The sequence below is a fragment of the Bradyrhizobium sp. 1 genome (genome assembly GCF_023073315.1).
GTDB lineage: Bacteria > Pseudomonadota > Alphaproteobacteria > Rhizobiales > Xanthobacteraceae > Bradyrhizobium.
The window spans coordinates 224,423-268,132 of sequence record NZ_JADPJH010000034.1 but is presented as its reverse complement, the minus strand read 5'-3'; the positions used below and the strand labels follow the sequence as shown (position 1 = coordinate 268,132).

General features: G+C 64.8%; 44 protein-coding genes (1 of these 44 running past the window's edge). 33 read left to right on the top strand and 11 right to left on the bottom strand.

The features are described from left to right. Positions 1 to 68: 68 nt before the first annotated feature. The 6 genes from IVB29_RS31230 to IVB29_RS31205 all read right to left on the bottom strand — a co-directional run bounded on the left by IVB29_RS31230 (position 69) and on the right by IVB29_RS31205 (position 9,338). Positions 69 to 1,412 (bottom strand): cytochrome c, encoded by a 1,344-nt coding sequence (locus tag IVB29_RS31230; RefSeq protein WP_247507253.1) that lies wholly within the window; start codon positions 1,410 to 1,412, stop codon positions 69 to 71. After that, on the bottom strand, positions 1,409 to 3,577 hold the full coding sequence (locus IVB29_RS31225) for a xanthine dehydrogenase family protein molybdopterin-binding subunit (protein WP_247507252.1): 2,169 nt from the start codon (positions 3,575 to 3,577) through the stop codon (positions 1,409 to 1,411). Before IVB29_RS31225 ends, IVB29_RS31230 begins: the two co-directional genes overlap by 4 nt. Before the next feature lie 8 nt (positions 3,578 to 3,585). Next, positions 3,586 to 4,047 (bottom strand): (2Fe-2S)-binding protein, encoded by a 462-nt coding sequence (locus IVB29_RS31220; protein ID WP_247507251.1) that lies wholly within the window; start codon positions 4,045 to 4,047, stop codon positions 3,586 to 3,588. A 544-nt stretch (positions 4,048 to 4,591) separates the two neighbouring features. After that, positions 4,592 to 5,728 carry a DSD1 family PLP-dependent enzyme gene (locus IVB29_RS31215; protein WP_247507250.1) on the bottom strand — a complete coding sequence of 379 codons (1,137 nt, stop codon included), beginning with the start codon at positions 5,726 to 5,728 and terminating at the stop codon, positions 4,592 to 4,594. A gap of 338 nt (positions 5,729 to 6,066) precedes the next feature. Then, positions 6,067 to 7,491, bottom strand: a complete 1,425-nt coding sequence (locus tag IVB29_RS31210) for a methyl-accepting chemotaxis protein (RefSeq protein ID WP_247507249.1) — start codon at positions 7,489 to 7,491, stop codon at positions 6,067 to 6,069. A 107-nt stretch (positions 7,492 to 7,598) separates the two neighbouring features. Next, entirely contained in the window at positions 7,599 to 9,338 is a 1,740-nt protein-coding gene (locus IVB29_RS31205; RefSeq protein WP_247507248.1) for a methyl-accepting chemotaxis protein, read from the bottom strand. 204 nt (positions 9,339 to 9,542) lie between these two features. Between IVB29_RS31205 and IVB29_RS31200 the strand changes: the two genes are divergently transcribed. The 10 genes from IVB29_RS31200 to IVB29_RS31155 all read left to right on the top strand — a co-directional run bounded on the left by IVB29_RS31200 (position 9,543) and on the right by IVB29_RS31155 (position 15,776). Continuing rightward, positions 9,543 to 10,289 carry a YebC/PmpR family DNA-binding transcriptional regulator gene (locus IVB29_RS31200; RefSeq protein WP_247507247.1) on the top strand — a complete coding sequence of 249 codons (747 nt, stop codon included), beginning with the start codon at positions 9,543 to 9,545 and terminating at the stop codon, positions 10,287 to 10,289. A gap of 90 nt (positions 10,290 to 10,379) precedes the next feature. Beyond that, on the top strand, positions 10,380 to 10,907 hold the full coding sequence (gene ruvC, locus IVB29_RS31195) for a crossover junction endodeoxyribonuclease RuvC (protein ID WP_247507246.1): 528 nt from the start codon (positions 10,380 to 10,382) through the stop codon (positions 10,905 to 10,907). Further along, the gene (gene ruvA / locus IVB29_RS31190) at positions 10,904 to 11,521 is read left to right on the top strand and encodes a Holliday junction branch migration protein RuvA (RefSeq protein ID WP_247507245.1); all 618 of its coding nucleotides are present in this window, start codon (positions 10,904 to 10,906) and stop codon (positions 11,519 to 11,521) included. Before ruvC ends, ruvA begins: the two co-directional genes overlap by 4 nt. Next, positions 11,518 to 12,048, top strand: coding sequence for a hypothetical protein (locus IVB29_RS31185; RefSeq protein WP_247507244.1), 531 nt, complete (start codon positions 11,518 to 11,520; stop codon positions 12,046 to 12,048). Before ruvA ends, IVB29_RS31185 begins: the two co-directional genes overlap by 4 nt. Beyond that, positions 12,045 to 13,097 carry a Holliday junction branch migration DNA helicase RuvB gene (gene ruvB / locus IVB29_RS31180; RefSeq protein ID WP_247507243.1) on the top strand — a complete coding sequence of 351 codons (1,053 nt, stop codon included), beginning with the start codon at positions 12,045 to 12,047 and terminating at the stop codon, positions 13,095 to 13,097. The genes IVB29_RS31185 and ruvB overlap by 4 nt, the downstream gene beginning before the upstream one ends. Before the next feature lie 130 nt (positions 13,098 to 13,227). Continuing rightward, on the top strand, positions 13,228 to 14,148 hold the full coding sequence (locus IVB29_RS31175) for a metallophosphoesterase (protein WP_247507242.1): 921 nt from the start codon (positions 13,228 to 13,230) through the stop codon (positions 14,146 to 14,148). A gap of 51 nt (positions 14,149 to 14,199) precedes the next feature. Then, positions 14,200 to 14,391 carry a type II toxin-antitoxin system VapB family antitoxin gene (locus tag IVB29_RS31170; RefSeq protein WP_247507241.1) on the top strand — a complete coding sequence of 64 codons (192 nt, stop codon included), beginning with the start codon at positions 14,200 to 14,202 and terminating at the stop codon, positions 14,389 to 14,391. Beyond that, positions 14,388 to 14,759, top strand: a complete 372-nt coding sequence (locus tag IVB29_RS31165; protein WP_247507240.1) for a PIN domain-containing protein — start codon at positions 14,388 to 14,390, stop codon at positions 14,757 to 14,759. Before IVB29_RS31170 ends, IVB29_RS31165 begins: the two co-directional genes overlap by 4 nt. 50 nt (positions 14,760 to 14,809) lie before the next feature. After that, positions 14,810 to 15,214, top strand: a complete 405-nt coding sequence (gene ybgC, locus IVB29_RS31160; protein WP_247507679.1) for a tol-pal system-associated acyl-CoA thioesterase — start codon at positions 14,810 to 14,812, stop codon at positions 15,212 to 15,214. A 94-nt stretch (positions 15,215 to 15,308) separates the two neighbouring features. Continuing rightward, positions 15,309 to 15,776 carry a nuclear transport factor 2 family protein gene (locus tag IVB29_RS31155; RefSeq protein ID WP_247507239.1) on the top strand — a complete coding sequence of 156 codons (468 nt, stop codon included), beginning with the start codon at positions 15,309 to 15,311 and terminating at the stop codon, positions 15,774 to 15,776. Between the two features lie 178 nt (positions 15,777 to 15,954). On the opposite strand, the gene IVB29_RS31150 is transcribed toward IVB29_RS31155, so the two are convergent. Further along, positions 15,955 to 16,659: a type 1 glutamine amidotransferase gene (locus tag IVB29_RS31150; protein ID WP_247507238.1), complete on the bottom strand. Its 705-nt coding sequence runs from the start codon at positions 16,657 to 16,659 to the stop codon at positions 15,955 to 15,957. A gap of 44 nt (positions 16,660 to 16,703) precedes the next feature. Further along, positions 16,704 to 17,630 (bottom strand): LysR family transcriptional regulator, encoded by a 927-nt coding sequence (locus IVB29_RS31145; protein ID WP_247507237.1) that lies wholly within the window; start codon positions 17,628 to 17,630, stop codon positions 16,704 to 16,706. A gap of 151 nt (positions 17,631 to 17,781) precedes the next feature. Between IVB29_RS31145 and IVB29_RS31140 the strand changes: the two genes are divergently transcribed. From IVB29_RS31140 to IVB29_RS31100, 9 genes are read left to right on the top strand one after another with little or no spacing between them, the layout of a single operon-like run. Beyond that, positions 17,782 to 18,738, top strand: a complete 957-nt coding sequence (locus IVB29_RS31140; RefSeq protein ID WP_092034660.1) for an N-carbamoyl-D-amino-acid hydrolase — start codon at positions 17,782 to 17,784, stop codon at positions 18,736 to 18,738. A gap of 43 nt (positions 18,739 to 18,781) precedes the next feature. Beyond that, the gene (locus IVB29_RS31135; protein ID WP_247507236.1) at positions 18,782 to 19,606 is read left to right on the top strand and encodes an ABC transporter substrate-binding protein; all 825 of its coding nucleotides are present in this window, start codon (positions 18,782 to 18,784) and stop codon (positions 19,604 to 19,606) included. Next, the gene (locus tag IVB29_RS31130) at positions 19,603 to 20,460 is read left to right on the top strand and encodes an amino acid ABC transporter permease (protein ID WP_247507235.1); all 858 of its coding nucleotides are present in this window, start codon (positions 19,603 to 19,605) and stop codon (positions 20,458 to 20,460) included. Before IVB29_RS31135 ends, IVB29_RS31130 begins: the two co-directional genes overlap by 4 nt. Next, positions 20,457 to 21,221 (top strand): amino acid ABC transporter ATP-binding protein, encoded by a 765-nt coding sequence (locus tag IVB29_RS31125; RefSeq protein ID WP_247507234.1) that lies wholly within the window; start codon positions 20,457 to 20,459, stop codon positions 21,219 to 21,221. The genes IVB29_RS31130 and IVB29_RS31125 overlap by 4 nt, the downstream gene beginning before the upstream one ends. 15 nt (positions 21,222 to 21,236) lie before the next feature. After that, on the top strand, positions 21,237 to 22,052 hold the full coding sequence (locus IVB29_RS31120; protein WP_247507233.1) for an ABC transporter substrate-binding protein: 816 nt from the start codon (positions 21,237 to 21,239) through the stop codon (positions 22,050 to 22,052). After that, positions 22,039 to 22,923, top strand: coding sequence for a polysaccharide deacetylase (locus IVB29_RS31115; RefSeq protein WP_247507232.1), 885 nt, complete (start codon positions 22,039 to 22,041; stop codon positions 22,921 to 22,923). The genes IVB29_RS31120 and IVB29_RS31115 overlap by 14 nt, the downstream gene beginning before the upstream one ends. 8 nt (positions 22,924 to 22,931) lie before the next feature. Continuing rightward, a complete protein-coding gene (locus tag IVB29_RS31110; RefSeq protein WP_247507231.1) occupies positions 22,932 to 23,582 on the top strand; it encodes an aspartate/glutamate racemase family protein in 651 nt (216 codons plus the stop codon). Between the two features lie 22 nt (positions 23,583 to 23,604). Then, a complete protein-coding gene (locus IVB29_RS31105) occupies positions 23,605 to 25,188 on the top strand; it encodes an ABC transporter substrate-binding protein (RefSeq protein WP_247507230.1) in 1,584 nt (527 codons plus the stop codon). Then, positions 25,185 to 26,558 (top strand): amidohydrolase family protein, encoded by a 1,374-nt coding sequence (locus IVB29_RS31100; protein ID WP_247507229.1) that lies wholly within the window; start codon positions 25,185 to 25,187, stop codon positions 26,556 to 26,558. Before IVB29_RS31105 ends, IVB29_RS31100 begins: the two co-directional genes overlap by 4 nt. On the opposite strand, the gene IVB29_RS31095 is transcribed toward IVB29_RS31100, so the two are convergent. Then, positions 26,548 to 27,462, bottom strand: a complete 915-nt coding sequence (locus IVB29_RS31095) for a LysR substrate-binding domain-containing protein (RefSeq protein ID WP_247507228.1) — start codon at positions 27,460 to 27,462, stop codon at positions 26,548 to 26,550. The genes IVB29_RS31100 and IVB29_RS31095 overlap by 11 nt on opposite strands. A 272-nt stretch (positions 27,463 to 27,734) precedes the next feature. On the opposite strand from IVB29_RS31095, the gene IVB29_RS31090 reads away from it, so the two are divergent. From IVB29_RS31090 to IVB29_RS31045, 10 genes are all read left to right on the top strand, one after another. After that, a complete protein-coding gene (locus IVB29_RS31090) occupies positions 27,735 to 28,772 on the top strand; it encodes an ABC transporter substrate-binding protein (protein ID WP_247507227.1) in 1,038 nt (345 codons plus the stop codon). Positions 28,773 to 28,797: 25 nt separating this feature from the next. Beyond that, positions 28,798 to 29,838: an ABC transporter ATP-binding protein gene (locus tag IVB29_RS31085; RefSeq protein ID WP_247507226.1), complete on the top strand. Its 1,041-nt coding sequence runs from the start codon at positions 28,798 to 28,800 to the stop codon at positions 29,836 to 29,838. Next, positions 29,835 to 30,710 carry an ABC transporter permease gene (locus IVB29_RS31080; protein WP_247507225.1) on the top strand — a complete coding sequence of 292 codons (876 nt, stop codon included), beginning with the start codon at positions 29,835 to 29,837 and terminating at the stop codon, positions 30,708 to 30,710. The genes IVB29_RS31085 and IVB29_RS31080 overlap by 4 nt, the downstream gene beginning before the upstream one ends. Further along, a complete protein-coding gene (locus tag IVB29_RS31075; RefSeq protein WP_247507224.1) occupies positions 30,707 to 31,513 on the top strand; it encodes an ABC transporter permease in 807 nt (268 codons plus the stop codon). Before IVB29_RS31080 ends, IVB29_RS31075 begins: the two co-directional genes overlap by 4 nt. A gap of 8 nt (positions 31,514 to 31,521) precedes the next feature. Further along, on the top strand, positions 31,522 to 32,658 hold the full coding sequence (locus tag IVB29_RS31070) for an FAD-dependent oxidoreductase (protein ID WP_247507223.1): 1,137 nt from the start codon (positions 31,522 to 31,524) through the stop codon (positions 32,656 to 32,658). Positions 32,659 to 32,677: 19 nt separating this feature from the next. Next, positions 32,678 to 32,974: a (2Fe-2S)-binding protein gene (locus tag IVB29_RS31065; protein WP_247507222.1), complete on the top strand. Its 297-nt coding sequence runs from the start codon at positions 32,678 to 32,680 to the stop codon at positions 32,972 to 32,974. Continuing rightward, complete coding sequence (locus IVB29_RS31060; RefSeq protein ID WP_247507221.1) at positions 32,971 to 34,389, top strand: NAD(P)/FAD-dependent oxidoreductase; 1,419 nt, start codon at positions 32,971 to 32,973, stop codon at positions 34,387 to 34,389. The genes IVB29_RS31065 and IVB29_RS31060 overlap by 4 nt, the downstream gene beginning before the upstream one ends. Beyond that, on the top strand, positions 34,386 to 35,507 hold the full coding sequence (locus IVB29_RS31055; RefSeq protein WP_247507220.1) for an FAD-dependent oxidoreductase: 1,122 nt from the start codon (positions 34,386 to 34,388) through the stop codon (positions 35,505 to 35,507). The genes IVB29_RS31060 and IVB29_RS31055 overlap by 4 nt, the downstream gene beginning before the upstream one ends. 15 nt (positions 35,508 to 35,522) lie before the next feature. Next, positions 35,523 to 35,870, top strand: a complete 348-nt coding sequence (locus IVB29_RS31050; RefSeq protein ID WP_247507219.1) for a RidA family protein — start codon at positions 35,523 to 35,525, stop codon at positions 35,868 to 35,870. A gap of 140 nt (positions 35,871 to 36,010) precedes the next feature. Continuing rightward, positions 36,011 to 37,624 (top strand): ABC-F family ATP-binding cassette domain-containing protein, encoded by a 1,614-nt coding sequence (locus IVB29_RS31045; RefSeq protein WP_247507218.1) that lies wholly within the window; start codon positions 36,011 to 36,013, stop codon positions 37,622 to 37,624. 199 nt (positions 37,625 to 37,823) lie between these two features. On the opposite strand, the gene IVB29_RS31040 is transcribed toward IVB29_RS31045, so the two are convergent. Further along, a complete protein-coding gene (locus IVB29_RS31040; RefSeq protein ID WP_247507217.1) occupies positions 37,824 to 39,158 on the bottom strand; it encodes a dicarboxylate/amino acid:cation symporter in 1,335 nt (444 codons plus the stop codon). 132 nt (positions 39,159 to 39,290) lie between these two features. On the opposite strand from IVB29_RS31040, the gene IVB29_RS31035 reads away from it, so the two are divergent. After that, entirely contained in the window at positions 39,291 to 40,610 is a 1,320-nt protein-coding gene (locus IVB29_RS31035; protein ID WP_247507216.1) for a solute carrier family 23 protein, read from the top strand. 72 nt (positions 40,611 to 40,682) lie between these two features. Continuing rightward, entirely contained in the window at positions 40,683 to 41,519 is an 837-nt protein-coding gene (locus IVB29_RS31030) for an SDR family oxidoreductase (protein ID WP_247507215.1), read from the top strand. Here IVB29_RS31030 and IVB29_RS31025 read toward each other — a convergent pair. Beyond that, positions 41,516 to 42,574, bottom strand: a complete 1,059-nt coding sequence (locus tag IVB29_RS31025) for an adhesin (RefSeq protein WP_247507214.1) — start codon at positions 42,572 to 42,574, stop codon at positions 41,516 to 41,518. The two genes, IVB29_RS31030 and IVB29_RS31025, sit on opposite strands and share 4 nt — an antisense overlap. A gap of 285 nt (positions 42,575 to 42,859) precedes the next feature. Between IVB29_RS31025 and IVB29_RS31020 the strand changes: the two genes are divergently transcribed. Together IVB29_RS31020 and IVB29_RS31015 are read left to right on the top strand one after the other, a co-directional pair. Continuing rightward, positions 42,860 to 43,486, top strand: a complete 627-nt coding sequence (locus IVB29_RS31020) for a hypothetical protein (protein WP_247507213.1) — start codon at positions 42,860 to 42,862, stop codon at positions 43,484 to 43,486. 122 nt (positions 43,487 to 43,608) lie between these two features. Continuing rightward, positions 43,609 to 43,710 carry the start of a helix-turn-helix transcriptional regulator gene (locus IVB29_RS31015; protein WP_247507212.1) on the top strand. The gene runs 1,032 nt beyond the window's last position, so only the first 102 of its 1,134 coding nucleotides appear in the window; it begins with the start codon at positions 43,609 to 43,611; its stop codon lies off the right edge, out of view.

The following is a 43,710-nucleotide window of genomic DNA, read 5'->3' as shown; positions in this document are numbered from 1 at the left end:
CCTCATCCGGCGCTTCGCGCCACCTTCTCCCACAAGGGGAGAAGGGGCAGTGATGCTTGTGGCAACATTTACTCCGCCGTCTGCTCCCTCAACTCCGCGACATCCTTCGCCGTCAGCTTCGAGCCCTTCGTCCCGAACCGCGCCGTGACATAATTCGCCACCGCCGCGATCTCGTCGTCCGTATACGCATTGCCGAACGCCGGCATCGATAGCGCGCCATCCGGCGTATGCCGCCTGGTGCCTGACAGCACGATCTGCGCGACGTTGGTGGCGGCTGGGTCGTTGACCGCCCAGGTGCCGGTCAATGTCGCCATCGGTGAGACCGGGCTCTCGCCGCTCCAGCCGTGGCAGCTGGCGCAGGCGCCGGCGAACAGCATCTTGCCGCGTGCGTCGGCCGTCACACCCTCCTTGTGCGAGGCGGGTGCGACCGGCGCCGTGGTGGCCGGCAGGTCGGGCGAGGCGACCGGCGGCACGCTGCGCAAATACGCAACGATGCTGCCGATGTCTTCGGGGGCGAACTGGCTAAAGCTGTGATCGACGGCTTCACCCATCGGACCCGAGGCCGAACCGTGGCCCGGTGCATGACCGAGCGACAGATACGAGATCAGATCCGCATCGCTCCAATTGCCAAGGCCCGTCGCCTTGTCCGAGGAGATGTTGAAGGCGCGCCAGCCGGCCGTGATCGCGCCTGCGAATTTCTTGCGGTTGTCGAGCGCGAAGCCGAGATTGCGCGGCGTGTGGCACTCGCCGCAATGCGCCAGCGCTTCCGCGAGATACGCACCACGATTCCACTCCGGGCTCTTCGAGGTGTCAGGCCTATAGCGCGTGTCCGGATTGAACACGGCCGACCAGAAGATCATCGCCCAGCGCTGATTGAACGGGAACGACAGCGTGTTCTCAGGCACCTTCGCGCGTACCGGCGGCAGGCTGAACAGATACGCCTTCACCGCCAGCACGTCGTCGTCGGTCATGTAGGTGTAGGACGTGTAGGGCATCGCGGGATAAAGCCGCGCGCCATCGTGGCGCTTGCCGCGCTGGACAGCGTTGAGAAAATCCTGGTCGCTGTAATTGCCGATGCCGGTGTCCTTGTCCGGCGTGATGTTGGTGGAATAGAGCGTGCCGAACGGCAGCTTGAAACCGAGCCCGCCGGAATAGTCCTTCTCGCCGGGCTTGGTGTGGCAGACCATGCAGTCGGCCGCCTTTGCCAGATATTCGCCGCGCTCGACAAGGCTTGCCTTCTCGAGCTTGGCCGGCACGCCGGTCGGCTTGCCGGCACGGTAGTCGGCCAACGCCACTTTCGGGCCGCCGGCAAAATCGAGCGGGCCGGGCCCACGGATGATCCAGACGCCTGATACCACCGCGACGATGGCGATCACGACGATGCCAGTGAGGATACGCATCTTGCCGCTCATGCTTTTTTCCCCGCAGCCAGCAGTTTCCGATCGATCGGCAGGCGCCGCAGTGCCACGCCGGTTGCGGCGTAGATCGCGTTGCGCAGCGCCGGCGGTCCGGCGGTCGTGCCGGTCTCGCCGATCCCGCCGGGTGCTTCGCCGCTCTTGACGACGTGAACCTCGATCTTTGGTGTCTGATTGATCCGCAGCATCCGGTAGTCATGGAAGTTGGATTGCTGGACCCGCCCCTTGTCGATGGTGATCTCGCCGTAGAGCGCGGCGGTCAGGCCGAAGATCAGACCGCCCTCGACCTGAGCCACGATGGTATCCGGATTGACGGCGATCCCGGTATCGACCACGGAGATGGCGCGGCGCAATTTGACTTCGCCCTGCTCGTCGACTTCCGCTTCCACCACGGTGGCGATGAAGCTCCCGAACGACGGCTGCAGGCACACGCCGCGCCCGACGCGCGCCGGCAGCGGCTGACCCCAGCCCGCCTTTTCCGCGGCAAGGTTGAGGACCGACAGGAAGCGCGGCTGGTTGGCCAGCATGCCACGGCGAAACTCGATGGGGTCCTTGCCGGCCTTGCGCGCCAGTTCGTCGATGAAGCATTCGACGGCAAACACGTTGTTGTTGGGGCCGACCCCGCGCCAGAACCCGGTCGGTATCGCCGGCGGTTCTGCCCGCACATATTCGACGTGAACGTTCGGGATCTCGTAGGGCACGTCGGTGGCGCTATCGATCGCGTCGATGTCGATGCCCTTCTGGAACGCCGGCGGCAGCCAGCGTGCGATGACCGCCGCACCCGCGATCTTGTATTTCCAGCCGACGATCTTGCCGCCCGACAGGCTCGCCGCGATCGTGTCGCGATAGACCGGTCGATAGATGTCGTGCTGAATGTCTTCCTCGCGGGTCCACACCACCTTGACCGGCCCTTCGACCTGCTTGGCGATGCGAACGGCTGCGACCACCATGTCCGGCTCGAGCTTGCGGCCGAAGCCGCCGCCCAGCAGATGCTGGTTGACGGTCACTTTCTCCACCGGGAGTCCGGCGGCCTTGGCCGCCTCCGACTGCACGCGCGCCATGATCTGCGTTCCGGTCCAGATCTCGCAGGAATCCGGCTTGCAATGCACCGTGGCGTTCAGCGGCTCCATCGTTGCGTGCGCGAGGAACGGCAGCTCGAACGAGGCCTCGATTTTTTCACCGGCCGCGAGGCCCTTGCCGATGTCGCCGGTGGATTTGGCGACCACGCCATCCTTTGCACTGGCGGCGCGCAGATCGTCCCAGACCGCTTTCGAATTGATCTTTGCGTTGGGTCCCTCGTTCCACTCGATCTCGAGCGCATCGAGGCCTTTCTTCGCCGCCCACATGTGATCGCCGACCACGGCGACGAGATCGTCGAGCACCACGACCTGCCGCACGCCCGGAATCTTCTTTGCGGCGCGGTCATCGACCTTGCCGACCTTGCCGCCGAACACAGGACACTGCGCCAGCGTGGCGAACTTCATGCCCGGCACGATGGCGTCGATGCCGTAGACGGCCTTGCCGTTGACCTTGTCGGGCGTATCGAGCCGCTTCAACGGCTGGCCGATATAGACGAAATCCTTGGGGTCCTTGAGCGGGACGTTCTTGGGCGGCGTCTGGCCGCTTGCGGCGGCCGCCAGCGCACCATAGGAGAGCGTCCGGCCGCTCGCCTTGTGCGTCACCTGGCCCTTCGATGTCGTGCAGCTGGCGGCATCGACCTGCCATTGCGCGGCCGCGGCCTGCACCAGCATGGCGCGCGCGCTGGCGCCGGCTTCGCGCAGCGGTTTCCAGAACGCCCGGACCGACGTGGAGCCTCCGGTGGCCTGAATGATGAAAATCGGATTGCCGTAGAGCTTCTCGTTGGCGGGGGCGTGCAACAGCTTGACCTGCGACCAGTCGGCATCGAGTTCTTCGGCCAGGATCATCGAAACTGCCGTGTAGATTCCCTGTCCCATCTCGACTTGCGGCATCACCAGCGTGGTCGCGCCTGCTGCGTCGATGCGGATGAAGGCGTTGGGCGCGAACTTGCCGTCGGTCACGTCAGGCGGCTGCACCGGCTCGTTGGGGGCGGCACGCAGCGGCAGATGGAAGGCGAGCAGGAAGCCGGTGGCGAGACTGCCGGTCAGAAGCGAGCGGCGGGAAACGTTATGATGTGCATTCATGGCGGACCTCACGACTGGCCGTTGGCGGCGTGCTTGATGGCCTCGCGGATGCGCACATAGGTGCCGCAGCGGCAGATGTTGCCGGCCATCGCGGCGTCGATGTCGGAATCGTCTGGATTGGGCGTTGCCGCCAGCAGTGCTGCCGCCGACATGATCTGGCCGGACTGGCAATAGCCGCACTGGACGACTTCGGCCTCTAGCCAGGCCTTCTGCACCTTCGCGCCCGCGGGCGTGCTGCCGATATGCTCGATGGTGGTGATGGCGCGGTTCGCGACGGCGCTGACCGACAGCACGCAGGAGCGCACCGCCTTGCCGTCGACATGCACCGTGCAGGCGCCGCATTGCGCGATGCCGCAGCCGAATTTGGTGCCGGTCATCCCGAGGATGTCGCGCAGCACCCACAGCAGCGGCATATCAGGTGGCGCGTCGAACGATTTCGTTTCGCCGTTGATGGTGAGAGTTATTGCCATATGCATCCCCTTGCTCGATGGATCGCTTACGGCGATCAGTTCGGCGAATTCGCGCGACCATAATCATACAGATGCGAAATGATGAAGCGTCGAAATTTCTGGCAATGCATATTTGCGCGACTGAGGCGTCAGGCCATGACGTTCACGAATTTGTGCGGCGATCGATGCAAGCGTTTTGGGCTATTTGATATGATAAGCGTCATGTTTTGACGCATTTTCGCGGCATGCGTTGTTGATCGCCGCGGATGATCGTGCAAATGCGCAAACCCATGCGATGACGAAATTCGTGCGATTGGGAAAGCCGGGCGGCGAGCGCGGCTACGTTAGACGGCGGCTTGCCATTGTTGTGCCCTTCCCCTTGCGGGAGAGGGCAACACCGCTGGGGCACACAACCTCACCAGGGTGAGGGGTCTTTCTCCGCGAGTCCGGAATTGTAGGGTGGGCAAAGGCGCACTTGCGCCGTGCCCACGAACTTTGCAAGACAGCAATAGACACGTGGGCACGCTTCGCTTTGCCCACCCTACGGCACTGCGCCGTGAGTATGTCAGGTGACCGCGCCCCGCGCCGCGATCGGCCAAAGCGCCTCCACGCGGGCATCCGGCCTATTGAAGCCGCGCACGCCGACATACCAGTCGTAGAGATTGACGGTCGGGTCGCAATGCCCCGGGATGAGCGTCACCTTGTCGCCAATCGCCAGCCGGGACGAAGCGCTGTCGAAGTCGAGCAGGCCATGCTCGTCAGAGGGCCGATGATAGCGCAGGTCGGGCCGGCCCAGCACAACCGGAAATCCGCTGTCGTTTGACAGCGCCTTGTGGCCCGCATCGATGACCGCGCGTTCGCCGGAGGCGGTGCTCATCACGGTCGCGATCACGAACAGCGCATGCTCAAACAGATCGGCATTGCGCGTCCCGTCGGCGACGTTTTTCGCGTAGTCGGCGTCCATGAAAATATAGGAGCCGGCCTGCAATTCGTTCCAGACGCCGCTCGCGCCTTCCAGCTCGAACGTCCCGGTTCCCGCGCCTCCAATCGTCCGGCATTGAAAGCCCGCTTCCTTGAGGACGCGAAGTGTCTCCATGGTCGCGTTCGCGGCACCGGCGATGGCAGCGCGCCGCTCCTCCGGCGTGCGCAAGTGCTGGGCGGAGCCGTGGTAGGCCTGTAAGCCGCCGAACGACAGGAAGCGTGAACCCGCCACCTGCCGCGCCAGGCCGGCTGCGGCTGGCCCCGGCCTGACGCCGCAGCGACCGGCGCCGACGTCGACCTCGACCAGGACTTCGATCTGCGCGCCGGCCCGTTCCGCGGCGAGCGCCAGTTGCTCAAGCACGATCGGATCGTCGACGCAAACGCTGATGCGCGCGTGGCGCGCGAGCGACGCGAGCCGTTCCAGCTTCCGCAGACCCACCACCTCATTGCTGACGAGGACGTCGCTCACCCCGCCCGCCACCAGGATCTCGGCTTCGGCAACTTTCTGGCAGCACATGCCAACCGCGCCGCGCGCGATCTGCTTGGCCGCGATGATCGGCGACTTATGGGTCTTCGCATGCGGACGCAGCCGAACGCCGAGCTTGCCGACCGCTGCCGCCATCGTGTCGAGATTGCGCTCGAAGGCGTCGAGGTCGATGATCAGCGCCGGTGTATCGATCTCGGAAAGCGGCGCGCCGATTTGGGTGGGTGGAGGGGACATCGAAAACCAGATGATTGTGTTCGGGCTCGCGCCTCGAATGTGCGGCGGCCTTTCTATGGCAACAACGGCCGTCGCACCAGTGCTGGCGGCTTCGACGAGCCAGAACCCGTCGCTGACCAGCCCCGTGGGCAGACGCAGGACTCGCGAGGTGAGCTGCCCCGCTCTCTCGCAAGCAAGATTTCGGAATATTAGAATTCTAACCCTGTTTTGCCCGACGAGTCAAGGGTTCGATAGGCGCCTTGGTGCGATGAGGCGCAAGCCATTGATTTCCCACGCCCTGGCTACGGTGCATGGGGTTGTTTTGCAGGTTTTTGATTCAGCAGCCGCAGCAGCAGTTCTCAGCCCTGCCGAAAACCCATCCGGAAGGCGCCCCAGTGCTTGCCGCGAATCACGATTGGCGAGGACAAATCCTTCATCAGCACGAACTGCCCGCCGCCCATGTCGCGGCGATAGGTCTGGAGCAGGAACGGCTTTGTATTCGCCGCGACCTTCTTCACCGCGCGGTCGGTGAACAGGCGGCGGTTGCGGCAATTGGCATTGTTCCAGACCGGGTCCTTGCCCTGCGGCAGGCGATAGTTCGGATTGTGGGTCGGAAGGTACCCGCCCTTGGCCCAGGCGACGCAGAACACGATGCGGGGATCCGACTTCTGGATCGGGTCCTGGATCGCGGGCAGCACGCGATCGGTGAAGTCGACGTAAGCAGTGCTGTATTGCTTGGGATCGGTGCCGGGGATGTCCCGGTAGTTCTCGTCCATGAGTTGGTCGAGCGTGATCTCGCCGCGGCCGATCGCGGCCTCGAATTCGTCCGAGATCCGCTTCGCGGTCTCGACGACGACGCGGATCAGCGGCGCATCCGACGTCTCCACGCCGCTGTCGGCGATCAGTGCGATCAGCGTTTCGGAGGTGTCGAGCAGTTTCGTTACGCGCTGATCGGCGTTCTTGAGATCGCGCGAGGACAGGTCGACGCCCTTGGCGAGCTCGTTGAGTTCGCTGATGACGGTGTCGCAGTGGCCGAGATTGGAGGTCGCAGCCCGCGTGACGCTGTCGATCTCCGCTTCCACGGAGGCAAAGCCCTGCTGGACCCGCGAGATGATGCCGGAGATCTGCTGGGCGCCTTCGCCGGCCGTCTTGGCGCGTTGCGAGGCGTCGCTGCTCTCGCCGATCAGGCCTTCGATCTGGCCGTCGAGATCGCGCACGGTGTCGGAGATCTGATGCGTGGCCTGGCGGGTGGCCTCCGCGAGGTTTTTGACTTCGCTTGCGACCACCGCAAAACCGCGGCCGGCATTGCCGGCACGCGCCGCTTCGATGGTCGCATTCAGCGCGAGCAGATTGGTCTGCTTGGCGATCGCCTCGATCGAGCCGGACACTTTCGCCACCTGCGTCAGCGCCGAGCCGACGGCGCTCAGGCGCGCCTCGATCCGCTCCACAGCTGCGACGAGCTCGGAGATATGGCTGACCGCCGCGTCGACCGCGCCGCGGGACTGCGCGATCTCACCGACCGCGGCCGACGCGGTCGTTTGCACCGCCTGCGATGCGGTGGCGATGTCGTGGTTGGCCGAGACCATGGTCTCGGCGGTCTTCTGGAGATGGTGGAACCGTTCCGACTGGTTGGCGACGCGGTTTGCGACTTCCTGGACATTGCCGGCAATGTCGGCGAGCTCCACGCCGAGGCCGCCGATGCGGTCGGCGAGCTGGTCGATCAGGCGCTCTGCCAGCGTCCGGTTCGATCCGGTATCCAGTACTGCAAGTTGTGCCAGGGACATGTACGGGCTTTCTCCAAGCGGAGCCGTTGATCGGCTCACCGCGGCATTCCCATTCCAATTTCGACCTTAGAGGATGATTCGCGCTCGCCGTCTTGCCTGAGCGTGCACTACAGTTTGTAGGCCGTGCGAAATCCGCCCCAGTGCCGGCCCTGCACGCGGATCGGGACGTCGATCTCGCGCATCATCACCGTATTTCCGTTGCCCATGTCACGGGCATAGCTCTGGACCAGATACGACCGCAAATTGTGTGCGGCGGCCAACCCCGCCGGATCGTTGAAGATGCGCCGGTTGCGGCAGTTGGCGGTGTTCCAGGCGGCATCGCCCGGCCGCTGCGGATGCGAATAGATCTTGTTGTGCACCGGCAGGAAGCCGTTGCGGTCGACCATGGCACAGAACGCCATACGCGGGTCCTTGGCGAGAAAGGCCTCCTGGAACGGCGGCAGCGCGCGGTCGGCCCAATCCAGATATCTGGTACGGTATTGCTGCGGATTGGTCCCGGCGATTTCGGCGTAGCCGGTGTCGAAGAGGTCGTCGAGCTTGACCTCGCCGCGCGCGACAGCCTGCTCGAAAATCGCAGTCAGCGCATTGCCCGCTTCCATGGCCCGGGTGACGAACTCGGTGTTCTCCTCGTGGATCGACCAGAGCCGGTCCTCGATCTTCTCGCGGAGATCGGCATTGGGGCTGACGAACTGCGCGCGGGCGCCGGCCTTGGACTGCTCGGTCACGCGCAGACGGCAGGCGCCGACGTTCTCGAGCGTGCCCTCGACGACGGCCTGCGTGGCAAGCTTCGACGCGTCGGCACCGCCGATCAGCACGCCGTCCATCGAGATTTCATAGACCGGCAGCACGCTGCGTGCTGTTTCGAATTTGAGATGGCAGGGCAGCCGCTCGGTCTTGCGGCGGTCGTCGTGTTCGCTCTGGCGCAGCAGCACCGCACAGCGCGATTTCAGCTTCTGTGCGAAAGTGGTCACGGCCTTGCCGGCGCTGGCGACGCTCTCGCCATGGGTCTCGGCGGCCTTGGTCGCGGCATCGATCTCGGCTGCGCTTTCGCCGACCGAGACGATGAAGTCCGAGGCGCTGGCGGCATTGCCGGAGACTTCGCTGGTGGTGGCGTTCTGCTCGGCGACCGCGCCGTTGACGGTGTCGAACACCGGACGGATCGCCTCGATCGCCTGCGAGATGCGGTGCACGGCATCGGCTGAGCCTGCGGCGTCGCGCTGGAGCGCGTCGATCTTCTTTGAAATCTCCCCGGTCGCGCCCTGGGTCTGCACCGCGAGTGCTTTCACTTCGGTCGCGACGACCGCAAAACCTTTGCCGGCCGCGCCCGCGCGTGCGGCCTCGATGGTCGAGTTGAGCGCGAGCAGTGTCGTCTGCCGCGCGATCTGCGCGATCAGATTGACGACGTTGCCGATGGCGGCGGAGGATTCGCGCAAGCGCTCGACATTGGCGCGGGCTTCCTGCGCCGCGGCGCTGGCCTCGTCGGCGAGCTTGCCGGCCGCGCGGACCTGCGCCCCGATGCCTTGCGCGGATTGGGTGAACTTGTCGGCGGCATGGGCAAAGGTGGAGGCGTTCGATTGTGCGGCGTTGGTCCGCCCGGTCAGGGCGTCGGTACGGTCGCGGATGGCGGCCAGCGTCGTGGCGGTCGCCTCCGCGCCGCCGGCGACCGAATTGGCGGCGCGCTCGAGCTGGCGAATCATCGCTCCGAGCTCGAGTTCCAGCAGTTCCAGGATTTCCTTGGCGGAATCGGCTTCGGTGGGAGCAGGCATGGGGGTGACCGGCGCAGCCTGCGGGCTGGTCGCAGGCGCAGCCGCGTCCGGCAGACGCTTCCGAAATAATGCGAACGCCATCACGTCACTCTTGTCGGGGAACGGTCGGGCGCTATTTTCGCAGGCTGGAATGAAATCAGGGTTAACGGTGCCTGACTCTTGGGCACGGGGCACTACGGTATTACCTTAAAGTCGTGGAGCCTCTTTCATTCCGGTGGGTTGGCGGCCTATAACGCCGCGCTTCCCACGCTCACCTTGGCGCACGATTCCCTCAAGAGATCACGCATGGCCGGACATTCCCAATTCAAGAACATCATGCACCGCAAGGGGCGGCAGGATGCGCAGAAGTCGAAACTGTTCGGCAAGCTGGCGCGGGAAATCACCGTCGCGGCCAAGCTCGGTACGCCCGACCCCAACATGAACCCGCGCCTGCGCGCGGCCATCATCGCGGCGCGCCAGGAGAACATGCCGAAGGACAACATCGAGCGCGCCGTCAAGAAGGCGCTCGGCAATGACGGCGAGAACTATGACGAGATCCGCTACGAGGGTTATGGTCCGGGCGGCGTCGCTGTCATCGTCGAGGCGCTGACCGACAACCGCAACCGCGCGGCCTCCGACATCCGCTCCTTCTTCACCAAATCGGGCGGCAATCTCGGCGAGACAGGCTCGGTCTCCTTCATGTTCGACCGTACCGGCATCATCGAATACGATCGCAGCGTCGCCGATGACGATGCGGTGCTCGACGCCGCGATCGAGGCCGGCGCCGACGACGTGCTCTCCGGCGAAGGCGGCCACGAGATCTACGCCTCGACCGAAGGCTATCGCGACGTCGCCAAGGCGCTGGAAGCCAAGTTCGGCGAGCCGCGCAAGGCCGCGCTGATCTGGAAGCCGCAGAACACGATCGCGGTCGACGACGAGACCGGCGAGAAGCTGCTCAAGCTGATGGACCTGCTCAACGAGCATGATGACGTCCAGCACGTCTACGCCAATTTCGAGGTGTCGGACGCCCTGATCGCGAAGATGGGCGGGTAAGGCTCCGCCCGGGGCACGCGACCGCCTTTCTCCGGGGACTTCTGTTCTGTTTCTGTTTCCCCCACGGCGGCCAGCCGCTATCACTGGCCCATGACTGCGCTTCCGATTCGTGGCCCCGTTCGCATCATCGGCATCGACCCCGGCCTGCGCCGCACCGGCTGGGGCGTGATCGAGGCCGAGGGCAATCGCCTGATCTATGTCGCCTGCGGCTCGGTGGAACCGCCGGATGATTTGCCGCTGGCGAGCCGGCTGCTCGGGATTCACGAGGGGCTCGCCGCCGTTCTGTCCGATCACAAGCCGATGGAAGCGGCGGTCGAGCAGACTTTCATCAATAAGGACGGCGCTGCGACGCTGAAGCTTGGCCAGGCTCGCGGCGTCGCCATGCTGGCGCCCGCAATGTTCGGCATCTCTGTTGCCGAATATGCGCCGAACCAGGTCAAGAAGACCGTGGTCGGCGCCGGCCACGCCGACAAGCACCAGATCGCGATGATGCTGAAGATATTGCTGCCGAAAGCCGAGCCGCCGTCCGCGGACGCCGCCGACGCGCTCGCCATCGCCATCACCCACGCCCATCACCGCCAGAGCACCGCGCTCAGGCTGAAGGTGGCGGGACTATGATCGGCAAGCTCAAGGGACTGATCGATTCCTACGGCGAGGATTATGTGCTCCTCGACGTCGGCGGGGTCGGCTATCAGGTGCATTGCTCGGTGCGCACGCTCCAGCATCTGCCCTCGCCTGGCGAGGCGGCGGTGCTCTCGATCGAGACCTATGTTCGCGAAGATCAAATAAAGCTGTTCGGCTTCCGCACCGACCAGGAGCGCGAATGGTTTCGCCTGCTCCAGACCGTGCAGGGCGTCGGTGCCAAGGTCGCGCTCGCCGTGCTCGGCACGCTGGCGCCGGCCGATCTAGCCAATGCGATCGCGCTGCGCGACAAGGCCGCGGTGGCGCGCACGCCCGGCGTCGGCCCCAAGGTCGCCGAGCGCATTGTCACCGAGTTGAAGGACAAGGCGCCGGCGTTTGCCAATGTCGATCCTGCGGTGGTGCATCTGGCCGGCGCGGTCGACGAGCAGCGCGCGCCGCGCCCCGTCGCGGATGCAATCTCTGCGCTGGTCAATCTCGGTTACGGCCAGCCGCAGGCGGCCGCGGCCATCGCATCGGCATCGCGCAGCGCCGGCGAGAGCGCCGAGACCGCTCAGCTCATCCGGCTGGGCCTGAAGGAGCTGTCGAAGTGAGCACGGCCCGCGCCAATCCCGTCGCCGCTCTTTTTCGTCGCCTTTTGCGCGCGGCTGGTATTGTCGTGATTTTCTCCGTCGTGGGGCCGCTGACGACCGCCGCGCTGGTTTCGGTGATGGTGACGGCGCTCGGTGCCGCGGTGCTGCAGCTGTTTCTTGCGCTCCTCGGGCTGGAGGCACTGCGCACCCTGGTTTCGATCGCGGTCGTGCTGCTGGCCATCGCCACGATTCTCGCCTCGTTCCTTCCCGCCGTCGTAGCCGGCTTGATATTCGCGCTCGCTGCGGTCTACGCCGATCTCAACATGATCTGGATGGCATGGCTCGCCGCGGCCGTGGCCGCCGCCGGCTTCGTTGCGTTTGGCATGTTCGTCGTGCCCTCCGAAACCTCGGCAGTGATCTTGCCGACTGTCCGTTCCGCGCCTGAGGCGCTGAAGCTTTCGGCGATGCTTGCCATTATCGCCGCCATTCCAGCCAGTCTGTGCTGGTGGCTCGCGAAACCGCTGCATCGTGTTATCCTGCCCGCATGACTACTCCCCCCCGCATGGTCACGCCCGAGCGCCGCAGCGACGATGTCGGCGACACCGCGCTGCGTCCGCAATCACTGTCGGACTTCGTCGGCCAGCAGCAGGCGCGCAAGAATCTCTCGATCTTCATCGAGGCGGCGCGCAAGCGCGGCGAGGCGCTGGACCACGTGCTGTTCGTCGGCCCGCCCGGCCTCGGCAAGACCACGCTGGCGCAGATCGTGGCGAAAGAGCTCGGCGTCGGCTTTCGCGCCACGTCGGGTCCAGTGATCGCCAAGGCGGGTGATCTTGCCGCCCTCCTCACCAATCTCGAAGAGCGTGACGTGCTCTTCATCGACGAGATCCATCGCCTGAGCCCGGCGGTCGAAGAGGTGCTCTATCCCGCGATGGAGGATTTTCAGCTCGACCTCATCATCGGCGAGGGCCCGGCGGCGCGCTCGGTGAAGATCGAGCTGTCGAAATTCACCCTGGTCGGCGCCACCACGCGCGCCGGCCTGCTCACCAATCCCTTGCGCGACCGCTTTGGCATTCCGATCCGGCTCAATTTCTACACGATCGAGGAGCTCGAAAGCATCGTCACCCGCGGCGCGCGCGTGCTCAATGTCGGCATGAGCGCTGACGGCGCCAACGAGATCGCGCGCCGCGCTCGCGGCACGCCGCGCATTGCCGGTCGCCTGCTCAGGCGGGTGCGCGATTTCGCCTCCGCAGCCGATGCCACCTCGATCGACCGCAAGATCGCCGACCATGCGCTGAGCGCGCTCGAGGTCGATGCCGCGGGTCTGGACGCCATGGACCGCCGCTACCTCACGACCATCGCGATGAACTATGGCGGCGGCCCGGTCGGCGTCGAGACGATGGCCGCAGCGCTCTCCGAGCCGCGCGATGCGATCGAGGACATCATCGAACCTTATCTGATCCAGTGCGGTTATCTCCAGCGCACCCCGCGCGGCCGCCTGCTCACTTCGCACGCCTTTCGTCATCTCGGCATCACCGAGCCCTCGCGCGATGCGGCGTCGCAGTTCGGCCTGTTCGGCACCGACGACAACGACGATTGATCTGCGCAAGCGCGGATCGCTCCGGCTGTCATGAACTTTCGGTTATCACTGTGCAGAGGATCTGCACGAACGCACCCCAATTCCGCTTGAATCGGATCCCATCAAGGAGCCGCATCACCATCGGGCTTCCATGATCACGCGCCGTCATCTCATCCGTTCCATCGGCGGCCTGTCCGCCCTCGGCGTCTCGACCGCGGCCTATGGTGTCGGCGTCGAGCCGGTGCTGCGGCTCCGCGTCACGCGCTATCATCCGACCCCGCGGCAATGGCCGGCGGATTTTCCGCTCAAGATCGCCGTGATCGCCGATATTCATGCCTGCGATCCCTGGATGTCGCTGGAGCGGATCGAGGGCATCGTCGAGCGCACCAATGCGCTCAAGCCTGATGTCATCGTGCTGCTCGGCGACTATGTCGCCGGGGTTCACCAGGTCACGCGTATCATTCCGTCGAGCGAGTGGGCCAAGGTGCTCGCGGGCCTCAAGGCGCCGCTGGGTGTCCATGCCGTCATGGGCAATCACGACTATTGGGTGGACAGGGCCGTGCAGCAGGCGGGGCACGGGCCGACGGTGGCGCATCGAGCGCTGGAGGCGGCTGGCGTTCCCGTCTACGAGAACGATGTCGTCCGTCTCACCAAGGACGGGCGCCCGTTCTGGCTCGCCGGTCTCGGCGATCAGCTGGCCTTCCTGCCCGCGCAGCGCTTCCGGAGCACGGGGCGCTTCGGTGCGGACGATCTCAATGCGACGCTCGCCAAGGTCACCGATGATGCGCCCGTCATCCTGCTCGCGCACGAGCCCAACATCGCGCCGCGCGTGCCCGCGCGCGTCGCGCTGCAACTGTCCGGCCACACCCATGGCGGCCAGGTCCGCCTGCTCGGCTGGTCGCCGGCCGTTCCGAAGCAGCACGGCCTTCGGCTCGCCTACGGTCATATCAGGCTGAAATGCGACGTCATCATCTCGGGCGGCCTCGGTTGCAGCATCATGCCCGTCCGCTTCGGGGTGCCGCCTGAGATCGTCGAGGTGACGCTGGGAAAGGTGGGACTAGCGGTATCGTAAGGCATGGAAAGTCACATCAAATGATGCTATATTTGATGTAGAGGTGTCGCCATGAGAACCACAATCGCTATAGACGACGAGCTTTTCGCCAAGGCGCAGGAGTTTGCGGGCGTCAGCGAAAAATCGGCTGTTGTCAGGGAAGCCTTGAAGGCGTTCGTCGAGCGCGAGGCCGCGCGTCGTCTTGCCCGGATGGGAGGTGCTGAGCCTGGTGCCAAGGCTCCGCCACGCCGCCGGCCCAAATGAAGGTCCTGGCGGACACGTCAATCTGGGTCGACCATTTCCGCCGCGCAGATGTGCGTTTGGCAAGGCTCCTCAATCGTGGAGACATTGTCACTCATCCGTTCGTGATTGGCGAAATGCTCCTGGGGGGCTTGCCGAAGACCTCTGACATGCTTGACGATCTCAACACTCTTCCAAAAGCGACAATTGCCAGCAACGACGAAGTCCTGGATTTCATCGTCAAGCGAAAGCTGGCCGGGCTAGGCATCGGCTACGTCGATGCCCATTTGTTGGCGTCAACAATGTTGACGATCGAAGCCTCGATCTGGACGCACGATAAGCGATTGCTGGCGGCAGCCCGGTCGTTGAAATTGGTTGCGGATTTCCAATGAGTGCCTTGATGTCCCATCTCGACGGCGAGATCCGCGACGGCCGCCACCACATGCAGGTCCGCGTCTATTACGAGGACACGGATTTCTCCGGCATCGTCTATCACGCCAATTATCTGCGCTACATGGAGCGCGGGCGCACCAATCATCTGCGGCTGATGGGGGCCGAGCAGCAGGCGCTGTTCGAGCAGGCCGAGACGGAAGATTCCGGCTTCGCCTTCGTGGTGCGCTCGATGCATCTGGACTTTTTGAAGCCGGCGCGAATGGACGACGTGCTCGATGTCGTGACTTGGCCAACCGCGGTGAAGGGCGCCTCGATCATGCTGGCACAGGAGGTGCGGCGCAGGGAAGACGTGTTGGTGAAAGCCGAGGTGCGCGTCGCCTTCATCAGCCGCGGCCGGGCCCAGCCGATCCCGAAATCGATCCGTACGCTGATGAAGGCCGATTTGATTTCCTGATCGCCCGATAAGTGATCGGCCGATAGGTCGATCGCCTATCGACTCCGCCAATCGCAGCGATAGATTGCGGCCTCAATCAACCGATGAGGCCACGATGTCGCGCCCGCCGCTTCCGCCTTTCACCCGAGAGACCGCCGCGCAAAAGGCGCGCATGGCCGAGGACGCCTGGAATTCACGTGATCCGGTGCGCGTCTCGCTCGCCTATACCGAGGACAGCCGCTGGCGCAATCGCTCAGAGGTGTTCCAGGGCCGCGAGGCCATCGTCGCCTTCCTCACCCGCAAATGGGAGAAGGAGCAGGAGTATCGCCTGATCAAGGACCTCTGGGCCTTCGACGGCAACCACATCGCGGTGCGCTTCCAGTACGAATGGCGCGATGCGGCCGGCCAGTGGTATCGCTCTTACGGCAACGAGCAGTGGGAGTTCGACGAGCACGGCTTGATGCGGCGGCGCGAGGCCTCGATCAACGACATCTTGATTGCGGAGAAGGACCGGCGGTTTCACTGGGTCGCGCCCGGGCCGCGGCCGGCAGATGTGCCGGGGTTGGGGACGGATCCGTTCTGAGAGGCTTCCTCTCCCTCTCCCCGTTCTTACGGGGAGAGGGTTGGGGGGAGGGGCTCTATCCGCGAAAACGGTGGCAGAGAGACTCGCGGAGAGTCCCCCTCACCCGGATTGCTTCGGACGATGCTTTGCATCGCCGGGCGCAATCCGATCTCTCCCCGCAAGCGGGCGAGGTGAAGTCTCAGCGCCTTGCCAGAAACCGCGTAATCGCGCCCCCGAGCTTGGCGTTGTCCATCGGCTCCGCCAGGGATGCCCTTGCCGTCGCAACAACGTCCTCCGGCGCCTTGCCGTCGCGCAGCTCGCAGCACACTTCCGCAAACTCCACGTCGAATTCCGGATGCGGCTGCATCGTCAGCGTCGCGCCATTGGCGTAGAGCAGGCCGGCATGCGGGGTGAATTCGGACGAGAGGATCGTCAGCGCATCATCAGGCGGCTCGATCACCTGATCCTGATGTGAGGCGGCGATGGCGACCGCTTCGCCCTCGACGACTCCGTTCTCCGGAAGCACCTGATAGACGTGCCGGCCGATGCCCCAGCCCTTCTCGGACTTGCGTACGGTGCCGCCGAGCGCCTGCGCGATCAGCTGATGGCCGAAACAGATTCCGACCATCGGGGTTTTGTTGGCGTAAGCGGTGCGTACGAACTCTTCCAGCGGCGCGATCCAGTCGAGCCCGTCATAGACGCCGGCGGCAGCACCGGTGATCAGCACGGCCTCCAGCTTGCTCGGATCAGGCAGCGCATCGCCATTGGGGATGCTGACGACGTCCACCGTGGCCGTCGGGTCCTCGGTGCGGACCATGCGTTCGAACATGTCTGGAAACGAACCGTGCCGCTCGCGGTATTTTGGCGGGACCTGTCCGGTCTCGATGATGGTGATGCGTGCCATGTGCCCCCCAAGGTTAAAAGGACAAGGTCAAAAGGTTGCGAAGCCTAGTTGCTTTCTGCCCCATGTTGCTGGTGCGGCGCTGTGGGCTCCAGCAGCGCGCTTTCCTTGCGCACCTCGTTGAGAAAGGCCTTGGCCAGGCGCGACAACGGCTCGGCCTCCGACCATAGCATATAGGCAACCGCGCGCGTCGTCGGCGTGAACGGCCGGACGACGAGACCGTGGCCCCCATTCTGCCGCGGCGAGAAGGGATCGACCACGGCGGCGCCGACGCCGGCGCTCGCGAGCACGCAGGCCGTGTTGCAGTAGCGTACCTCGACGGTCGGCCGGAACGGCGCGCCCGCGCGGGCAAAGCTGTCGCGTACGGCCTCACCAAGGCGTGTGCCGCGCTCGAGCCCGATGAAGGGCAGGCCGGAGAGGTCCGCGGCCGAGATCACGGGCCTGTCGGCAAGCGGATGCTGCGGTGGCAGCACGCAGACCATCTCGCCGCTGTGGACCACCTCATGCGCGATGCCGGGATGATGCGTCAGCCCGAGCGCGAAACCGAGCTCGGCGACACGGCTGAGCACGCCCTCGATAATGCCTTCGTAGCGCCGGACGTCAAAGAATACCCGCGTCTCCGGGCGGCGGCGCAGGAAGCCCGACAGCGCGGAGGGGATGATGCTGTAGGCGAGTGGCGGCGTCGCCACGAGCGCGAGATGCCCGGAGCGGTTCTCGCGCAGATCGCGCACGCGGCTCTCGAGTTTTGCGTGCAGCGCGAAGATCGCCTCGCTCTCCTTGTAGAGCGCCATCGCTTCCGCGGTCGGAAACAGCCGGTTGTTGACGCGCTCGAATAGCGCAAAGCCCGCGTGCGCCTCCATCGTCTTCAGCGCGTTGCTGACCGCGGGCTGCGACAGCGCCAGTTCGTCCGCCGCCGCCACCGTGGTGCGGTGGCGGATGACGGCACGCAGGATCTCGAGCTGACGCAGGTTCATATCACTGCCGTTTATACTCTGGGCCAAAACATCATAGCAGAACGAATTGATTTTGCAGCCCCGCTTCAGCGTAATGGCGACGGATTTGCACGTCGCATCAAAGGGTTCATTCGCCCATTGAGGCAGCACTGCGCACAGATTGGAGGCAATCTTGGTTCGTATCCTTCGCGCCGCCGCCGCACAGATGGGGCCGACGCAAAAAGCCGATACGCGCGAGCATACGCTGAAGCGGATGCTCGACATGCTGGAGGAAGCCGCCGGCCGTGGCGCCAGCCTCGTGGTGTTCCCGGAGCTGGCCTTCACCACCTTCTTTCCGCGGTGGCTGCTCGAAGGCGACGCGCTCGACAGCTATTTCGAGCGCAGCATTCCGAACCCCGCCATCGCCAAGCTGTTTGACCGCGCGCGCGCGCTGCGCGTCGGCTTCTATGTCGGCTATGCCGAGCTGACCCCGGACGGCCGCCGTTACAATTGCGCCATCCTGGTCGATCGCGACGGCGAGATTCTCGGCCGCTATCGCAAGGTGCACCTGCCGGGTTCGGTCGAACCGCGCGAGGGCGCGCGTTATCAGCAGCTCGAGAAGCGCTATTTCGAATATGGCGACCTCGGCTTTCCCGCCTTCCGCGCCGGCTCTGCCTGGGCCCACGCCATCATGGGCATGATGATCTGCAACGACCGCCGCTGGCCGGAATCCTGGCGCGTGCTCGGCCTGCAAGGCGTCGAGCTTGTCTGCATCGGCTACAATTCGGCGGCCTACGATCCCAATGGCGGCACGACGGAAGACGGAGCGCTGCGCACGTTCCATTCGACGCTGGTGGTGCAGGCCAACGCCTACATGAACGCGACCTGGGCGATCTCGGTGGCGAAGGCAGGCGAGGAGGACGGCTCCGGCTTGATCGGCGGCTCCTGCATCGTCGATCCCAATGGACGAATTGTCGCACAGGCGCAGACGCTCACTGACGAAGTGATCGTCGCCGACGTCGACCTCGACCTCTGCCGCCAGGGCAAGGACAAGATGTTCAATTTCGCCGCCCACCGGCGGCCGGACCAATACCGGGTGATCACCGAGCGCGCCGGCGTCATCGAGCCGGCCGTTCTCGATGCGGACTAGCTAATGGCACGGCGTTAGCAAAGGGATCGGCAAAGGAGCTGACATGACACGCCTCTCGCATTTCCTCGCTTTCGCAGTCTTGGCTGCCGTGACGTCCGCGCAGGCGGCCGAGCTTCCGGCGGAGATCAAGCAGACGGGCACGCTCAAGCTCACCGTCAACTCCACCTACGCGCCGATGGAATATCGTGATCCCGCCACCAACGAACTGGTCGGGCTCGATATCGATCTGGCGAATGAGCTCGCCAAGCGGCTCGGCGTGAAGATCGTCTGGAGCGAGACGCCGTTCGCCGAGCTGATTCCGTCGCTCCAGACCAAGCGCGCCGATTTCATCATCTCCGGCATCTCGGATCGTGCCTCGCGGCGTGAGACCGCCGATTTCGTCGATTACCTCGCGACCGGCCCGCAGTTCTTCGTGATGGCGGAGAGCGATGCGAAGGCGGCGGCCGATCTCTGCGGCAAGAAGGTCGGCACCACCCGCAGCACCAGCTTCCCGGCCGAGATCGAGAAGTGGAGCAAGCAGAATTGCGAGACGGCCGGCAAGCCCGCCATTCAGTACGTCCCGGGTGAGAACTCGATCGACGTCCGCAATCAGCTCAAGCAGGGCCGCATCGACGCCGCGGTCCAGGGCAGCGAGACCTTGCCCTATGCGCAATCGCAGGAGCCGGAAAAATACCGCGTCATAGGTGCGCAATTGTCCACCGGCTATCAGGGCATCATGTTCCGCAAGGATGATCCAGCCTTGCGCGAAGTGGTGACGGAGAAACTCTCGGCGATGATCGCCGACGGTTCCTACAAGGCGATTCTCGACAAATGGGGCCTTGGCGCCAACGCCGTCGCTCAGCCCATGCTGAACGCGGCGCCGCAATGAAGCCGGTGCCGGCGCTTGCGGAGGGTTTTCCCGATCTCTCGGGAATGCGGGTCGCGCGCGAGCCGCACTGGTTTCGCTGGCTCAGCGCGGCCCTGATCGTCCTGGTGCTGGCGGCGATCGGGCGCGCGTTTGCGAACGGTCAGATCGAATGGTCCTATGTCAGCCGCTTCCTGACCGTAAAGGTCATTCTTGAGGGCATCGTCAACACGATGGTGATGGCGGTGCTGGCGATGGCGCTCGGCATTGTCCTCGGCGTCGTCGTCGCGATCATGCGGCTGTCGCCCAATCCAGTGCTGAAGACGGTGGCTGCCGGTTACACCTGGCTATTCCGCGGCACGCCGCTGATCCTGCAACTGCTGTTGTGGTTCAATCTCGCGCTGGTGTTTCCGACCATCGGCATTCCCGGCCTGTGGAGCGCGCGCGCCGTCGATGTCATGACGCCGTTCCTCGCCGCACTGCTCGGGCTCGGCATCAACCAGGGCGCCTACACCTCGGAGGTGATGCGCGCCGGCATGCTGTCGGTCGACATCGGTCAGTATGAGGCGGCGCAGGCGATCGGCATGGGACGGCTGCGCGCGCTGCGCCGGATCGTGTTGCCGCAGGCGATGCGGGTGGTGATCCCGCCGCTTGGCAACGAGTTCATCGGCATGGTGAAGGCGACCTCGCTTGCGAGCGTCATCCAGTATCCGGAATTGCTGCACAACGCCGAAAACATCTATTACGCCAACTCCCGCGTGATCGAGCTGCTGATCGTCGCGGGGCTCTGGTACCTGCTCGTGGTCTCGGTCCTGACCCCGCTCCAGATGCTGCTCGAACGCCGTTTTGCCCGCGGCACATTGCGGCTTGCGCGATGACAAAACCCCTCGTCGCGATCCGCTCCGTAGCCAAGAACTTTGGAGAGTTCCAGGCTCTCAAAAACGTCTCGCTCGACGTCTGGCCCGGCGAGGTGATGTGTCTGATCGGCGCCTCCGGCTCAGGCAAGACCACGCTGCTCCGCTGCATCAACCAGCTCGCCGTCATCGATAGCGGCGGCATCTGGCTCGACGGCGAGCTGCTCGGTGTGCGCGAGCAGGGCGGGAGGCTCCATCGCCTCGGAGAGCGCGAGATCGGGCGGCAGCGGCTGAAGACCGGCATGGTGTTCCAGCGCTTCAATTTGTTTCCGCACAAGACCGCGCTGGAGAACATCACCGAAGGTCCGACCCAGGTGCAGGGGCGCAAGCACGACGAGGTGCGCAGCGAGGCGCTCGAATTGCTCCGTCGCGTCGGGCTTGCAGCAAAGGCGGACTCCTATCCCGCGCAGCTCTCCGGCGGTCAACAGCAGCGCGTGGCGATTGCCCGTGCGCTCGCCATGAAGCCGATGCTGATGCTGTTCGACGAGCCGACCAGCGCGCTCGATCCCGAACTCGTCGGCGAGGTGCTCGCCGTCATGAAGGAACTGGCGAAGAGCGGCATGACCATGATGGTGGTGACGCACGAGCTCGGCTTCGCCCGCGAGGTCGCCGATCGCGTGGTCTACATGGACCAGGGCGCGATCGTCGAGCAGGGCCGTGCGTCCGACGTGCTGGGCGCGCCACGCGAGGAACGCACAAAAGCATTTCTTTCGGCAGTGATCTGAAATGGGGGCGTGTTGATGAAGAGACTTTTCGTTGCGGCGGCACTTTTGGGCGCCATGAGCGCGTCGGTGATGGCCATCGAGCTGCCGGCGGAGATCGCCAAGCGCGGCAGCATCAAGGTGGCGGTGGTGCCGAACTATCCGCCGATGGAGTTCCGCGATCCCGCCACCAACGCGCTGTCGGGCTTCGACATCGATCTCGGCGAGGCGCTCGGGCGCAAGCTTGGCGTCAAGATCGAATGGACCGAGACCAGCTTTGCCGAGTTCATACCGTCGATTTCGACGGGCCGGGTGGATGCCATCCTGTCCGGCTTCACCGACTATGCGAGCCGGCACGAGATTGCTTCCTTCGTCGATTATCTTCGCAGCGGCCCAAAATTCTTCGTGCAGCAGTCCCGCGCGTCCGAGTTCAAGGACATGGCGGCGCTGTGCGGCAAGAAGGTCGGCGCCAGCCGCCGGACCATGTTTCCGGCGGAGATCGACAAGTGGAGCCAGAAGAATTGCGGCAGCAATTCAATCCAGTTCGTCGGTACGGACGGCTCGGCAGATGCGCGCACGCAGCTCAGGCAGGGCCGCATCGACGCCGCGGTGCAGGGCAACGAGACGTTACCCTATCTGATGGATCTCGAGCCGGGCACCTATGCGCCGGTCGGCGATCCCATTGCGACGCAGTTCACGGGAATTGCGCTGCCGGTCAAGGAAAAAGCGTTACAGCAGGCAATGACCGAGGCACTCGATGCGCTGATCGCTGACGGCACCTATCGTACGCTGCTTGCCAAGTGGAAACTGAACGACAACGGATTAGAGAAGGCGACCATCAATGCTGGACAGTAAGGCACTCCAGAGCATCCCGCTCGTTCCGGCCAACACCGCGGATCCCGCGCCGGAATACCCCTGGCCGAAGCCGTACAATTCGGCGATGTTCCTCTCCTTCGACGTCGACGCGGAGAGTGCGTGGACCAGCAAGGACGCGGTGCACGCGCAGCGGCTCATCACCATGAGCTATGGCGGTTATGAGGCGCGCGTCGGCACGCCAAAGCTGCTGGAGCTGCTCGACCAGCTCGATCTCAAGGCGACCTTCTTCGTCACGGGCTGGTCGGTCGACGCGCATCCGGCGATGGCCGAATCCATCCTCAAGGCCGGCCACGAGATCGGCCATCACGGCTATCACCACCTGTTGCCCGATCCCGGCGATCCCTGGATCGAGGAGGAGCTGGAGCGTGGTTTCGAGGCACTCAAGCGCCGGCTCGGCGTCAGGCCGACCGGCTATCGCGCGCCTTATGGCGAGTTCACCGAGGAGCTGCGCGTCGCTTTGGTGCGTCACGGCATCGTCTACACGTCCTCCTTCCGCGACGACGTCAGGCCCTATCGCCATCGCCTCGCCGACGGCAAGCCCGGCACGATCGAGCTGCCTGTCACCGCGAGCTATGACGACTGGATGCACGGCCTCTCCGCGCGCTTCAGCCCGCGCTCGATCTTCCCTAGGGAGCACGTGCTCTCGATCTGGAAGGACGAGCTCGACGAAACCAGGGACTGGGGTGCGATGGTGACGACTGTGCTGCATCCGCAATGCAGCGGCCGTCCGATGCGGCTGCGTCTGCTGCGCGAATTCCTGACCTACGCAAAGTCTTGCCCCGACGTCTGGATCACGACCGGCGAGAAGATCGCGGAAAATTTTCTGCGCCACGAGGCCGGTAACCGCTGAGCACTATCATGACCCGCATCCTCGTCATCAACCCCAACTCCTCAGCATCGGTGACGGCGGCGATCGACGACGCCGTCGCGCCGCTGCGGATCGCCGGCGGGCCGGAGATCGAGGTGGTCGGTCTTGCCGAGGGGCCTCCGGGCATCAGCTCGCAGCGCGATGCCGATAGCGTTGTGATGCCGCTGGTGAATCGTGTCTCGCGCGACAACGCTGATGCCTTCGTGCTCGCCTGCTTCAGCGATCCCGGCCTGCATGCGGTGCGTGAGGCCGCGGGGGCTCGCCCCGTGATGGGCATCGCCGAATGCGGCATCTTTCGCGCGCTGATGCTCGGCGAACGCTTTGGAATCATCGCGCTGTCGCCGTCGAGCATCCGCCGCCAGCAGCGCATGGCGCGGGTGATGGGCGTCGACAGCCGTTATGCCGGAAGCTGGTCGGTCGGCGCGAGCGCGGCCGAGACGGCTGGCGCCGACATCCGCAGTCGCTTGATCGAAGCCGGCCGCGCGCTGGTGACGCAATGCCGCGCCGATGTCGTGGTGATGGGCTGCGCCGGCATGGCGTCGCATCGTGCCGCGATTGAGGATGCGGTCGGCGTGCCCGTGATCGAGCCTGCGCAGCAGGCGGTGGCGGCGGCGATTGGCGCTGTCTTGTTGAACACGTAAGATCCTTCAGGAGCCTCTTGTAATGCCTATCTCTCGCCGCTCGCTCCTCAAGGCCGCCGCAACGATACCGGCGCTGTCGTTTCCAGGCATCGTGCGCGCTGAATCTCAGTCGACGCTGCGCTTCATCCCCGTCATCGACCTCGCCTTCGTCGATCCCATCTATTCGACCGCGCAGGTGTCGCGAAACCACGGCTTCATGGTCTACGACACGCTTTACGGCATGAGCGCCTCGCTCCAGGTCTCACCGCAGATGCTGTCGGGGCACGTCATCTCCGGCGACGGACTGCAATGGGACCTCAGCCTGCGCGACGGCCTGTTCTGGCATGATGGCGAGCGCGTGCTGGCCCGCGACTGCGTCGCGAGCATCCGCCGCTGGGCCGCGCGTGACGGCTTTGGCGGCGAGCTGATGGAGGCGACCGCCGAGCTTTCGGCGGCTGACGACCGCACCATCCGTTTTCGCCTCAAGCGTCCGTTCCCGCTACTGCCGCAGGCGCTCGGCAAGGCCGCGATCAACGCCTGCTTCATGATGCCGGAGCGGCTGGCGAGCCAGGATCCGTTCAAGCCGCTGACCGAAGTCATCGGCAGCGGTCCGTTCCGCTATCTCGCCGACGAACGCGTGCAGGGCGCGCGCAACGCCTATGCCAAGTTCGAGCGCTACCAGCCGCGCACCGACGGCAAACCGGATTGGACGGCGGGACCGAAGATCGTGCATTACGACCGCGTGGTCTGGACCACCACGCCGGACGCCGGCACCGGCGTCGCCGCGCTCCAGACCGGCGAGCAGGATTGGCAGGAGACCACGCCGCATGACCTGCTGCCGATCATCAAGGCGGCCGGCGATATCGAGACGCGCGTCCTCGATCCCAGAGGCTACGCCTGCATGCTGCGCCTCAATCATCTCCAGCCGCCGTTCGACAATCCGGCCGTCCGCCGCGCGCTGTTAGGCGCGATCGACCAATCCGCATTCATGACGGCGGTGGCCGGCACCGACCCGGCGTTCCAGGTCTCGCCGATCGGCTACTTCGCGCCTGGCACGCCAATGGCGAGCGACGTCGGCCTCGATGTATTCCGCGGCCCCCGCGACTACGCCAAGGTGAAGGCCGATCTGAAGGCCGCCGGCTACAATGGCGAGAAGATCGTGGTGCTCGTCCCCACCAACTCGCTGGCGCAGAAACCGCTCGGCGAGATCGCGGTCGACAGCTTGCGCAAGGCCGGCATGAACGTCGAATATGCCGGGCTCGATTTCGCGGTCGTGCTGCAGCGCCAGCTCAAGAAGGACCCGATCGGGCAGGGCGGCTGGAGCGCGGCGGTCGGCAATTGGCAGGGCATCGACTGGCTCAACCCGGCCGGCAACACCAACATCCGCGGCGAAGGCAAGGTCGCCGGCTGGTACGCGAGCGAGAAGATGGGGACCTTGCGCGGCCAGTGGCTGGCGGCCTCCGAGCTTGCCGAGCAGCAGCGCATCTGCCGACAGATCCAGGCGGTCGCCTTCGAGGAAATCCCCTATATTCCGATCGGCCTGTACAAGCAGCCGACCGCCTACCGCAAAGCCATCACCGGCATTCTCGACGGCACCGCCGTCTTCTGGAACGTACGCCCCGCATGAGCAGGACAGCAATCTTCGGCAGCTATGTGCTGTCACGCAAAGACGGTACGCAGGATGTGCTGCGCGACCATTGGGTTTTGGTCGAAGGCAAAAAGATCGCGGCAATCACGCGCGACAAGCCGCGCGCGGACGAGGTCTACGATCGTCCTGGCCGCTTCGTGCTGCCGGGCCTGCTCAATTTGCACAATCACTGCTTCTCGGAAGCCGTGGCGCGCAGCCACACCGAGGACGGCAACGGTCGCAAGAACAACCAGAGCATCGTCTACACGGTGCTGCTGCCGCTGACCAAGCGCGGCGCCGATATCTTGTCTGCGGAAGAACGCATGGCGGTGGCGCGGCTCGGCATCCTCCAGCTCCTGAAGGGCGGCGCCACCACGGTGATGGAGCCGTTCCGCAATTCCATTCCGGAGATGTTCGACGCGGCCGAGGAGATGGGCATCCGTTTCTACGGCGCGCCGTATCTGTTCTCGACGTCGGACGCCAAGGCCGGCGCCGACGGCGTGGTGCGCTATTCCGGCGACGACGGCGCCACCGACATGGCGACATGGGATGCGCTCTATCAGCGCTGGAACAATCGCGGTGACGGCCGCATCAGCCTCGCGATGAGCCCGCACGCCACCGACACCTGCGGTCCGGATCTGCTGAAGGCCTGCGCCACGCGGGCGCGCGAACTCGGCGTCCCCATCACGACGCACATGGCGCAGAGCCGCGCCGAGGTCGAGACCATCGGCAAGCGTTACGGTGGCCGTACGCCGGCGCAATATCTGGACTGGCTCGGCCTGCTCGCGCCCGACCTGATGGCGGCGCACTGCATGTTCAGCAGCGACGACGATCTCAAGCTGATGGCCGCGCGCGGCATGACCGTGCTGAACTGCCCGCGCGTGTTCGCGCGCGCTGGCGTCACGGCGGCGTTCAGCCGGTTCGCGGAGCATGGTGTGCGCACGGTGGTTGGCACTGACGGCTACAACATGGATTTGCTCGGTGAGCTCAATGCGGCGTCGCTGATCTCCAAGGTCACGTCAGCGCGCGCCGATGTCGCCAATTCGCCGGAGCTGATCGAAGCCAACACGGCCGTTGCCGCCGACGTCATCAAGCGGCCGGATCTCGGCCGGATCGAGCCGGGCGCGACCGCCGACCTCACCGTCGTCGATCTCACCCATCCGCACCTTCAGCCGCTGTTCGACCCGCGCCGCGCGCTGATCGCGCTCGCCAACCGCGCCAATATCGATCAGGTCATGGTCGATGGCCGCGTGCTGGTCGATGCCGGACGCTATCTCGGTGCCGACGAGGCGGCGATTATGGCCGCCGGCACTGCTGCGATCGGCAAGATCTGGGACCTGCCGGAGGCGCAGGCGGCGTTCAACGGCTGAGCGCTGGCTCGTCAAACTCGGCGAGCGCCTTGCGCATGGTCTCCACCAGATCGAGCGCCACCGGCGAGGGGCTGCGCTGCGCGGGAAAAACCGCGGAGAATTCGAAGTCGATCCGCGGCAAGAAGCGGCGCACGACGACGCCGCGGGTGGAGAATTCCTGCGCGGTGAAGGGATCGCAGATGGCGACGCCAAGTCCTGATGACACCATGCCGCACATGATCTCCGACAGCGTGGTCTCGACCCTGAGCACGCGGCGGACATCGTGGCGATGGAAGACCTGGTCGACCAGATGCCGGCTCGATGATCCCGCCGACAGCGAGATGAACGTCTCGCCCTCGAAATCGCGCGGCTCCAGCACTTCCTTTTCGGCGAGGCGGTGACCGGTGGGCAGGACAGCCACCCGCGCGGGCGCTGGCAGCTTCTGGCTCGGCAAGCCGGAATGGGCGATCGGCACCTCGGCAAAGCCGACATCGCACTGATTGTTCAGCACCCAATCGACCACGATCGGCGAGATCACGCCGAAGAAGGCGAGGTTGAGGTTGGGCCGCTCTTTCAAGAAATGACCGGTGAGCCGTGGCAAATAGCCGTTCGACAATGCCGGCAGTGCTGCAATCCGCAAGGAGCCGGTGCGACGGCCACGGATTTCTTCCGCCGCCGCGGCGATGCGTTCGAGGCCGACGAAGGAGCGCTCCACTTCGGTGTAGAGCGCCATCGCTGCGGCGGTCGGCACCAGGCCGGTGCCGCGCCGCTCGAACAGCTCCATCTTCAGCAGTGCCTGGAGGTCGCGCAGCAACCGGCTGACCGCCGGCTGCGTCACGGTCATCAGCGCGGCCGCCTCGGTCACGCTTCCCGTCAGCATCGTCGCGCGGAAGGCCTCCACCTGCCGCGAATTGATCCGGGCCATCCCAATTCCATTCATAATATTTAGGCATGCAGAGGGTGCCATTATTCATTGGACGACGGAAGCCCGGGTTTGCGATCTTTTTCATCAGGACTGGAGACAGCCCGCTTTTTCGGCAGATTGGAGGGGTTCGAACCTCCGGATCGCGCCAAACCCGCCGAGCAGGGGCCGGAGCCCTGATCGGAGAGGGATTTGCGCGGAAGGAAATGCGGAAGGCTTCGGCCAGCGAGACTCGTCGGCACGTCACCTCATTCCGGTATTGGAGATCGGTCCATATGAAGACTCTTCGCCTTCTGACAGCGGTCAGCATTGCGGCGCTCATTGTCGCCCCGTCGGCCGCCTCGGCCCAGCAAAAGACGCTCTATGTCGCCGGCTATGGCGGCTCGTTCGAGAAGACCATCCGCGACGAGGTGATCCCGGCCTTCGAGAAGGAGAACGGCGTCAAGGTCGAGTACGTCGCCGGCAACTCCACCGACACGCTGGCAAAACTCCAGGCGCAGAAGGGTAACCAGCAGATCGACGTTGCCATCGTCGACGACGGCCCGATGTACCAGGCGATCCAGCTCGGCTTCTGCGGCAAGCTCGAAGGCCTGCCGGCCGCCAATCTCTACGATACCGCCCGCTTCAAGGACGATCGCGCGGTCGCCATCGGCATCGTCGCCACCGGCCTGATGTACAACACCAAGGTGTTTGCGGAAAAAGGCTGGGCGCCGCCGACCTCATGGAATGATCTGAAGGACACGAAATACGCAAAACAGCTCGTGATCCCGCCGATCAACAACACCTACGGCCTCGAAGCGCTGGTGATGCTGTCGAAGATGAACGGCGGCGGTGAGACCAACGTCGATTCGGGCTTCAAGATCTTCAAGGAGCAGATCAATCCGAACGTGCTGGCCTACGAGCCGTCGCCGGGCAAGATGACCGAGCTGTTCCAGTCCGGCCAGGCCGTGATCGCGGTGTGGGGCACCGGCCGCGTGCAGAGTTTTGCCAACACCGGCTTCCCCGTCGACTTCGTCTACCCGAAGGAAGGCGCGGCAACGCTGCTGACGACGGCGTGTCCGATCACCAAGCCGAATGCCTCGCCACTGGCGTCGACGTTCGTCAAGATGTTGCTCGAGCCGAAAATCCAGCTCGTGATGCTGAAGGACTACGGCTATGGCCCGGTGCTGAAATCGCTGGTGATCCCGCCCGAGCTCGGCAAGATGGCGCCGATCGGCGAGCGTGCGGCAAAGCTCTACAATCCGGATTGGACCGTCATCAACGAGAAGCGCGAGGAGTGGACCAAGCGCTGGAATCGCGAGGTCGAGCGTTGATCTGATCGTTCGCGGAGACAGCGTGATGGCCTATCTCGAGCTCGATCGGGTCGCAAAGCAGTTCGGCGTGCAGACTGTGGTCGACGACTTCAGTCTGTCGGTGGGCAAGGGGGAGTTCATCTCCTTCCTTGGCCCGTCCGGCTGCGGCAAGACCACGACGTTGCAGATTATCGCGGGCTTCCTTGACCCCACGCGCGGCGCGATCCGCCTGGAGGACAAGAACCTGGCCGCGATCCATCCGGCCAAGCGCGGGCTCGGCATCGTGTTCCAGAGCTACGCGCTGTTTCCACACATGACCGCGGCGGAGAACGTCGCGTTCGGTCTGGAGATGCGCAACGTGCCGCGCGGCGAGCGGGCCGAGCGCGTGCGTGCCGCGCTCGCGATGGTGGGCCTTGCCGGTTACGAGGACCGTCATCCCCGCCGCATGTCCGGCGGCCAGCAGCAGCGCGTGGCGCTGGCGCGCGCGCTGGTGATCAAGCCGAGCGTGCTGCTGCTAGACGAGCCGCTGTCGAACCTCGATGCCAAGCTGCGCGAGGAGATGCAGATCGAGCTGCGCCAGATCCAGCGCACCATCGGCACCACCACGATCCTGGTCACCCACGACCAGAACGAGGCGATGTCACTGTCCGACCGCATCGTGGTGATGAGCCAGGGCAAGATCGAGCAGATCGGCACGCCGCAGGAAACCTACGAGCGGCCGGCTTCGGCCTTCGTCTCGCAATTTCTCGGCAAGACCAATGACTTTGCCGGGACGATCGACCGGACTGTCGTGCCCACGCAGCTGGTGGTGGGTTCCTGGCGCGCGCCGGCGCCGGCTGGTCTCAGTGGTCCCGTGACCGTCAGCGTTCGCCCCGAAAGAATCGGCTTTGGCGATGCAGGGCTCAGCGCAAAAATCATGACGCGTATCTTCCAGGGCAATCACTGGCTGTTCCAATGCGACAGCGAATGCGGCCCGGCGATTGTGATCCGCCAGAACGATGGTCAGGCGCAGCCGGCCGAGGGCGATGCGGTTCGCCTCACCTGGCGGCCCGAGGACATGAGCGTGCGTGCGAGGGCCGGCGCATGAGCACGGCCGCTGATGAACGCAATGCGCGCGCGCCGTGGGCGCTGACCGCGCCTGCCTTGATGCTGTTCGTCGGCGTGCTGCTGATTCCGCTCGCGATGACCGTGATGCTGTCGTTCCACGATTGGGGCCAGTACAAGGGCATTGAGCCGGTCTTCATCCTCAAGAACTGGCACGAGATCGTAACCGATCCCTATTACGCTGAAATGTTCTGGCGGACGTTTCGCATCGCGATCCTGACCACGCTGCTCACCGCATTGCTCGGGGCGCCCGAAGCCTACATCCTCAACCGCATGGACGGCCGCTGGAAGAGCATTTTCCTGCTGGTCATTCTCGGGCCGCTGCTGATCTCCGTGGTGGCGCGCACGCTTGGCTGGGCGTTGCTGTTCGGCGGCAACAACGGCCTCGTCAACAAGCTGCTGATGTCGGCAGGCGTGATCAGCTCCCCCATTCCCTTCATGTTCACCGAAACCGGCATGGTGGTCGCGCTCGCGCATGTGATGATGCCATTCATGGTGCTGTCGGTGTGGGCGGCGCTGCAGCGGCTCGACCCGCAGATCGAGAATGCCGCGATGTCGCTCGGCGCAGGCCCTCTCACCATCATCCGCCGCATCATCATGCCGCAGATCATGCCGGGCGTGCTGTCGGGCGCGATCATCGTGTTCTCGCTCTCGGCCAGTGCGTTTGCGACGCCGGCGATCATCGGGGGACGCCGGCTCAAGGTCGCGGCGACGCTGGCCTATGACGAATTCCTCAACACGTTGAACTGGCCGCTCGGCGCGGCGGTCGCGACACTGCTGCTGGCCGCACTGGTGCTCATCGTCGTCGGCAGCAACGCGCTGATCGAACGCCGCTATGCGGAGGTGTTCCGATGAGACGGAATGGTCCGCTCGCGCTGATCTTCCACACCATCTTCGTCGTCGTGATGGTGGCGCCGATCCTGGTGGTTTGCCTTGTCGCCTTCACGCCTGAGGGTTTCTTGTCGCTGCCGACCAACGGCTTTTCGCTGCGCTGGTTCAGGGCGATCGCGAACTACCCTGAATTCATCCATGCGTTCTGGGTCAGCCTCGGCCTCGGCGCGCTGTCCTCCTTCGTGGCGCTCTTGTTCGCGGTGCCCGCGGCGCTCGCGCTCGCGCGCTATCGCTTCCGCGGCCGTGACGCGCTGGCGGCACTGTTCCTGTCACCTTTGATGATCCCGCATGTCGTGCTCGGCATCGCCTTCCTGCGCTTCTTCACCTCGGCTGGTCTCGGCGGCAGCTTTGCCGCGCTGATCATCGCGCATGTCATCATCGTGTTTCCCTTCGCGCTGCGGCTGACGCTGGCGGCCGCCACCGGCATGGATCTCTCGCTCGAGATGGCCGCGGTCTCGCTCGGCGCCAACGGCTGGACACTGTTCCGCCGCGTCACGCTGCCACTGATCCTGCCCGGCGTCATCAGCGGCTGGGCGCTCGCCTTCATCCAGTCCTTTGACGATCTGACCATGACCGTCTTCCTTGCGGCACCCGGCACCGAGACGTTGCCGGTGCGCATGTTCCTCTACATCCAGGACAACATCGATCCGCTGGTGACGTCGGTCTCGGCCTGCGTGATCGCTGTTACCATGACCGCCCTCATTCTGCTCGACCGCTTCTACGGGCTCGACCGTGTGCTCGCCGGCAAGGGCGATACGGGACGATAGGAGAATCTATGCGAACGGATTACGACGTCGCCGTCGTCGGCGGCGGACTGCTCGGCTCCGCCATTGCCTGGGGCCTCGGCCGCCTCGGCAAGCGCGTGGCCGTGCTCGACGAGGGCGACATCACCAAGCGCGCTTCCCGCGCGAACTTTGCGCTGGTGTGGGTGCAGAGCAAGGGGCTGGGCATGCCCGCTTATACGATCTGGACCGTGCAGGCATCGCAGGCGTGGGGCAGGCTTGCCTCCGAGCTGAAGCAGCAGACCGGCCTCGATGTCTCGCTCCAGCAAAATGGCGGCTTCCATCTCACGCTTGGCGACGACGAATTCGGTCAGCGCGCCGAGCTGGTCAAGCGTATGCACAACCAGAATGGTGCAGCCGATTACAAGATGGAGATGCTCTCCGCGTCCGAGGTGAAGAAGTCGCTGCCGCTGATTGGCCCGGAAGTCTCCGGCGGCAGCTATTGTCCGCTCGACGGCCACGTCAACTCGCTGCGAACGTTCCGCGCTTTCCATACCGGCTTCAAGGCATTCGGCATCGACTATTTTCCGGAGCAGCCGGTCTCGGCGATCAGCAAGAGTGGTGGTGAATTCAAGCTGACCACGCCGAAGGGCGAGCTCCGTGCCGCCAAGATCGTGCTTGCCGCCGGCAATGCCAACCAGACGCTGGCGCCGATGGTCGGCCTCTCAGCGCCGATGGGCCCGACCCGCGGCCAGATCGTGGTGACCGAGCGCACCATGCCGTTCCTGCCGCATCCGCTGACCACGATCCGTCAGACCGACGAGGGTACGGTGATGATCGGCGACAGCAAGGAGGACGAACTCGACGATCGCACGCTGAAGCATTCGATCAGCGCGGTGATGACCGATCGCGCCCAGCGCATGTTCCCGCATCTGGCGCGGCTCAACGTGGTCCGAAGCTGGGCCGGCATCCGCGTCATGCCGCAGGACGGCTTTCCGATCTACGACCAGTCGGAGACGCATCCGGGCGCCTTCGTCGCCTGCTGCCATTCCGGCGTGACGCTCGCCTCCAACCACGCCTTCGAGATCGCGCGCATGGTTGCGCAGGGCGCGCTCGAGCCGGAGCTGGTTGGCGCGTTCTCGGCCAGCCGTTTTGGCGGCGCGGGTACCGCGAACAACAGCGGCTACTAGGGATATTGAAGGAACCAGGATGTTCAAACGATCCGAGCAGGACAAACGGCCGCCAGTGCAAATCTTTGTCGACGGCGTTGCCATCGCAGCGCGCCAAGGCGACACCGTCTCCGCTGCGCTGCTGGCATCGAGCTGCGACGCACGCCGTTCGACCGCGGTGAGCGGCGCGCCGCGTCTGCCTTACTGCATGATGGGTGTGTGCTTCGATTGCCTCGTCACCATCGACGGCGTCGGCAATCGCCAGGGCTGCCTCGTACCCGTCGCCGAGGGCATGCAGGTCGAAATCCAGAAGGGCAAGCGGGAGATCGGAAAATGACTGTGGCTCCCAAGCGCGAAGATTATGATGTCGTCGTGATCGGCGCGGGGCCCGCGGGCCTCGCCGCCGCCGCGATATCCGCCGAAGCAGGTCTTTCGACGCTGCTGCTCGACGAGAACGTCGGCCCCGGCGGCCAGGTGTTTCGCGCCATCTCCTCGACGCCCGTAACCGACCGCAATCAGCTCGGCGCCGACTATTGGGTCGGTGCCGATCTCGTGCAGTCGCTGCGCGCGAGCAGCGCCGAGGTCATCCATCGTGCGACCGTCTGGAGCCTCGACCGCAATCTCGACATCGCCGTCTCCGTCGGTGGCGCCTCGGCCTTTGTCAAGGCGAAGCGCGTGATCCTCGCCACCGGGGCATTGGAGCGGCCGTTTCCGATTCCCGGCTGGACGCTGCCGGGCGTGATGACCGCGGGCGCGGCGCAGACGATGCTGAAATCGTCCGCGCTGGTGCCGGATGGGCGCACGGTCATTGCGGGGCAGGGTCCCTTGCTCTGGCTACTTGCCGCGCAGATTTTGCGGCTCGGCGGCCGTATCGACCGCATCCTCGACACCACCGAGCGCGGTAATTACATTGCGGCGCTCCCGCACGCCTTTGCCTTCCTGACCTCGCCCTATTTCGCCAAGGGCTTGTCGATGATGCGCGAGGTGAAGGCCAAGGTGCAGGTCGTCTCCGGTGTCACCGAGCTTGCCGCAGCCGGTGACCTCCAGCTCGCGAACGTGAGCTATGTTGCCAGCGGCAAGCGCGAGACCATTCCAGCCGACCTTCTGCTGCTGCATCAAGGCGTCGTGCCCAACGTCAATCTGGCGATGGCAGCCGGCGTCGAGCATCACTGGGACGAGTTGCAGTTGTGTTGGTCGCCGGTGCTTGACGCGAGCGGCAATTCGTCGGTCGCCGGCATCGCGATCGCCGGCGACGGTGCGGGCATCGGCGGCGCGAATGCGGCCATCGTGCGCGGCCGGATCGCGGCACGCGCAGCTGTTGAAGCGCTGGCGCCGGCCGCTGTCGCAAAGCTTGCGTCGATGGCGACCCTCCGCGCCGATCTCGCCAAGGCCGAGCGCGGCCGGGTCTTCCTCGACACGCTGTTCCGCCCGGCACCGCAGTTCCGAATTCCCTCGGGCGACACCATCGTCTGCCGCTGCGAGGAGGTGACTGCTAAGGATGTTCTTGATTCCGTCGCGATCGGCGCGACCGGGCCGAACCAGCTCAAGGCCTATCGCCGCACCGGCATGGGGCCATGCCAGGGCCGGCTCTGTGGCCTCACCGTCACCGAGCTGATGGCGCAGGCGCGGGCTAAGACCCCGCAGGAAATCGGCTATTACCGGCTGCGCGCGCCGGTCAAGCCGATCACGCTCGCCGAGCTCGCCGCCGTGCCGAAGAGCGAAGCCGACGTCAAGGCCGTGGTGCGCGGATGACCCAAAACGTGGATGCGATCGTCGTCGGCGGCGGCATCCACGGATGTTCGACCGCGCTGCATCTGTGCCTTGCCGGCCTGAAGCCGGTGCTGATCGAGAAGGACTATGCCGGCCGGCACGCTTCCGGCGTCAACGCTGGCGGCGTTCGCCAGCTTGCGCGGCACATTCCCGAGATCCCGCTGTCGATCCGCTCGATGGGGATCTGGGAGAACATCAAAGATCTCCTCGACGACGATTGCAGCTTTGAGAGCTACGGCCAGGTGCTGGTCGCGGAGAACGAGGAGGAGCTCGCGGTCTGCCGCGCGCGCGTCGTCGAGCTCAACGCGCTCGGCTTCACCCATGAAGAGCTGATCGACGGGGCTGAGCTGCGCCGGCTGGTACCGGCCGTGGCCGAAACCTGCCCCGGCGGCGTGGTCTCGCGCCGCGACGGCGCAGCCAATCCGGCGCAGACGACGACGGCGTTCCGGCGCAAAGCCCAGCAGCTTGGCGCCACCGTCCGCGAAGGCGTAGCCGCCAGCAATATCCGTTACAGCGCCGGTCTCTGGTACGTCGATGTCGGCGCTGAAACCTTTGCCGCGCCGGTGCTGGTGAACGCAGCCGGCGCCTGGGCCGGCAAGATCTCTGCCGCGCTCGGCGAGCCGGTCCCGGTCGAGACCGTTGCGCCGATGCTGATGATCACCTCGCGCGTGCCGCACTTCATCGACCCCGTCGTGATCCTGCGCGGCCGAAAACTCTCCTTCAAGCAGTTCTCCAACGGCACCGTGCTGATCGGTGGCGGTCATCTCGCAATGCCCTATCGGGACCGCAACGAGACGGTGCTGGACTGGAAGAGCCTCGCGATCAGCGCGCGCACCGTGTTCGAGCTGTTCCCGGTGATGCGCAGCGCTACCATCGTCCGCGCCTGGGCCGGCATCGAAGCCAAGATGAAGGACGACATTCCTGTGTTCGGCCCGAGCAGTCGCCACAAGGGCCTCTACCACCAGTTCGGCTTTTCGCTGCACGGTTTCCAGCTCGGCCCCGGCGCCGGCGCCGTGATGGCGGAACTGATCGTCAATGGCGGCACCCAGACCCGCATCAGCGATCTCGGCATCGACCGTTTCTATTCCCCCACGCTCTAACCTCAAGAGGACATCATGAGCATCACCCGCAGCATCCGCACGCCCATCATGCACCGCGCCGTCGAAGCCAACGGCTTCGTTTTCATCGGCGGCACGATCGCCGACGACACCTCGGTCTCGATGGGCGACCAGACCCGCAATATCCTCGGCAAGATCGCCGGCTATCTGAAGGAAGCCGGCACCGACAAGTCGCGCGTCGTCAGCACCTCGATCTTCGTGACCGATCTCTCCAAGAAGAAGGAGATGGACGCGGCCTGGACCGAGTTCTTCGGCGACAATCTGCCGACCCGCGCCACCGTCGGCGTCGCCGATCTCGGCGGCAGCGCGCTGATCGAGGTGGTGGTCACCGCGCTCAAGGGCTGAATGCTCGCTGGCGGATTGGGCCGATACGGCTTGATATCGTTCGCCGGCAGACTTAGTTAAGTCAGCTCCCAATCAGGAATTAGCAGCCATGGATTTTACCCCGATCGCAAAGCCCACCTGCCTTGCTCACGGGGAATTCCATGCCTGCTTCAATCATCCTGTCGAACCTGTCGCTGTCCACGCCTGACGGCCGTTCTCTTCTCTCCAACATCGATCTGACATTCGCGGCCGAACGAACCGGTCTCGTCGGCCGCAACGGCGTCGGGAAAACGACGCTGCTTGCGTCGATGTCCGGGGAACATGTTTCCCAGTCCGGGCGCATCCTGATCAACGGCACCATCGGCCTGCTGCGCCAGGACGTGCAGATCCTGAAGGGTGCGACGGTGGCCGATCTCTTCGGCGTCCGGCAGGCGCTGGAGTTGCTCCGCCGCGCCGAGCGGGGCGACGCCTCGGCCGACGACATCGCCATGATCGACTGGACCCTCGAAGCGCGGCTGGAAACGGCTCTGGCGCGTCTCGGTTTTGATCCGTCGCCTGATACGGAGCTGTCTTGCCTGTCCGGCGGCCAGATCACGCGGGTTCGTCTCGCCGCGCTGGTCTTCGCCGAGCCCGACTTCCTGCTGCTGGACGAGCCCACCAACAATCTCGATCAGGACGGACGCAAGGCGGTGACCGATCTCCTCGCCGCCTGGCGCGGCGGCGCGATCGTCGTCAGCCACGACCGTGACCTGCTCGAGACCATGGATGCCATCGTCGAGCTGACATCACTCGCCGCAAGGCGGTATGGCGGCAATTGGAGCGGGTATCGCGCGCAGAAGGCCGTCGAGCTCGCGGCCATCAGGCACGACCTTGCGCATGCCGAGAAGCATCTCGCCGAGATCGACGGAAAGGCGCAGGAGGCCACGGAGCGGAAGGCGCGCAAGGACAGCGGCGGGAAGAAGAAGCGTGCCAAGGGTGACATGCCGCGCATCCTCGCCGGCGCACGCAAGGACCGCAGCGAGGACACCGGCGGAAAGACTGCGCAGATCGCCGAGCGGCGGCGTGCGGAGGCGCGGGATGCTGTCGACACGGCGCGCCGTCGCATCGAGATTCTTCAGCCGTTGTCCGTGAAACTGCCCTCGACCAACCTGCCGTCAGGGAGGGAGGTGATTTGGCTCGATCGGGTCAGTGCCGGCTATGATCCGGAGCGCGCGATCTTGCGCGATCTGTCCCTGGCGATCGTCGGGCCGGAGCGCGTTGCGATCGTCGGGCCGAACGGCTCGGGTAAGACGACGCTGCTGAAGCTCATCGCGGACGAGCTGCACCCTGTCTCGGGCATCGTGCGGGTCAAGCCGGATTTCGCAATGTTCGACCAAAAGGTCAGCCTGCTCGATCCCTCGATCTCCGTCCTGGACAATTTTCGGCGCCTCAATCCGGTGTCGGACACGAATGCCTGCCATGCCGCCCTGGCGCGTTTCATGTTTCGCGCCGACGCTGCCTTGCAGATCGTCGGGAGCCTGAGCGGCGGGCAGGTGCTTCGTGCCGGCCTGACGTGCGTGTTTGGCGGGGCGAGGCCGCCATCACTGCTGATCCTGGACGAGCCGACCAATCATCTGGACGTCGAGTCCATCGAAGCCGTCGAAGCAGGCTTGCGGGCCTATGACGGCGCGCTGCTCGTCGTCAGTCACGACGAAGCATTCCTGGAGGCAATCGGGATCACGCGGCGGCTCGATCTGGACGCCATGGTGCAAGGCGAGCATGGCGGGATCATCTGATCCCGCCCCGCGTTTAGACATGACAATGAGTTTTGGCGGAGATTATCAAAAACCCGACGCCCTGCCCCCAGCGCGCCGGGTGGAATGAATGAGTATCAATCCGTGATCCCAACGCCCCTGTTGTGACTCGGGCCGCACCAAATGACCACTCCGGGAAACTACCGCGTCGGAGCCGCGCTGCGCCGAACTCATGCGCGGCCTAAGAAGCCGCGCTGCCGCCCGGCTCCAGCGCCTCGCCCATCTCCAGCGGATGCGCCATGGTCTCGTGCAGGGCCTCTCGATCGAGCTCGCCTTCGGAGATGCTGATGACGACACAGGCGACGCCGTTGCCGATCAGATTGGTCAGCGCGCGGCACTCGCTCATGAACTTGTCGATGCCGACCAGGATCGCGATCGACTGGATCGGAATGTCGGGCACGATCGAGAGCGTCGCCGCGAGCGTGATGAAGCCGGCGCCTGTTACGCCCGAGGCGCCCTTCGAGGTGATCATGGCGATGCCCAAAATGCCGAGCTCCTGCCAGATGGTCAGATGCGTGTTGGTCGCCTGCGCCAGGAACAGCGTGGCCAGCGTCATGTAGATGTTGGTGCCGTCGAGATTGAAGCTGTAGCCGGTCGGGATCACGAGGCCGACCACCGAGCGCGAGGCGCCGAGATGCTCCATCTTCTGGATCATCTGCGGCAGCACCGTTTCCGACGACGAGGTGCCGAGCACGATCAAAAGCTCGTCCTTGATGTAGGCGATGAAGCGCAGGATCGAGAAGCCGGCGAGCCGTGCGATCGAGCCCAGTACGATCAATACGAACAGCATGCTGGTGAGATAGAACGTGCCGATCAGTGCGGCGAGGTTGATCAGCGAGCCGAGGCCGTAGGCGCCGACGGTGAACGCCATCGCGCCGAACGCGCCGATCGGCGCCACGCGTACGATGATGCGGATGATGCCGAAGAACATTTTTGCGGCCTTGTCGATCGCTTCCGCGATGGGCTCACCGGCCTTGCCGAGGAAGGCGATGGCGAAGCCGGACAGGATCGAGACCAGCAGCACCTGCAACAGATCACCACGCGCAATCGCGCCCACATAGCTGTCGGGGATGATCGCCATCAAATGCGCGACGATGCCCTCTTCGTGAGCCTTGGTGACATAGGTCGCGACCGACTTCGGATCGATCGTGGATGGATCGATGTTGAAGCCGTGCCCGGGCTGGAGAATTTCGCCGACCAAAAGGCCAATGGCGAGCGCGACGGTCGACACCGTCTCGAAATAGATCAGCGACTTCAGCCCCACCCGGCCGACGCGCTTGAGGTCGCCCATCGAGGAGATGCCGTGCACCACGGTGCAGAAGATGACAGGCGCGATCATCATCTTGATCAGCGCAATGAAGCCGTCGCCGAGCGGCTTCAGGGCCTTGCCGAGATCGGGATAGACATAGCCGATCAGCACCCCGAGCACGATCGCGATCAGCACCTGGACATAGAGGATCTTGTACCAGGGCTGGTGCCGGCGATGGATGGCTGGCTGGATCGCGACTTGTGTCATACTGTGTGCCCCGGAACGTATTGATTTTGCAAGCTTTGATGATTTGCATCATGTGATGGTCGCCGCAGAAGCGACAATCACATTTTTGTCGGATCGCACGAAGATCAATCGCTGCACCGCAACGGGGGGAACATGACGATCGCAACAGGCTCGGACGAGCAATCGCAAAGCTATTTTCCGCATTGGAAACTGAAGACTTCCGGCGTGATCATGCCCGAGGAGCGGCTGTCATGGGGGCAGACGATCGTCTCCGGTCTCCAGCATTGCGTCGCGATGTCGGGCTCGACGATCATCGCGCCGCTGCTGATGGGGTTCGATCCCAATGTTGCGGTCCTGTTCTCCGGCATCGGCACGCTGATCTTCTTCGTCATCGTCGCGGGGCGCGTGCCGAGCTATCTCGGCTCAAGCTTCGCCTTCATCGCCGTCGTCCTAGCTGCCACCGGCTATGCCGGGCATGGGCCGAACCCGAATCTCTCTGTTGCGCTCGGCGGCATCGTCGGAGCCGGGGTGTTGTACGGCGTGATCGCGCTGATCGTGATGTGGTCGGGGGTTGGCTGGATCGAGAGGCTGCTGCCGCCAGCCGTCACCGGCGCCGTGGTCGCCGCGATCGGCCTCAACCTTGCGCCCGTTGCGGTCAAGGCGGTGAGTGCCAACGCATTCGACACCTGGATCGGGCTCGCGACCGTCCTGATCATCGGCGTGGTTGCCGTTGCAGCGCCGGGCCTGTGGCGCCGCCTGCCGATCATCCTCGGCGCGATCGGCGGATATCTTTTGTATTTGCTGTTCGCCAACGGCCTCGGCTTCGGAAAGCCGGTCGACTTCGCGCAACTCTCGTCCGCGCCGTGGCTAGGCATGCCGAGCTTCACCACGCCGACCTTCCAGGCCGATGCAATCTTTCTGATTGCGCCGGTTGCGGTCATTCTCGTCGCCGAGAACCTCGGTCACATCAAGGCCGTCGGCGCCATGACGGGCCGAAGCCTCGATGCCTATCTCGGCCGGGCCCTGTTCGCCGACAGCCTCGCGACGATCGTCGCGGCCTGCGGCGGCGGCACTGGTGTCACGACCTATGCCGAGAACATCGGCGTCATGGCGGCGACGAAGGTCTATTCGACCCTGCTGTTTGCCTTCGCCGCCACGGTGTCGATCCTGCTCGGCTTCTCGCCGAAATTCGGCGCGCTGATCCTGTCGATCCCGGGTCCCGTCATCGGCGGTCTCTCGATCGTGCTGTTCGGATTGATCGCCGCGATGGCGGGCCGGATCTGGGTCGAGAACAAGGTCGACTTCGCCAACCCTGCAAACCTGATCACCGTCGCCGTGGCGCTGACCGCCGGCGCGGGCGATCTCACGCTCAAATTCGGCGCGTTCACGATCGGCGGGATAGGCACGGGGACCTTCGGCGCCATCATCCTGTATCAGATTCTGAACTCGCCTCTCGCGCAGCGCACGGAATGAATCCCAGCGATGCGTTAAGGCATGGAACTAAACAGCGCTTCCATCGATGTTCAGGCATTCCGGAGAGAACCCATGCCGCAGACCGATCGCTCGACCCCGTTTCCCTCGCGCCTCGTCGGCCAATACGCGCTGGTGACCGGCGCCTCGCAAGGCATCGGCCGCGCCGTCGCCATCCGGCTCGCCCAGGAAGGCGCGACCGTCGCCATCAATTATTTCGGTCTTCCTGAGGGAGCGGAGGAGACGCTCGCGCTCGTGCGGACGGGATCCGGCGATCGCGGTCACGGCAAGCTCGACCATGTGATCGTCAAGGCTGACGTCGGCAACGAGCAGGAGATCGCCGCGATGTTCGAGACGATTTTGGCGCGCTGGAAGCGCCTCGACTGTCTCGTCAACAATGCCGGCTTCCAGCGGGAGTCGCCGAGCGAAGATCTCGATATCGAAACCTACCGCCGCATCATCGACGTCAATCTCAACGGCGCCGTGTTCTGCGCGCAAAAGGCGCTCGCGCATTTCGTCGCGCGCGGGGCTGGCGGCAGCATCATCAATTGCTCGAGCGTCCACCAGATCATTCCGAAGCCGGGCTATCTCGCTTATTCGATCAGCAAGGGCGGCATGGCCAATCTGACACGCACGCTGGCGCTCGAATTCGCCGGTCGCGGCATTCGCGTCAACGCGGTCGGTCCCGGCGCGATCGACACGCCGATCAACGCAGCCTGGACCGGCGATCCGGAAAAGCGCGGCGTCGTCACCAGCCACATTCCATTGGGACGCGTCGGCACGCCGGAGGAGATCGCTGCCGTGTTCGCCTTCCTCGCCTCGGATGATGCGAGCTATATCACCGGCCAGACCATTTATGCCTGCGGCGGTCTGACCTTGTTCCCCGAATTCCGCGACAACTGGGCGAGCTAGAACTCGCCGCCGATGCCGACATAGCCGGTGTGCTCGGTGCCGCCACCATTGCCATAGCCGCCGACCACGCTCAGCGGCATGGCGGTGTTGAGGCGATGGGCGAAGCCGAAACCAAAGCCGCCTTCGCCGTGATAGACGGAACCGCGCATCTGCCAGGTGGTCTTGCCGGGCGCCGACGGCATCGGTGCGCTTGCGGTGGCGACTGCCGCCGCGATGCCGCGCCGCGCCTCGGTGCGGTTGTCCCAGATCTGCGACTGCAGCCCGGAGAGCTGCGACTGGAAGCCCGAAGACATCCCGCTCAACTGGCTCATGTTGACGGCGTCGGTCGGGTTGATGCCAGCGGCGACGTTGGTCAGCCGCCGCTCGCTGCCGGCGGCGCCAAACGATACCGTGTTGGCAGCGCTCGCCACCGAATTCGCGCCGATCGCCACCGAGTTTGCTCCCAGTGCCTGCGCGCCGGCGCCAAAGGCACTTGCAGTCGCGCCGTTGGCAATGCTGTTGGCGCCCGTGGCCGTTGCATTGAGCCCGATCGCCTGGCTCCGATATCCCGTCGCCGTTGCGTTGTCGCCGGTTGCTGTGCTGAAAAAGCCTGTTGCGGTTGCCTGTTGGCCGGTTGCGTTGCTGGCGGAGCCGACAGCGGTCGCGCTGCCGCCGATCGCGGTGGCCGCGTTACCGAGCGCCGTTGCGGAGATTCCAGTGGCGACCGTGTTGGCGCCGATCGCCGTTGCGATGACGCCGGTTGCCGTGGCGGCCTGACCGACCGCCGTGGCGGCATCTCCGTTCGCAGTCGCTAGTTCGCCGAAGGCTGATGCGGCGGAGCCGGTCGTGTTGGCTTGGCTTCCCACTGCTGTCGCGCTACCCGAGGGGGCGTTGTTTACGCCGCCACCTGCGGCGTAGTCGGCGGCCGCAGCTTCTTCGGATACCAGCAACGGGATCGCGGCGGCGGCGAGGACGAAACCTGCCGATATCAGGCGGCGGATGACGTTCGTGCGACGCGCCTTCCCGGGATTGCGATGATGTGAATCGTCTGGTCCGCGCAGCAACCTGAATGACATCGTTCGAACGCCCCATTTGTTATTCCGCGCATGGTGCGGAAAGCGCGATGAGGGCGCATCAACCGTTGGGTTGAAGGTGGATCAATGCCGCCAGGCCACAATTGGTTTATTGCGGTGTGTTGCAGATTTGCTGCCAACTTTGTCCAGCCGGGGAACCGGCGCCGGCGTTCCAGGATGCATCTGGGCAACAGCCCGGCGAAAAGCAGCCGACGGAAGCGGGGAACGCATTGGCCTCAACCGAACGGTTGATGTGCGGCAGTCAATCTCGCTCCACGGTCTTTGGATATGGCACCCGCGGAAGCATATCGATCCGGTGAGAGACAGAACCCGTTCGCGAAGCCATTGCGTTGGTTGAGTGCGGCGGTGGGGCTCCTGATCCTGGGGGCCGTCACGACGTCTGCGCAGCAGACGCCGCCGCAGCCGCATCAGGCGCCGCCGCAACAGCAGGCCGCGCCCAAGCCCGCCAACATCGATCGCAACGGCGTGCTGATGCTGATACGCTCCACGCTGCTCGCGCTCGACCATGCCAACAGGACCGGGAACTACACCGTGCTGCGCGACCTCGGCGCGCCCGGCTTCCAGGTCAACACCGCGGCAAAGCTCGCGGAAATCTTTGCCAAGCAGCGCGGCGACAAGCTCGATCTCTCGGGCGTCTCCGTCATCGATCCGCAATTGTCGTTGTTGCCGCAGATCGAGCCGAACGGATTGCTGCACATGGCAGGATTTTTTCCGTCGGTGCCCTCGCAGGTGAATTTCGAGCTGTTGTTCGCACCGGTCGAGGGACAATGGCGCGTGTTCGGCGTGTCGTTGTCGGTCGGTCAGGCCGCTCCGGCAGCGCCAGCTCCGCCCGACAAGGCCGTCGTCTCGCAGAAGCAGCCCGCGCCGGCGAAGCCGGGCGTGCCTGCGAAATAGCCGGCCATCGTCGAGCGGGGTCGAGGCGCGGCTTGAAGTTTTGCAGTCGTCGTGAACCCTGTGGTAGTTTGTTACTGAAGGTGTCAGTGCCTTGCATGTTTTTGGAATGATGGAAATTGGCCGTGACGTCTGAAGCTGCTCTGCTGTCAGAACTGATCGGTCTCGTTTACGACGCCGCGCTCGATCCTACCCTGTGGCCACGCGCCCTGGAGCAGGCCTGCGTA

What these genes read in the sequence shown, in the direction of transcription:
- IVB29_RS31035 (WP_247507216.1), top strand. Translation starts at nt 39,291, where the DNA reads ATGACGATCGCAACAGGCTCGGACGAGCAATCGCAAAGCTATTTTCCG.
- IVB29_RS31050 (WP_247507219.1), top strand. Translation starts at nt 35,523, where the DNA reads ATGAGCATCACCCGCAGCATCCGCACGCCCATCATGCACCGCGCCGTC.
- IVB29_RS31165 (WP_247507240.1), top strand. Translation starts at nt 14,388, where the DNA reads ATGAAGGTCCTGGCGGACACGTCAATCTGGGTCGACCATTTCCGCCGC.
- IVB29_RS31040 (WP_247507217.1), bottom strand. Translation starts at nt 39,158, where the DNA reads ATGACACAAGTCGCGATCCAGCCAGCCATCCATCGCCGGCACCAGCCC.
- IVB29_RS31025 (WP_247507214.1), bottom strand. Translation starts at nt 42,574, where the DNA reads ATGTCATTCAGGTTGCTGCGCGGACCAGACGATTCACATCATCGCAAT.
- IVB29_RS31065 (WP_247507222.1), top strand. Translation starts at nt 32,678, where the DNA reads ATGTTCAAACGATCCGAGCAGGACAAACGGCCGCCAGTGCAAATCTTT.
- IVB29_RS31220 (WP_247507251.1), bottom strand. Translation starts at nt 4,047, where the DNA reads ATGGCAATAACTCTCACCATCAACGGCGAAACGAAATCGTTCGACGCG.
- IVB29_RS31085 (WP_247507226.1), top strand. Translation starts at nt 28,798, where the DNA reads ATGGCCTATCTCGAGCTCGATCGGGTCGCAAAGCAGTTCGGCGTGCAG.
- IVB29_RS31125 (WP_247507234.1), top strand. Translation starts at nt 20,457, where the DNA reads ATGACAAAACCCCTCGTCGCGATCCGCTCCGTAGCCAAGAACTTTGGA.
- IVB29_RS31210 (WP_247507249.1), bottom strand. Translation starts at nt 7,491, where the DNA reads ATGTCCCTGGCACAACTTGCAGTACTGGATACCGGATCGAACCGGACG.
- IVB29_RS31120 (WP_247507233.1), top strand. Translation starts at nt 21,237, where the DNA reads ATGAAGAGACTTTTCGTTGCGGCGGCACTTTTGGGCGCCATGAGCGCG.
- IVB29_RS31150 (WP_247507238.1), bottom strand. Translation starts at nt 16,659, where the DNA reads ATGGCACGCATCACCATCATCGAGACCGGACAGGTCCCGCCAAAATAC.
- IVB29_RS31205 (WP_247507248.1), bottom strand. Translation starts at nt 9,338, where the DNA reads ATGGCGTTCGCATTATTTCGGAAGCGTCTGCCGGACGCGGCTGCGCCT.
- IVB29_RS31060 (WP_247507221.1), top strand. Translation starts at nt 32,971, where the DNA reads ATGACTGTGGCTCCCAAGCGCGAAGATTATGATGTCGTCGTGATCGGC.
- IVB29_RS31145 (WP_247507237.1), bottom strand. Translation starts at nt 17,630, where the DNA reads ATGAACCTGCGTCAGCTCGAGATCCTGCGTGCCGTCATCCGCCACCGC.
- IVB29_RS31080 (WP_247507225.1), top strand. Translation starts at nt 29,835, where the DNA reads ATGAGCACGGCCGCTGATGAACGCAATGCGCGCGCGCCGTGGGCGCTG.
- IVB29_RS31200 (WP_247507247.1), top strand. Translation starts at nt 9,543, where the DNA reads ATGGCCGGACATTCCCAATTCAAGAACATCATGCACCGCAAGGGGCGG.
- IVB29_RS31055 (WP_247507220.1), top strand. Translation starts at nt 34,386, where the DNA reads ATGACCCAAAACGTGGATGCGATCGTCGTCGGCGGCGGCATCCACGGA.
- IVB29_RS31225 (WP_247507252.1), bottom strand. Translation starts at nt 3,577, where the DNA reads ATGAATGCACATCATAACGTTTCCCGCCGCTCGCTTCTGACCGGCAGT.
- IVB29_RS31105 (WP_247507230.1), top strand. Translation starts at nt 23,605, where the DNA reads ATGCCTATCTCTCGCCGCTCGCTCCTCAAGGCCGCCGCAACGATACCG.
- ybgC (WP_247507679.1), top strand. Translation starts at nt 14,810, where the DNA reads ATGCAGGTCCGCGTCTATTACGAGGACACGGATTTCTCCGGCATCGTC.
- IVB29_RS31095 (WP_247507228.1), bottom strand. Translation starts at nt 27,462, where the DNA reads ATGGCCCGGATCAATTCGCGGCAGGTGGAGGCCTTCCGCGCGACGATG.
- IVB29_RS31045 (WP_247507218.1), top strand. Translation starts at nt 36,011, where the DNA reads ATGCCTGCTTCAATCATCCTGTCGAACCTGTCGCTGTCCACGCCTGAC.
- IVB29_RS31130 (WP_247507235.1), top strand. Translation starts at nt 19,603, where the DNA reads ATGAAGCCGGTGCCGGCGCTTGCGGAGGGTTTTCCCGATCTCTCGGGA.
- IVB29_RS31110 (WP_247507231.1), top strand. Translation starts at nt 22,932, where the DNA reads ATGACCCGCATCCTCGTCATCAACCCCAACTCCTCAGCATCGGTGACG.
- ruvC (WP_247507246.1), top strand. Translation starts at nt 10,380, where the DNA reads ATGACTGCGCTTCCGATTCGTGGCCCCGTTCGCATCATCGGCATCGAC.
- IVB29_RS31030 (WP_247507215.1), top strand. Translation starts at nt 40,683, where the DNA reads ATGCCGCAGACCGATCGCTCGACCCCGTTTCCCTCGCGCCTCGTCGGC.
- IVB29_RS31100 (WP_247507229.1), top strand. Translation starts at nt 25,185, where the DNA reads ATGAGCAGGACAGCAATCTTCGGCAGCTATGTGCTGTCACGCAAAGAC.
- IVB29_RS31090 (WP_247507227.1), top strand. Translation starts at nt 27,735, where the DNA reads ATGAAGACTCTTCGCCTTCTGACAGCGGTCAGCATTGCGGCGCTCATT.
- IVB29_RS31170 (WP_247507241.1), top strand. Translation starts at nt 14,200, where the DNA reads ATGAGAACCACAATCGCTATAGACGACGAGCTTTTCGCCAAGGCGCAG.
- IVB29_RS31155 (WP_247507239.1), top strand. Translation starts at nt 15,309, where the DNA reads ATGTCGCGCCCGCCGCTTCCGCCTTTCACCCGAGAGACCGCCGCGCAA.
- IVB29_RS31020 (WP_247507213.1), top strand. Translation starts at nt 42,860, where the DNA reads ATGGCACCCGCGGAAGCATATCGATCCGGTGAGAGACAGAACCCGTTC.
- IVB29_RS31135 (WP_247507236.1), top strand. Translation starts at nt 18,782, where the DNA reads ATGACACGCCTCTCGCATTTCCTCGCTTTCGCAGTCTTGGCTGCCGTG.
- IVB29_RS31215 (WP_247507250.1), bottom strand. Translation starts at nt 5,728, where the DNA reads ATGTCCCCTCCACCCACCCAAATCGGCGCGCCGCTTTCCGAGATCGAT.
- IVB29_RS31075 (WP_247507224.1), top strand. Translation starts at nt 30,707, where the DNA reads ATGAGACGGAATGGTCCGCTCGCGCTGATCTTCCACACCATCTTCGTC.
- IVB29_RS31115 (WP_247507232.1), top strand. Translation starts at nt 22,039, where the DNA reads ATGCTGGACAGTAAGGCACTCCAGAGCATCCCGCTCGTTCCGGCCAAC.
- IVB29_RS31070 (WP_247507223.1), top strand. Translation starts at nt 31,522, where the DNA reads ATGCGAACGGATTACGACGTCGCCGTCGTCGGCGGCGGACTGCTCGGC.
- IVB29_RS31230 (WP_247507253.1), bottom strand. Translation starts at nt 1,412, where the DNA reads ATGAGCGGCAAGATGCGTATCCTCACTGGCATCGTCGTGATCGCCATC.
- ruvA (WP_247507245.1), top strand. Translation starts at nt 10,904, where the DNA reads ATGATCGGCAAGCTCAAGGGACTGATCGATTCCTACGGCGAGGATTAT.
- ruvB (WP_247507243.1), top strand. Translation starts at nt 12,045, where the DNA reads ATGACTACTCCCCCCCGCATGGTCACGCCCGAGCGCCGCAGCGACGAT.
- IVB29_RS31175 (WP_247507242.1), top strand. Translation starts at nt 13,228, where the DNA reads ATGATCACGCGCCGTCATCTCATCCGTTCCATCGGCGGCCTGTCCGCC.